Origin of the sequence: Halorientalis regularis (genome assembly GCF_023698535.1) — an archaeon.
In the GTDB taxonomy this organism is placed as follows: domain Archaea; phylum Halobacteriota; class Halobacteria; order Halobacteriales; family Haloarculaceae; genus Halorientalis; species Halorientalis regularis.
This window is the reverse complement of the sequence record NZ_JALJCL010000010.1, coordinates 55,517-109,287: the sequence shown is the minus strand read 5'-3', so window position 1 is coordinate 109,287 and position 53,771 is coordinate 55,517. Positions and strand designations below refer to the sequence as shown.

Here is a 53,771-nt window from a genome sequence, read left to right as displayed (position 1 = left end):
CTCGACACGATCATCGACCGGGCCCCGCAGTGTCCGGACTGCTTCGACCCCGAAAACGACGCCTGCAAACTGCTTGAAGTCGAACCCGATCCGGCGGACTGAACTACTTTTACTTTCACTCCGGCTGGCTTGCATATTTGCAACCGTCGGCCGAACGGCTTTCCATGGAGTGTCCGACCTGTGGTAAGTCACTCACAACTGAACGTGGCGTCAAACAACACCACACGAAGGTCCACGACGATCCACTCCCAAACCGGGAGTGTGCCGGTTGTGGGGCGGAGTTTTACGATCCAAAGGCCCGCCTGACGTACTGCGACGACTGCAATCCCAACGCCGGCGAACACAACGGTAACTGGAAAGATGCGAAAGAGGAAACCGAGTGTGAACGGTGTGGTGACGAGTTCGAGTACTACCCGTCAGATAAGAAAGGCGTCTACTGCCCGACGTGTGTCGAGGAAGCGGACGAATTCCTCGGAACGCATTACGCAGAAGTCCACGACATCGAACCTGTCTCACGCGAATGTAAGCAGTGCGGGGAACAGTTCGAGGTTCTTCCTTGTTTTACGAGGGATGGTGACCGGAAGTTCTGTGACCACGATTGCCTCAGTTCGTGGCTCTCCGACGAGTGGGGGGACGGGACTGCGGTGTATAATGGTGACTGGCGCTCAATTCGAAGACGAGCGCTTGAGCGGGACGATTACCAATGTCGCTTCTGTGGTAAAGACCGTGACGAGATGGGCCGTAATCCTGACGTTCATCACATCAGGCCAGTTCGGGATTTCGACGATCCACAGGATGCCCACGTTATGGACAACGTTATCTCGCTCTGCCGGAGTTGTCACGGACTGGCTGAACACGAGAACATCCCGGCATCGGTGCTTCGTGTCATGGTGAAATCCCGGAATCCATAAGACGCCAGAACCAAAACGAAGTATTGCAGTCCCGTGGTGTAGTGGCCAATCATCTAGGCCTTTGGAGGAGTACACCCTGTATATACTGTGACACCCCGGCGGTGTATTCCGAGGATAGCCTAGGACGGCGGTTCGAATCCGCCCGGGACTACTACCAAATAAATAATATATTCTTTCTGTAACACGTTCCACCGGAACCGAAGCAGTTGAATCTCCGGGTGCCGTATCGCTCGTCGAGGACGATGATCGACCCGGTGTTCGCGCACGCAGGTTCCTCGGCACTCCCCGTTCCCCATGCCGTCGTCGACGGCGTCGTCGGGGTCGGTGCCGGACTGGTGGTCGTGGCGCTGTTTTACGTGTTCCTGCGGTACTACGCGGGGTCCTCGGAGTCGGAGTTCTGAACGTCGTCCATTCGGTCGGCGTAGTCCCAGGTGGCGACACGGGTCGGGTCGATGCGGATCTTGACTTCTTCGCGGTCCTTGTCGAGCAGGCGCTGGGCCAGCTCGGAGTCGGTGCCGCCGAGATAGCGGTCGATGAGCGACCGCAGGACGGTCTTCTCGGGGTCGGGGTCGACGGTGGCCTGGCCCTGGCCGCGGACGCCCCGGTAGGGTGGGTCGTTGACCGAGACTTCGAAGGCGACGCCGGGGTCGTGGTCGAGGAACTCGATCACGTCGGCGCTGGCGGCGGTCGCACAGTAGAGGGCGTCGTCGCGGAACTCGTACCACAGCGAGAGCATCCAGAGCCCGCCGCCGGGGGTGCGACAACTCAGCCGGATCGGGACGCGACTGTCGGTGAGGAAGGCGGCCGCCTCCGCGCGGGTCCAGGGGCCGGAGGGGTCCCACGACCGGTCGGTCTCGGGCCCGGTGGATCGGTCGCTGTCGGTCACGGCTCGTAGGACGGGCCCCAGACGGAAATGAGCGTGGGGCGGGTTCTTTTCTCGGCTCGGCGGTACCGTCCGGTATGCGAGTTCGACAGGTACTCCGGAACAGTTTCATCGCGGGACTGGCGCTGCTGGCACCGCTGGTCGTGACCGTCGTCGCGATGCAGTTCCTGGTCGGCTGGGTGACGACGCTGATCGACCCGGTCGTGCAGGGGACGCGGCTGACCCAGTACACGGCCAACATCGAGGCGGTCGCGCAGGTGCTGGCGCTGCTGCTGATCGCGGGAATCGTCGTTCTGCTGGGCTATCTCGCGCAGGGCCGGATCGGACAGCGCGTGTTCGCCTGGATCGACCGTGGAATCGGCGTCGTCCCGCTGGTCAGCATCGTCTACTCCAGTGTCAGGCAGGTCGCGAACGCGCTGACCGAGGGGTCGAACCGCTACAAGCGCGTCGTCATGGTCGAGTATCCGCGCGACGGGGTCTACAGTATCGGGTTCGTCACGGGTGACGGCCCCGAAGAAGCCGCGAGCGCGGCCGGCGAACAGTTGTACAACGTCTTCCTGCCGAACAGCCCCAACCCCACGGGTGGGCACTTCCTCATGGTGCCCGAGGACGAGGCTCACGAACTCGACATCAGCGTTCGTCGTGGGGTTCGCTTGCTCGTGACGACCGGGATCGCCGAGAGCGACGAGGAGATGGCCGAGTTACGGGCCGAGGCCGATCTGCCGAAGTCCGATTACATGTAGGCCGCGTCCCAGCGCGTGGGTTTGCGGCTGTTGCCACACTCACCGCACTCGATGCGGCCCATGGCGTCCATCGCGTTGGCCAGCGAGTCGCACTTCCCGCAGTGGTAGCCGTACTTCTCCTCGCGGGTCTCGTCGGTGTAGACGACGTGGAAGGGCCCGGCCGAGCCCTTGTCCACGTCGTCGTGGTCGATGTACACCGTCTGGCCGTCGTCGGTCGTGCGCGGTTCGAGTCCCTCCGGTTCGGCTTCGAGGTAGAGCGCCTCGGTGTAGGGACTCCCGTCGATCTCGACTTCCCCTTCGCCGACCTTCTCGAAGCCGCGTTGTTTGTAGAAGGTGTTGCCGACTTCGTTCATCGAGAGGACGCGCCCGCGGAGCTGGGTGATGCCCTGCTCGCGGAGGCGGTCGCGGACGGCGTCGAACAGATCCGAGCCGATCCCCTCGCCACGGTAGTCCGGATGGACGTGGAGCCACAGCAGGTCCGCGCCGGTCTCGTCGTCGTGGATCACGGTCTCGGTGAACGCGACCGGCTCACCCTCGTGTTCGGCCAGCACGAAGAGCATGTCTTCCCGATCCACTTTCTCCGCGTACTCGTCGTCGTCGTACCACTGGTGGACCGTCCCCTCGATGGTCCCGGGACTGAGGGTGTAGGACGCTTGCAGCGACCGTTCGGCGATCTCCATGATCGCTTGCTGATCGTCAGGAGTTGCCGCTCTGACTTCCATATGTTACAGTACGGCGGTGGCTCTCATAAATCCATGTCACACCGTATCGATGTGGCGTTGGCGCACGACCCGGAGCGGACCGTTCGGGGTCCGTGCCGTCGCGCTGGAACCGGGATCCCGGGGCCGAATTCGGGGGTGTGGTAGATTTCAAAGTGTCGTAACGCTAAAGACCCGCACTCGCTTTTATATCCGTAAGATGAACAGCGAACGTCACGTCCGGAGGTGGTCCCGTGGGTGTTGAAATACGGGAGTCGCCCGTCTCGGACGCGGAATTCGAGGCGATGCAGGTCTTCGTCCACGACTACCTCGAAGCGAGCGTGGTCAACGAGGACGAAGGCGGGCGGATGCGGTGGTATCCCTGGCACTCGGCGGCCTATCGGTTCAACCACATCATGAACGTGGTCGAGCTGGCGACCGACATCGCGCGCGAGGAGGGCGCGAACGTCGACGTGACCCGCGTCGCGGCCCTCTTCCACGACATCGCCAAGCTCGAAGCCGAGCAGGACGTCCACGCCGAGGAGGGTGCTCGCATCGCACGCGAGTACCTGACCACCCACTGCGACTACCCCCAGTCGTTCGTCGACGAGGTGTGTACCGCGGTCGAGGACCACTCCTACCAGGGGCCGCTCTCGGACCTGTCGCTGGAGACCCAGTGTCTGATCGAGGCCGACCTGCTCGACAAGGTCGGCGCGAACGGCACGGCGCTGATGCTGTTGCGGATGGGCTACGAGTCCCGCACGCACATGGACGCCGCGGAGATGGTCGGGCGCGTCCTCGAACGCGGTCGGGACGCCGCCGACCGCGTCGAGAGCGACACGGCCGAGAGCGTCGTCCACCAGCGGCTCAAACGCGTCAAGTGGTTCAAGGAGTGGCTCGAATCCGAGGTGGCCATGATGGGCGACTCCGACGCCGAGTTGAGCCTCGGCATGGAGAAGGAACTCGACGACGAGATCGACGACTAGAGGAGCGCGCCGAGGCCGTCGGCCACGAAGAGGAGGCCGAACCCGGCCAGCACCACCGCGCTCCCGCCGGCGACCAGCGGCGTGAGTCGGTCGACCCGTCGCCCAGCCGCGCGTAGCGCTGCCGGGAAGCCGACGATCCAGCAGACGATGCCGCCGAACAGTCCCGCGAGCAGGAGCGGGCTTCCGGTCCGGACGACGACCAGCCCCGCCAGTTCCGCGCCGATGTAGGGCGTCTTTTCGAGGATGTCCACGGTGCCGGGTTCGAGCAGGCCCACGCCGACGGTCAGCCAGAACGCGATCTGGTAGGGGTTGGTCAGCGCCAGCACGAACGCCTTCCGGAACCCGCGACCCATTCCGCCGTCGGTCGTCTCGGTCCTCGAGTCGACGCTCAGGGCCGCCTGTGCGCTCGTCGCGGCCCCGACCGCGAAGTACAGCATCAGGCCGCCACCGGCGAGGATCATCGCCGCTCGCAGGGTGGGGGCGTTCTGGACGACCGTGACGACGCCGGCCAGCGCGAGCGCGAAGAAGCAGGCGTCGGCGGTCATCGCACCGAGGCCGGCGGTGAAACCCGCCAGCCAGCCACGGAGGACGCTCTCCTCGGCGATGACGGCGTTCATCGGCCCGGGCGGTGCCGCCAGCGCCAGGCCGAACAGGACGCCGGCACCGAGCGACGCGACGGGACTGGCTGCCATGCCTCAGATGCCCTTGCTCACCAGGTGGTTCCGGAGGATGTCCGCCTCGGCGTTGCCCGGGAGCGTGTTGACCAGCACGACGGTGTCGTCGGAGCCGAATTCTCCCTCGTCGGCCAGTGCCGCCGCGCCGCTGGCCGCGACGCCCGCCGAGGCACCGATCTCCACGCCCTCGGACTGGGCGATGCTGACCGCGCCTTCGAGGGCGTCGCGGTCCTCGGTGGCGACCGCGCCGCCGTCGCTCTCTCGGATGGCCGTGAGCACGTCGGCCCCACCGGCCGGATCGGGAATTTCGATGCCGCCACAGATCGTGTCCGGCGTCTCCCAGACTTCGGTGTCGTCCGCGCCGTTCTCGAACGCCTCGACGACGGGCGCACAGCCGTCGGCCTGTGCGGCGTACATCGCGGGGGTGCTGTCGACGAGACCGAGGTCCGCAAGCTCCTGCGCGCCGGCGTGTGCGCCGACGAGACCGACGCCCTCGCCGGTCGGGTAGACCACCGCGTCCGGAGCCGTCCAGTCGAGTTGCTCGGCGAGTTCGTAGGCCAGCGTCTTCTGGCCCTCCCGGCGGTAGGGTGTCCCGAAGGGGGAAAGCGAGTGCCAGCCCTCCTCGGCGACGGTCTCGCGGAACGAATCGACGGCGTCGCCGTAGCGGCCGCCGACGACCTCCATGTCGCCGCCGTGGACGTTGATCATCGCCTTGGCGTCGAAGGTCGCCCGCGAGGGGACGAACGAATGCGAGTCCAGTCCGGCGCGGGCGGCGTAGGCGGCCGCGGCTTGCCCTTCGATGCCCGTCGTGGGCAGGGCCACGTCCTCGGCGCCGACCTCGGCGGCCGCGGTCACCGCGACGGCCATCCCGCGGTCCGCGACGCTGCCCGTCGGGTTGCGCCCCTCGTCCTTGATGTAGACCGCGCCGACGCCCCACTCCTCGGCCAGGTCGGGGCAGGCGACGAGCGGTGTCGCGCCCTCGTCCAGCGTCACGAGCGTCTCGGCGGTGAAGGGGAGCAACTCGGCGTAACGGGCGATCCCCTCGTACCGGCGGTCGGTGGCGGTCTCGGGGGTGAAATCGACCGCGTCGAGGTCGTAGGTGACGGTCAAGTGGCCGTCACACGACGGACACGGGCCGGTCGTCTCCGCGGGGTCGAACGAATCGCCACACGCTCGGCAGGTGAGGTCCCGAACGGCCGAATTGCGGGTCATACCCGCCGGTCAGGGCGCGACGGACTAAGCCCTGTCCGTTCACTCCCGGGCGGTTAGCGCGTCTCGTCGTCGCCGAACGTGGGGCCCGTCCCGTCGTCGGCCATCCGGTCCATCGAGTCGGCCATGGACTCCATCGCCGCGGTCCGGCGCTCGTAGGCGTACGTGAACCACCTGACGAACCGCCAGACGACGTAGAGACCGATCACCCACGAGGCGACGAGCGCACCGAGGAGCGGTTGCTGCACGATGAGGAGGCTGTACAGCACCGCCAGCATGGCGAGTGCCAGGATCGCACCGAACGCGGCGTTCGATGCGAGCGGTGACCTGGTCGCACCACCGCCCGAACTGGAGGATGTCTCGGGGCACATCGGTCCGGACTTGTCACGTAGTCTGGATAACCGTTGCCCTCGCGACCGACCGCGCGGGCTTTTAGTGGTCGCCACTCCTTCGCCCGGGTATGACAGACGCCGTGGTCGTCGGCGGCGGGCTGGCCGGGCTGGTCGCGGCCCGCCACCTCGCCGACGCGGGCAGGGACGTGACGGTGCTGGAACGGCGCGACGAAGTGGGCGGCCGCGTCCGCTCGACCCGCGAGGACGGATTCGTCTTCGACCGCGGTTTTCAGGTCCTCTTTACCGCCTACCCCGCGGCCAGGCGGGAACTGGACTACGACGCCCTCGATCTGCGCTACTTCTCGGCCGGTGCGACCATCGCCAACCCCGGTCGCCGGTCCGTGCTGGCCGACCCCCTGAGTAGTCCGAGCGACCTCTCGGACACGCTGTTCAACACCGACGTGACGCTGGGCGACAAGCTCCGGCTGTTCAAACTCCAGCGGGACATGAAGGCGGCCGACATCGGGACGCTGTTCGATCCCGACGAACGTCAGGACGTGCGGGACTACCTGCACGCCCGGGGATTCTCGGAGAAATTCGTCGAGAACTTCGCCGCACCCTTCTACGGCGGAATCACGCTCGACCGCTCGCTGTCGACCGACGCCGGTGTGTTCCGCTACACGTTCAAGATGCTGTCCGAGGGGAAGACCGCGATCCCCGCCGAGGGGATGGGGGCGATCAGCGAGTACCTGGCCGACCGCGCCCGCGCGGCCGGTGCGGAGATCGAACTCGGGACCGCAGTCAAGAGCCTCGACGCCAGCGACGGCGGCGTCACCGTCGGGACCGACGGGGAGACCATCAGCGCCGACGGCGCGGTCGTCGCGACGGACCCGCCGACTGTGGCCGAGTTGACGGACGTGGCTGTCCCGACCGAAACCAGCGGCTGTGTCACCCAGTACTACGGCCTTCCCGGGCACGTCGAACTGGAGACCGGCAAGAAGATCGTCCTGAACGCCCGCGACGCGGAACCCAACCAGATCGCACCCCTCTCGGCGGTCGCCTCGGAGTACGCGCCCGACGACCGGACGCTGGTGAGCGCGACGTGGCTGGGCGAGCGTGACGAGAGCGACGCGGAACTTCAGTCCCGCGGCCGTGCGGTTCTGGGCCAGTGGTATCCCGAACGTCAGTTCGACGCCCTCGAACTCCTCCGGACCGACCGGATCGACGTGGCCCAATTCGTCCAGCCGCCGGGCTTTCGCGCCGACCTCCCCGCGGTCGACGCGCCCGACGGACCAGTCGTCCTCGCGGGCGACTACACCCGCTGGTCCGCGATTCAGGGTGCACTGGAGAGCGGGCGGGTCGCCGCCCGGAAACTAGAGTAGGTCGCGAAACTCGCCGAGGGGCGGGAACTCCCGGATTTCCTCGCTCTCGTCGTCCCAGACGATGGGTCGGCACTGGTCCAGATCGCCGATCAACGGCGAGTTCGTCGTGGCGGTGCCGCCGTACCGCCGGTTGATCGAGACCCCCTCGATCAGGTGGGAGAAAGCGGGGAGGACGAGCAGGTCCGCTCCCTCGTAGACTCCGTGGCCGTAGAGATAGCAGTGCCACTTCCGCCCCTCGATGGTGATGGTGGGGTGGTCGTGGCCGACGACGTACAGGTCCGCCTCGGTCTCGGGTTCGAGGTGCCCGTGACAGACGACGGCCCGCCCCTCGTCGGTCTCGACCTCGAACTCGTGGGCGGTCGGGCCGGACCAGACAACGTCGAGCATCGCGTCGTGGTTGCCCGGCGTGACCAGCGGCGTCGCGCCCGCGTCCCGCACCGTCGTCTCCAGCGCGGTGACGGTCTCCTCGGCGGCGCTCGCCACGCGGTCGAACGAGTGGAGCAGGTCGCCGGCGAACACGACAGTTTCGGGGTCGTATCGGTCACAGAGGGCGGCCACGCGGTCGACGAGGTGGTCGCGCTCGCCGAGGGGGAGCGAGACGTTCGCCGCGGCGGCCTTCCCGACGTGGAGGTCGGCACAGACCAAGACGTCGCCGAGCAGGGCGGCCCGGTCTCGGTAGGTCACGTCCACACTCTTCGTCGGGTTCTGTGGTGTAAATGCCTGCCGTTAGTTGGCGTGTCGCTTGGCCGTCGTGTAGGCCTCACGGACGCGTTTGAACTCGTCCTCGTCGCCGCCGTGGTCCGGGTGGACCTCCTTGACCTTCTCGCGGTAGGCGCGCTTGATGTCGTCGAGGCCGGCCCCGACCGGCAGTCCGAGGACGGCGTGGGCGGCCTCGCGCGGGTCGAGTTCGCTGCCCGAATCCTCGTCGAAGCTGATCTCGGGCGTCTCGAACGGGAGCCGCGCACCGAGGGCGATGCCCGGTAACTCGTGTTCGACGAGGACCGGAAACGTGTCAGAGCGGTCGATGCGGTAGTACGCCCGGGCGTCGAAGGTGATCGCCACGTCGCGTTTGGGCAGGTAGAAGGCGACGTGTTGCCCCTCGACGAAGTGGCGTTCGGCGTACTGTTCGTCGATGGCGTCGAGATAGTTGCGGATCTCGTCACGGCGGTGTGATTCGCCGCTCGGTTCGCGGCCGTCGACCGCACCGCGGCCGGGGTAGCGAGTGACCCCGACGTAGAACACGGCCGTGATCACGGCGCTGAGCGCGAGCCCCAACAACGCACCGTCGATGAGCCACTGTGGCAAGCAGTCAGAGCACCTCCGGGTTCACGAACACGTTAGGGGATGATCAGTAAAGAACCCCTCGGAGCCGTTAGCCGATGTAGCGCAGGTCCTCGTCGGCGGGGCCCGCCGCCGCGTTGCTCTCCATCTCCTGAATCTTGCGAACGACTTCCTCCATCTCCTCGGCCCGGTCTTCGAGCGAGCCGAAGTCGACCTCGAAGCCGACCAGTTCTTCCAGGACCGTGAGGACCGCCTGCGCGCTCTTGGGGTCGACCAGATAGCCGCTGGTCTCGCCCATCAGACAGGCCGCCTGAAAGTCACGGCGCTCGCCCAACCCGAGCAGGAGACCCGAGACGCCGACGATGCCGCCGGCCGGTTCGTCCTCGCGGAACTCCACGTCCGCTGCTTCGAGGTCCTCGACGAATTCTGCATCCGTCGCGGCCCCGAGTACGTCGTACTCCTCGATGAGTTCGCCCGTCGGAACGCCCCCCAGTGCGAACACGCGCTCGACGCCGAACTCCTCGGCCACGTCGAGGATCCGGTCGGTCAGGCGGTAGTGACCCTGGTTGTCCTGTGCCTGGTGGTCACCGGTCAACACGAGCAGGTCCTGCCCCTGTTCGGTGTGGACCGCGTGGAAAGCAGCCGAAGCCAGCTCCGACTCGCCGTCGTCGATGCTGACCTGCGGCGGGAAGTGCTGTGAGTAGATTCGGCGCACTTCCTCGCCGTCCAGCTCTTCGAGCAGGTGCTCGGCGGCGAGTTTCCCCACGTGACCCACGCCCGGCAGTCCCTCCACCAGCACTGGATCCGTGAGTTCCAGGTCCGCGAGCGTCTCGATCTCGAACTCGTCCATATCTGCTACTCGCGGTTCCGGCGCTTAATAGCGCGTCGATATTCACCGTACCTGTCAGTTGGATCGAACGGTGCCGGGGCGCTGTTCTCGGCGTCGGCCCCACACTCCGGGCAGGTCTCGGATAGCGTGTACACCGGTCGCTCGTGAGTCGACTCCCAGGCCGAACAGACGCGGATATCGGATTTCATGACAAAAGCGGGGCGACCGGACGAGTCGTCACTCCTGGTCGGTGTTGCGCTCGCGGTGGTACTCGCCCGTGCCGCCGTGGTTGGCGACGACCGCGCTGGCGCGATCGGCGCTCTCTTCGAGGTGGGATTCGGCGGTCTTGTAGTCGGGTGCGCGGACGCGGATGCGGTACTCCGGCGAACCGACGTAGGTGACCTCGAGTTCGACCTCCTCCGGAATTCCGGCAGACGAGTCTCCCGACGTCCCACTCGCGCCGTCGGCGCTCGCGGGACTCGCCCCGTTGCCCTCGGCGGCTTCCAGGGCTTCCTTGATCACGTCGACGCCCTCGGCCGTCGGGACCGAGAGGTCGACGTAGCCGGTGACGGTGACGTAGGGCACCGAGACGTTCTCGCGTGCGGTCTCGACGATGCGCTCGACTTCCTCCTCGGAGAGGTCGGTGTCTTCGAGGGCCTCCTGGCCGTGGATGGCGGCCTGCTCGAAGCCGTCGTACATCGAGCCGAACTCCGCGAGGAACTCGTTGGCGATTGCCGTGTAGGTCTCGTCCTCGATGTCCTCGCCGAAGGCCAGTTCCATCCAGTTGTCGGCCTTCTGCTCGTTTTTCCACTCCTGAATCTTCTCTTTGCGCTGGTGGTCGTTGACGTCCTTGATCGAGAGGTCGATCTGCTGGGAGTCCTCGTCGACCTCCAGCACCTTGGCGACGACGGTCTGACCTTCGCTGACGTGGTCGCGGACGTTTTTGATCCAGCCGGAGGCGACCTCGGAGATGTGACAGAGCCCGCGCTTGTCCTCGTACTCCTGGAGGTCGGCGAACACGCCGAAGTCCTCGATCTCGTCGATCCGGCCGACGACGAGTTCGCCGGGGTCGGGCCAGCCACTGTATTTCATCTATCGCGCCTCGACGGTGTCGGTGATCTCGCCCTCGATGGCCGCTTCGCCACCGGTCGGGGTCGCGAGCTGGTGGCCACACACCGCGCAGGCGACCTCCGTGGCGGCCTTGCCGAAGACGATCTGTTCGTTCTCACAGTCCGGACACGCGACGCTGTAGAAGTTTCCTGCCATGCTTACTCCTGGAATTCGAGTCGGCCGGCACGCCATCCCTCACGGAGGTGGGCCTTGCCACACTCCGAGCAGCGGTACTTGAGGTCGGTCTTCTTGGTGGGCTTGTCCCCACCGGGCACCTTCGAGAACTTACCCTTGTTCCCGATCCCGGTGCCGCGCCGATTGCGCTGGCGGTCGTTGACCTTCTTCATGCCCGAGGAACGCCCCGAGCGGACCTTTTCGACCTCCACTTCGTGGTGTTCGTTGCAGTGTGGGCAGTACGTGTTAAATCGGCGTGGCATCTCCATAGATATCTACCTTGTCCCGTGGTTAGACAGTGCCCGTTAAAACCCGTTTGGTTTCGGTATCCGCGTGGCCGGGGTCCCACCCGTCCACCGCCCGATTTCTCGGCATCGAAGCGCTTAACAGCGATTCGGGCCAACCGGCGGGCATGAAACAGCTCATCATCAACGGGGACCCCGGCATCCGGAAAGACGCCGTCATCGAGTACGACGGCGAGGAGTACGTCTGTTTCGCCGTCGCACGGCAGGGCGACTGGCACGGCCCCGACCGGGTCCAGTTGTGGTGTACCGTCGGCTCCGAGGACGAACGTGAAGACTACCAGTACCGTCGGTACATCCCCAACCACCTGGAGACGTTGTCGGCCGACGCCGACGCCGTCACCGTCGTCGAGTCCGCGACCTAGAGTCTGGACTGGTCGACTTCGTAGATCGTCACTGCGTCCCACTGTTTTTCGGCCGTCACGCCCGGCACTTCCTCGACAGTGATCCCCTCCAGCGAGGACCCGTAGGTCGCTCGCTCGGCCGGCCCGACGTAGACGTACCGCACGTCGTAGTCGTCCAGTAGCGCCGCGCTCTCGTTCGGGTCGCCCGTGTATATCGTCCGGAGGTCTTCGGCACGGCGGTCGTAGGCCGCCTGCCCGCGATAGCCGATCTCGTGGTGCCAGCCCAGGACCGTCGGCACCCCGGTCAGACTCGACGGCGCGCTGGACCCGCCGTTGCGCTCCCCGTCCCAGACGTAGCTCCCGGGGGCGGTGGTAATCGTCGGTCGGCCGTCGAGTCCGTCGACCCAGCGGATCGCGGCGGCCTCGTTCGGGTGGACGCGGTCGACGAACTCGGTCGCGTCGAGGGTCGGGTCGTCGGTCTGGGCGTACACCGAGTCGCTGGCGAAGTGGCTGGTCAGTGCGAGGCCGCCGTACACCGACGTGCTCGCGATCAGGAGTGCAGCGAACACCTGCAGGGCGAGCCGCCAGCGGCCACCGCTGAGTGCGAGTCCCGGTCGGCGTTGCCAGATCAGGTGTGCCAGCGCCGCGCCGGCCGCGACCGCCCACAGCGCCCACACCTGCGCGTAGGTCTTGAACACCGTGTTCATGCGGCCGGGACCGGCCTGCTCTTTGACGTAGACGAACTCGACGAGCAAGACGAGTCCCGCACCGGCGACGAGCAACACCGTCTCGAACCCGGGGAGCGGGAGCGAGTGTCCGTCCGCGTCGGCCGGTTCGTTGCTCCCTGTGCCGGTGTCCCCGTCGCCACCGTCCGCGCTCACGGCGGTCTCGGCGTCCGCCCGGTCGGATCGAAGCCGGTCTCCGATCCGCGTGCCGACGCCGCCGGGGAGGTCCCGCCAGCGGAGCAACGCCCAGCCGACACCGATCAGCGGGAGGAAGAGGACGGCCGCGGACGCACGGCTCAGGACGGCGATCACGGCGACGACGGCGAGCATGGCGGTCGCACGCCAGCCGTCACGGAGCCGCGGGAGCGCGTGTCGGAGCACGTAGGGGACGAACACCAGCAGGAACGTGCCGTGAACCAGCACGAGCGCGCCGAGACCGCTCCGGGGCGGGAACAGGGCGATTTCACGCCCACTGGCCGCTATCAGCCAGAACGGAGCCGAGAGTAGCAGGCCGCCCACCACGACGACGGCTCCGGATCCCGCAGCGATCAGTAGCGTCAGGAGTTCGTCCAGCCGCCAGTCGTCGGTGTCGAGCCACTCGGCGACCGGTTCGGGCAACAACGTCCGAGCGGACGCGGGCGCGAACAACACCGTGAGTACCGTCAGTCCGGCGACGCTGGGGAACGACCAGGTGTTGACGACCGCCAGCAGGCCGGCCAGCACCGGGAGCGCACCGAACAGGAGCCCGCGTCGCCGCCACACGGCTTCGGCCGGCGTCAGGTAGTACGCGAGACACACCGTCGCGGCCAGCAGGAGGAAGGGTGGCCCCATCATGTGGGCGTGCAGGTCGCCGTTGAGCCAGGCGAACAGCGGGAACTCGTTGATCGTCCCGTCGATCACGCGGCTGGCGTCCCAGTAGTCGAACTTCCCGAGTCCGTTCGCGAGGCCGTCCGTCTCGACCCCGAGGATCCCGATCAGCGCGCCGATCAGCCCGTCGAGCGCGGCGAAGAACAGCCCGACCGGCGTCAGGATTGCTCCGACGACGCCGCCCAGCCCGTTCAGTGCCGTCGCCCACCCGTCGACGAGGGCGACGATCAGTCGGAGCGGGGTCGTGAGGTTGCTCGCGATGCCGACGAAGAAGGCACCGAAGACGCCGCCGAGCCACCGGGGGCTGTCCCGGCTGGCGGCGACGGACCCTGCGAGCCCGTAGGCCGCGGTGACGAACGCCGCGAAGTAGCCCGCCAGGGCGAGGTTGTAGGCGAAGCGAGCCTCGGTCGCGGTGAGCCGCGCCAGCAGCGAGGCCAGCAGGTGGCCACCGTAGTAGTAGCTCACCGGTTCGCCGGCGAACCACATGTCCTCCGGCGGGAGCGTCTCGGCTCGCAGGAGGGACTGGAGCAGGCCGAAATCGAGGAACTTCTCGCCGCCCGGCGGGTGGACGGCGGGGTCGACCGCCCGAATCGCGACGAGAAAGAGAAAGGCGAGAGTGAACACGCCGACGGTCTCGGCGAGGACGCGGCGGTCCAGATCGACGCCGCGCCAGGCGACGAGGCCACCCGCGAGCACGAGCAGGGTGGCGACGGCGACGAACGGTGCGGCGTCGAGCGAGACGCGGCCGACCCAGTAGGCCACGAGCCAGACGACGGTGAACGAGCAGACGAGCGCCACGCCGACACCCCGGTCGGCGAGGCGACCGAACAGCGCGTCGGCCAGCGGGAGCCCGGCCAGAAGCAGGGCCAGGAAGGCTCCCACCCACAGGGCGACGAGCAGGAACTCCATCACCTGTGGGAGACGCCCCCGTCCCTATACCTTTTCTTGTTCGCCACCGTATCGAGACGAACCGTTTTTACTCACCCCGCGGAATTCTGGAGACGATGAGCCGGTCCCTGGGTGTCGTGGTCCCCGCCTATCGCCCGGACGTGGAGCGACTGTCGGCCTACGTCGAGGCCATCGACGGGCGACTCGACCCGGCGGCCATCCGCATCGAACTCGACGCCCCCGACGAGCAGGTGATCGACCGTCTCCGGGACCTCCCGGTCTCGCTCGGCGTCGTCCCCTACCGCCGCGGGAAAGGTGCGGCCGTCACCGCCGGGTTCGAGGCGCTGTCGACGGACGTGCTGGCTTTCCTCGACGCCGACGGAAGCACGACGCCGGACTCGGCGGCCGCCGTCGTCGAGCCCGTCCGCTCGGGCGCGGCCGACCTCTCTGTCGGATCTCGACGCCACCCCGACGCGACCGTATCGGACCACCAGACGACGGCCCGCCGGTGGCTCGGCGAGGGCTTCGTCTGGCTCGCCCGCCGGTTGCTCGACGCGGAACTGCACGACTACCAGTGCGGCGCGAAAGCGATCACCCGTGTGGGCTGGGAACGGATCCGCGAACACCTCTACGAGGCCGGGTTCGCCTGGGACATCGAACTCGTCGCCATGGCGGCGGCGTTCGACCTCCGCATCGAGGAGGTCCCGATCACCTGGGAGGACCAGCCCGGCTCGACCGTCGAGCCGATCCGGACCTCGATCAGGATGGCCACGGCGCTGTTCACCGCCCGGCACCGCGTCGAGCAGGTCCGGGACAGCCGACTCCACACCGCCATCGCAGACCGCCGGGACGACGAGGAGGCCCTGATCGACAAACCATGAGCGACCGGGAACTCCCCAAAACGTTGGACTCGCTGTTGTCCGGTGTCCGGTTCGGCCAGTTCGTCTCCGTCGGTGTCGTGGGCCTGATCGCCGACACGATCACCCTCGTTGCGCTGACGGAACTGATCGGCGTCGAGCCGTGGCTCGCGGGCCTGCTGAGCATCGAAGCGGCGATTCTCGTGATGTTCGCGGTCAACGAGCGCTGGACCTTTGCCGAGATCGGCGAGCCGGGGCAACTGCTCCGTCGGCTGGTGAAGTCCCACGCCGTGCGGTCGGTCGGGTCGTCGATCCAGTACGGTATCTTCTACGGCCTCGTGACCTTCACTGGGATCTCGGTGCTGTTGTTCGGGAGCGACATCTGGTATCTGTTCTCGAAGTGGATCGCGGTCGGGGTCGCGATGTTCGTCAACTACGCCTTCGAGAGCCTGTTCACGTGGCGTGTTCACGCGGAGTGATCACGGGAGAAATTGACGGACGGCTTCGGAATCACAACCCTTAATTGGCGGTCGGGTTTACGAAGATGTAGCGGGATGGGATAGCCAGGAGATTCCGGCGGGCTCATAACCCGCAGATCGGTAGTTCAAATCTACCTCCCGCTATGCTTTTACTGCGAACAATACGCGAGTAGTAAATCGCGCTGCGTCGATTTGAACCAGGGAGTGGAGCGAAGCGAAACGACCGTGGTTCAAATCGACCTCCCGCTATGTTCTGCCGCTCACAATCCGTGAGCGACGAATATAGGCCGTAGTAGTTTGAACTCAGAGGACGAACGAAGTGAGTCCTCGCGGTTCAAATCTACCTCCCGCTACTTTCTGACGCGACCAGCGACGAAGAGCGAAGCGACGAGTCCCGGGAGCTTCAAAAATGGCTGAGTCGATTTGAGCCCTGCCAGTCGCGCGCAACGGCGTGAGCACGTCCGGCTCCGGTTCAAATCGATCTCCCGCGATGATTTATTTACGTGTCGCGAAGAATTGAGACGCGTATGGAGAGCGAACAGGGAACGACGGTGATTCGGACGGAGTTGTTCGTCGCGCTCTGTAGCCTGATCTCCACGTTTCTGATGTTCCCCACGCGTCGACCGGGCGGCTGGCCGATTGCAGTCGTCGTCGCGGTGACGAGTGGCGCGATCTTCCTTCTGGCGGACCGGAGCCGTCGCGGATTGTGGCTGCTGATCGGCACTGGGATGCTCTTTCTGTGGGCATTTCCCATCGCTGTTGCGACGGACGCTCTCGCTTTCGGTATCGTCCCGTGGATCGTTCTCGGTGTCGTGAGCGCGTTCGCCCTCAACCGAGTGGTCTTCGGGCTCGTTCGGCCCGTGCCGGCGTTTCGGCGGCAGCGTCGGGGGTTGCGGTAACCCTCTCTCGAACCCTCTCCCGAGGTAGAGGGGGGCTACTGGGTACGATCTCGCTCCCGTCGCCACGCCTGGAACAGCGCGCCGACGAGGCCGAGCGCCCCGACGACGGCCGCTGCGCCGCCAGTGACGACTGCCACTAGGTGCGCGAGCGTCGTGCCTTCGGCGGGGTCACCGACGACCACCCGGAGGCGGTAGACCGACCCCTCGTAGCGGATGTGGCTCGCGTTGGGGCGCTGGCCGGGGTCGATCCGAGCGGATCCGTTCCCGCGGACGGCGCTACTGACGAGCCGTCGGTCGTCGTCGGAGAGGTTCTCGAATGCGGTGACCCTCGCGTCCTCGGGCGCGTCGACGGCGGAGAGTTCGAGCGTCTGTGAGCCGGCGGCCTGTTCGGGGGCGGTGGCGATGACGTACCCGGCACCGGCGAGACCGAGGACGAACAGGGCGGCGAACGCGAGGACGAGTCGCATCGCGTCAGTCGTCGCCGAACTCGTCGACGACGACTACTTCGCCGTCGACCACGTCGACGTTGATCAGCGTCTTCACGTCGTAATCGGAGCCTTGGATCTTGTTCTCGCCGCCGACTTTCTTGATGACGGCGACCACGTCGACCACGTCCGCGCCGATATCTTCGAGCGCGCCGGTGAGGGCCTTGAGGGTGCCGCCGGTCGAGAGTACGTCGTCGAGCAGGAGGACGCGGTCGCCCTCGTACACGTCGTTGACGTACATCTCGCTCTCGGAGTAGCCGGTGACCTGCGAGAGCGAGACCTCCCCCTCCAGCCCGTACTGGCGCTTGCGGACGACGACCAGCGGGATGTCGGTCATCAGGGAGACGGCGGTGGAGATGTGGATGCCCATGGCCGCGGGGGTGACGATCTTGTCGACGTCTTCGAGTTCGGCTTTGCGGATGATCTTGATGACGATCTCCCGGAGCAGTTCGGGTTTGAGCATCGGCACGCCGTCGCTGATCGGGTGGACGAAGTAGTGATAGCCGTTCTTCTCGATGATCGGGGCCTCGCGAAGTGACTCCTGCAGTCGATCCATGTCGCGCGAGTTTGCCCCCGACGACTAAAAGGTGCCCGTCACGCGAGCGGCAGCGCCGCCGAGAACCACCTGACGACCGGGAGCGCGAACTCCCCGGCGTACGAGAAGTACTCGATTCCCGACAGCAGGACGAAGATCGTACCGACACCGGCAGCCGCGCCGAGGACGACCGCGCCCGCGCGCCCGGAGACGGTCTCCGAGAGCGTTCGGGCGACGGCCCAGACCGCGAGGACGGTCGCCGTCGCGAGCGCGAGCAAGGCGTGGAACTGGACCGCCTCACCGAGTCCCGGCTGGATGGCCGCCAGCGCGATGACGACGAGCTGGCCGCCGATCAGGACGGTCCCGCCGTATGCCAGGCCGGTCGTCCGCCAGTTGGCCGTTACGGCGGATCGGACGGCCGGCAGTCTGGCGAGGCCGTACACGCCGAGCAGGAAGAGCGGGTGGAGGTACCGGACGGTCACCTGCGCGTGGAGCGGGAGTCGGGGGAGGAAGAGGCACACGAACAGCACACCCGTCGCGAGCGCGACGGTGTCGACGACCCCGGCCGCCGACTGGAGGTGGGACCCGACGGCCGCGCGGCCCCGCTCACGGAGCCACAGACCCGCCGCGACGGGGGCTGCGGTGAGGCCGGCCAGGAGCGGTGCGGATTCGAGGACTGTCAGTCGGATCGCCTGGAACCCGTCCTCAGAGGCGACTGCGGGGATGTACCCGCCCCGGAGGAACGTGCGGAACCACCGGCCCGGTTCGGTGAGCGCGACGACGGCACCCTCGGCGAGCAGGGCGACGAACCGCGTCACGATCCGTAGCAGGCCGCCCACGAGCGGGACAGTTGTCAGGAGTCCGCCACCGCCGCCACCGCCACTCAGGTCGAGTCCCTCCATCGCGCCGTAGGACGGGAGCATCCGCGGCGGTTCGACGGGGCTGCCCGCGACCAGCAGATTCGTGAGGAAAAACGGGGCGAGCGAGAGCGTGAAGGTGCCAGCGATCACCGCGAGCGTCCGGCGGTCGTTGGCGTCGGCCGTCGCGAAATCGACGACCACGAGCGGCACGAACAGGAGGAGTGCCTCCGCGGCGTGAATCCAGGCCAGCAGTGCCACCGGGACGTACGCCAGCGCGCGGAACCGGCGTGTCTCGGCCGATTCGCTCGCGGTGCGACTGCGGGCCAGCGCGTACAGCGCCGCCGCGATGCACAGCACGGTGAACGAGTGGCGCTTCAACAGCGCCGCCCAGAAGGCGATCGGCGTGGCCACCAGCACGGCCGCCCCGGCGGCGACGCCGATCCGCCGACCGTGCAGACGCGCCACCAGTCGATAGCAGAACACACCCGAGAGCGCGGCGGCGACCATCCCCACGATCTGGAGCGCGAGGATCGGATACAGCGTCGGCGCGACCGGTGTCGCGAACGCGACGTTCGCGAGGAAGGCGAACACCGCCGCGACGCTCCCGCCGACGACCACCCACTCCCGGTCGACCAGCCGACCGACGGTCGTCACGGCCCCGAGAAGTGCCAGCGACCAGCCGCCGATCAGGACGACACCGAGGTCCAGCACCGCACCGAGTCCCTGCAGGACGTAGAGGACCGGCACCGCCAGAGCGACGATCCCGTAGTTGCGACCGACCGGTCCGTCGCTCCCGATGTAGGTCCCCGGGGCCTCCAGCCCGCTTCCGTACGGGACTTCGGTCAGGACGACTCGGCCATCGGCGACGTTGACGAGCGTGTTCGCGATGGCGCTCCCGTCGGTGATGTAGATGCCCAGCCGCCAGTAGAGGCCGAAAAAGCAGAGCCCACAGAGAAAGAGTGCGAGGCCGACTCGATCACCGAACAGCAATCGCCACACTCCCGTCCGGACGGCTTCGGTCCGCGCCGCGAGTCGTCCTGCCACGCCCGAGTCGAGCGTACTCATCGCCGCACCTGCACCGTCACGTTGCGCTCCGCGACGACCCGCGATTCCTCGCCGGTCCGGTCGATGACGCGCAACACGCCCGCGTACGAATCGTTCTGCACCGTCTCCGGGGAGAGTTCGTCACGTTCGAGCGAGAGTTGCATCCGGTCGCCGGTGTCCGGCCCCAGGAAAAACGCAGACTCCCGGCTGTACTCCAGACCGTCGATTGCCAGCTTGTAGGTCAGAATCGGTCGGCCCTCGAGGCGCTCGAAGACCACAGTCGCGTCCGGGACCTCCAGATAGTAGCTCTCCTCTCCGAACTGGCCCTGCTGGAGCGTCGCCGTCTCGGGCAGTCGGACTTCGCTGACGGCAACCGAGCCCGTTCCGATGGTGCCAGTCTGCTCGGCGGGGCGGTCGGCCAGTGCGAGCGGGCCGGACGCCAGCGTCCCGACGAGGATCAGTGCGGCCGCGACGGCGGGCACGTTCGAGCCGAGATTCATCTACCCTGTGACTGGTGTAACTGGGGCATAAACCTGACGCGGGTGTGACTGGTCGATGGCTGTCGCTGGTCGGCGTGAAGAAAACGAAAACTGCGCGATCAGTTATGCGTCGGGGCCAGTCTGCTCGGAGAGGGTGGCGGAGGTGTCGCCTTCGCTTGGCTCCCAGACGAGCGAGAGCTCGAAGTCGCTGGAGACCACAGCAGCAGCGGTGTTACCACCAACGACCGCACTTTGATCGCCCATCGCACCAGTCGCATTCTCTTCTGGCCACCGCGGGGTGTCTGACCCAATCTGGTTAGCGTCTGTGTTTATCTCGTCGTCGTTCGTGGCTCCAGAACTGGTGTCGGCTAACCCACTGCCTCGAACGTAGAGTTCCTGGGCCGGAATCGAGTCACCACCATCATGCGATATCACTGCGAGCCCATCCACACTGTCGCCGTCTCCTGAGTTTGTCGGCCCCGCATCAGCCGTGTACTCCCAGCTGAAGGATGCCTGTGGCGTCTGTTGCGTGCTGCCACCGAGTCCCAGCACGAACGATGCGATGACTGCGGCCAGAATGACCGTAATCGCGACCATCAGGATGACCCCGATGACCGGACTCACTGCGTCGTCGTCTTCTAACAGTTGGCGTACCTGCATGGGAGTCTTGTTACTTGCTCCCTAACTTATACGTTCGGATCGGCTCAACGGCCGAATGACCGGTTCCAACGACGAATTTGCGAAAATAAGTCGTGTCGGTAAACTAGGCCTTAATCCGCCGTTGCATCGAAAGAAGGAATTAATGCGCCGTTACGCGTCGGGACCGGTCTGCTCGGAGAGGGTGGCGGAGGTATCGCCTTCCTCGGGCTCCCAGACCAGCGAGAACTCGAAGTCGCTGGTGGCACCGATGTTCAAACTGTCACCACCCACAACCGCTGAAGTATCGCCCGTTGAGCCACTTGAACCGTTCGCAGGCCAATTTATATTCCCGGATTTTGCACTGATATTGCCATCACCGCTGTCAATGATGTCGCCGTCGAATCCGCTGCCGCGGAAGATCAGTTCGTCGTGGCGGATCGAATCCCCACCGTCGTGACTCACTTCCGCGTAGCCATTCACCACATTATCGCCTGTACTTGAGTCTTCGACCTCGGTGAAGTCCCAGCTAAAGGACGCCTGCGGTGTCGTTTGCTGGCTCCCGCCGAGCCCCAGTACGAACGAGGCGATCACGGCGGCCAGGATGACTGTAATCGCGACCATCAGGATGACCCCGATGACCGGGCTGACTGCGTCGTCGTCTCGTAGCAGTTCACGCACCTGCATACCACACCTGTTATTTGGTGCTTGTATTATACATTCGGGTCAACTCAGCGACGAAACCGAACTCGGGCGCACGAAGAAATGACTGCTTGAAGCAATGGTTAACGCGGTGTTAAAGCGGGAAAACAGGGGGAATTAGGCGTCGGGGCCGGTCTGCTCGGAGAGGGTGGCGGAGGTGTCGCCTTCCTGGGGCTCCCAGACGAGTGAGTACTCGAAGTCGCTGCTGGAACCGATCACGAGTTCATTCCCCCCCACAACGGCACTACTATCCCCTATGCTTCCGGTGGCGTCACCGTTGGTCCAATCTTTCGTAGACGTGCTTGAATCAATGTCAAGCGTACAGTCACATCCAGACGCGGATGTATCGATATTACCACTGTCCTCGAAACCATCACCACGGACGATCAGCTCTGCTGCCTTGATTGAATCTCCACCGTCGTGGCTAACGGTGGCTACACCATCTGTTCCGTCTGAGTCACCGCCTGCACCACTGGCAATGTCGTGCTCAGTGAAGTCCCAGCTGAAGGATGCCTGCGGTGTCTGTTGCGTGCTGCCACCGAGTCCCAGCACGAACGATGCGATGACCGCAGCCAGGATAACCGTAATCGCGACCATCAGGATGACCCCGATGACCGGGCTGACTGCGTCGTCGTCTTGCAGCAGTTGACGTACCTGCATAGGGGACCTGTTATTTTGACCATTACTTATCTATTTTGACTCGACATAACGAACTATTAACCGCTGATGTCGGTGAAAAAAGCCCGAGGAAACCGCAGCACTGCGCGTTGTAATCGCCGATTGAAAGCGGAAAATAACTGGCCGGTTACGCGTCGGGGCCTTCCCAGGTCGCGATGGTCGCAGAGGAGTCGCCCGAGGTCTGCTCGTAGATGAGTCGGAGCTGGCCGTCGGTCCCGATACCGATTTCGAGATAGTCACCGCCAGTCACTGCGCTGCTACTGCCGACCTCACCGCTGGCGGTGCCGGATACACTAGCTTTCGCGTATCCCGATGGTGGCGTGCCATCTATCATGTCTTTCCAGGTCACGTCGTACTGGAAATCATCGACGGCTTTCGACCCGTTCTGACCACGGAGGTACAGTTGCGTGGCCTTGATCGAATCACCGCCGTCATGGGTCATGGTCAGTAGGCCCGCTTTGTCCGTGTTGGTCTCCTCGAACTCGAACGCGAAGCTCGCTTGCGGGGCGGTGGAACTCACCTGTTCACCGAGCCCGAGTACGAAGGTTGCGATTACTGCTGCCAGGATGACCGTAATCGCGACCATCAGGATGACCCCGATGACCGGGCTCACGGCATCGTCGTCCGAAAGTAACTGTTTCAGTTGCATGGGTGGGGTGGGTAATGGGGGCACGCGCGCCGGCGGGGTCGTCCCGGCCGGACTCGAATCGCCCGGACGGACGTCGGTCCCGTGGGGAGCGAGCGTGCTTACAGTCTGACAAGGCGGTGGCTTTACATAAAGGCTCGCACTGTTTTAATGGCTGTTTACACCCCCCTCACGCCATTCTACCTGCTGAAACGCAGTCCTCTCGTCCCCCGGTTTTCTCGGTGTCCTCGCCAGCCGCCCCGTTCCGAGCTATGAGCCGTCATAACATGTCACTCTTCCGTAATCGCGGTCGACTGGACGGTGACGGCCCGGCCGACGCGGTCGGTGCCGGCGCGGTTCGGCGTGGGTCGGTCGGCTGAAAACACAATGGCTTTGATTCGGACCTGCCATGGGCATCACGACAACAGTGACTGCTGTCAACTATCCAGCGGCCGAGTTAGGCCGGTCGGCGGTCCGGCGGCCCGCGACTTCGGGGGGCCGACCGTGACGGGCGAGAAACTGCTCGTACCCGTCAGCGAGTCCCCGACGCTCCGGAATACGGTCGCCTACGCCGTCCGCAATGCCGTCGAAGGCGAGAACCGCTACGACGCGGTCCACTTCGTCTACCCCGCCTCGCGCCGCATCGCGGGCGAGGAGTACATCGAGAGCGCCCGCGAGCTACTCGAACGGGTCGAAGTCTGGGCCGGCGAGGACCTCGGCGAGGACGATCCCGAGATCGCCGTCGAGACCGCGCTGATCGGCGTCGACGCCTACCTGTTCAGCCCCGGCGACTACGTCGAGTTGCTGGTGGACTACGCCGACGCCAACGGGATCGAGTCGGTCCTCCTCGACCCCGAGTTCAACCCTGGCGAGAACACGCCGCTGTTGCCACCGCTGGAATCCGAACTCGAACGGGCCGGCCTCAGCGTCGAGACGGCCCCCGTCGAGCGCGGAACACGCCGCGCCCGCCTCGTCCGGCGCGCCGGCCTGGGCCAGTTCGTCTTGCTCGCCGGACTCTCTTTCGCCTTCTATCTGCTCATCGGCGGCTCGCTGGCCGTCTTCGATCTGGTGACCGGTGCGATCAGCGCCGCCATCGTTGCCACGGTCCTGTGGCGCATCTCGCTGACCGGGCCGGTGCGGCCCGGCCGCCTTGTCGCCCGACTCGGCCGGATGCTCGTGTTCACGCCCTATCTCCTCTGGGAGATCGTTGTGGCGAACCTCCACGTCGCGTACGTGGTCCTCCACCCGAGCCTGCCCATCGACCCGGAGCTGGTCGAGTTCGACGCCGCCGTCTGGTCCGAGATTCCCGTCACGACGCTTGCCAACAGCATCACGCTCACGCCGGGGACGCTGACGGTCGACGTAACCCGCCAGCACTTCACGGTCCACACGCTCACCGAGAGCTCCCGCGAGGACCTGCTCGACGGCGGCCTCGAACGCGCAGTTCGCTTCGTCTTCTACGGTCGCGCGGCCGCCCGCGGTCCCGGCCCACGCGAGCGCGGGGACGACGGAGGTGAGGAGTCGTGAGGCCGGTCACGGACGCCATCGGGGGTGTGCCGTCGTGACGCTGGTCACCGACGCCTTGCTCGCGGCTGCGGCCGCGTTCGTAGTGCTGTCGGTCGTGATCGTCTACCGGATCGTCCGCGGCCCGACGATGCAGGATCGGGTCATCGCGGTCAACGTCGTCGGGACGAACACGGTCGTCATCATCGCGCTGTTCGCCGCGGCGCTGGACTCGCCGGGCGTCCTCGACATCGCGCTGGTGTACGCCCTGCTCAACTTCCTGATGAGCATCGCCATCTCGAAGTTCACCGTCGAGCGCGGAGGTGTGATGTAGATGGTCACGCTGTACGAGGGCGCGATCCTCGCCTTGCTCGCCGGCGGTGTCTTCTTCGGCATCGTCGCCGCCGTCGGCCTGCTCCGCCTGCCCGACCTCTACACCCGCGCACACGGGGCCTCGAAGACGGACACGCTCGGGGCTGGCCTGTCGCTGGCGGCCGCCGCCGCGGCGCTGGGCTCGGGCCTGCCGACGGTCAAGGTCGTCCTCCTGCTCGTCTTCCTGTTCATCACCAATCCGACGGCGGCCCACGCGATCACTCGCGCGGCCGCCGACCAGGGGATCGAACCCTGGACTTCCGAGGACGGGGGTGACGGCGAGTGATCGGGGTCGTCCCCGCTGTCCTGCTCGGCCTGGTGATCGCCTGTGCGCTGGCCACCGCTGTCCTGCGGGACGTGCTGGCCGCGATTATCGCCTTCGCCGCGTACAGCCTCGGCATCGCGATGATCTGGGTGCTCCTGCAGGCCCCCGACGTGGGCCTGACCGAAGCGGCCGTCGGCGCGGGCGTGACGACTGTCCTCTTTTTGCTCACCATCGCCAAGACCGTCCGGCCGCCGGGCGACGACATCTTCGAGTCCCTCGATCCGACGGGACTGCTCGTCGCCGTCTTGATCGTCGGCGTCCTCGCGTCGACGCTCGGGGCGCTCCCGCCGGTCGGCTCGGCGGAGACGCCCGTCGCCCAGTCCCAGGTGACCGACTACTACCTGAACAACGCCTACGAGCAGACCCACGTGAAAAACGCGGTGACGGCGGTGCTGGCGGCCTACCGTGGATTCGACACCATGGGTGAGGCCGTCGTGGTCTTCGCAGCCGGCGTCGGTCTACTGGTCGTGCTCGGCCGGGAGGTGTTCGCATGAGTGTCGACGAATCCGGGAACGGCGACGGGGACGCCGTCGACGTTGGCGAGCCCGACCGCTCGCTGTACGTCGAGAGTCCGATCATCATGGCCACCGTCAGAGTCGTCGCGCCGTTCGTGTTCACCTTTGGCCTGTTCATCATGTTCCACGGCGCGAACTCGGCGGGCGGCGGCTTCCAGGGCGGCGTCACCGTCAGCACGGTCATCCTGATGCTGGCCGTCGCCTTCGGCGTCGAGTCCACGCGTGACTGGGTCTCGCCCGAACGACTCGTGGCCCTCGTCGGCGTGGGCGTCTCCGTCGTCCTGCTGATGGGCATCGGGACTGTCGCGCTCGGCGGCGCGTTCCTCGAGTACGACGTGGTCCCGATCTACCACTTCACGAAGTACGGGATCGAACTGTTCGAACTCGGTATCGGGATCATCGTCTCCGGTATCGTCACCGGCCTGTTCTTCGGGCTGGCCGCCGGGGCCAGCGGCGAGGGCAGCGCCGACCGTGACCCGGACGACCGGGAGGGGTTGCTATGATCGACGTCCTCGCCGCCGGCCCGGTCGACCTGCTCGCCACCCGGTCGTACTACGCCGGGACCTTCCTCCTGCTGGGAATCGGCGCGTACGTCGTAATCGCCAGCCCGAACCTCGTCAAGAAAGTGATCGGCATGAACATCTTCCAGACCGGTATCTTCCTGTTCTTCATCGCCTCGGCGTACGTCGAGGGGGCACAGAGCCCCATCGTCGGCCCGAAAGCTGTGGGCCCGTTCGTCAGCCCATTGCCCCACGTCCTGATCCTGACTGCCATCGTCGTCGGGGTGAGCCTCACGGCCGTCGCGCTCGGGCTCATCGTCCGCATCTACAACGAGTACGGCACGCTCGAAGCCGACGTGCTCCAGGAGGTGCGTACCGATGACTGACCTGCCACCGTTCCTCGTCGCCCTGCCGCTGGTGGCCTCGGTCGTCGTCCTGTTCGCCGGCCTCGCGCGTTCCGAAACCGGATGGCCCATCGCGACACTCGCTGGCCTCGCCCAACTGGGGCTCGCCGCGACCCTCGCCTACCGCGTGTTCACGGCCGGCCCGATCAGCTACGTCGTCGGTGGGTACGAGGCGTTCTACGGCATCGAACTCGTGATCGACGGGCTGTCGGCATCGGTCGTCGTCCTCATCGCTGCCGTCTCCCTCGGTGTCCTCGCGTACGCTCGTACGGCGGGCCCGCGCGGGAATCCATTCTACGCGACGTACCTGTTGCTCGTCGGCGGCCTGACCGGTGTCGCGGTCACCGGCGACGTCTTCAACATGTACGTCTTCATCGAGATCTCCGGACTCACCGCCTACGCGCTGGTCGCCAGCGGTGACACGGGCCGCTCGGCGGTCGCGGCGCTGAAGTACCTCATCGTCGGGACAGTCGGCGCGTCGCTGTATCTGCTGGGTGTCGGCTACGCATACATCGGGACGGGGACGCTGAACATGGCCGACCTCTCGGCCATGCTGGCCGAGGTGGGCTATCAGTCTACGCTCGTCCAGACGGCGTTCGCCTTCATCGCCATCGGGCTGTTCATCAAGACTGCCGTGTTCCCGCTGCACACCTGGCAGCCCGAGGCCTACGCGGGGTCGCCAGACAGCGTCAGCGGGTTCATCTCCGCGCTGGTCTCGACGACGTTCGCGTACGCGCTGATCCGCATCTCGCTTTCGGTCTTCACCCCGGACTTCTTCGCCGCGGTCGATCTGGCCCAGACGCTGTTGATCGTCGGGGCCGTCGTCAGCATCGTCGCGGGCAGTCTGCTCGCGGTCTCACAGACCGAGATCAAGCGCATGCTCGCGTACTCGTCGGTCTCGCAGTTCGGCCTCGTGCTGGCCGGACTCGCAGTCCTCAATCAGACCGCTATGATCGGCGCGACGGTCCATCTGTTGGGGCACGCCGTGATGAAAGGCGGCCTGTTCCTGGCGGCGGGGGTGATTGCGACCGCCACGGGGGCCCGCGAGGTCCACGAGTACGAGGGACTGAGCGAGCGGATGCCCTACGCCGCCGGTGTCTTCGCGGTGCTGGCGTTCTCGATGGTCGGCGTCCCGCCGACGGTCGGGTTCGTCGGGAAGTGGTACATCGCCGTCGGTGCTGTCGAGGCCCAGCTGTGGCCACTGGCCGCGATCATCCTCGCCTCGACGCTGCTGACGCTGGCGTACTTCGCCCGGCTGGTCGAGCGGATGTACTTCCGCGAGCCGGCCGCGGCCGACGACCACGTCGAGGGTGAGTCCGCGGAGCCCCAACCCGACGCGGTGGTCGCCGACGGCGGGCGTCCCTCGCTGGGGATGTACGCCGCCGTCCTCGTGGCGGCCGCCCTGGCGGTGACACTCGGTGCGGCAGTCGTTCCGTTCGCCGAACTCCTCGAACCGACGCTCGACCTGCTCCTGTCATGACCGAGATCTACTCACTCCGACCGCTCGCGGCGGTACTGGTGTCGGCAATCGCCGTCGTCCCGATCCTGCTGTCGGGGCGGCGGCCCAACCTCAGAGAATCCTGGACGGTGCTGGCCGCGCTGGCCAAGTTCGGCATCATCGCCAGCATGGTCCCGGGCGTCCTCTCGGGGACCGTCTACGCGACCCGGCTGGGGACCTTCCTGCCCGGCGTGGAGTTCACCCTCCGGGCCGACCCGCTCGGCCTGCTCTTTGCCCTGCTGGCGAGCCTGCTGTGGATCATCACGAGCTTCTACTCGATGGGGTACATGCGCGGGCTGGACGAACACGCACAGACCCGGTACTTCGCCGCGTTCGCGGCCAGCGTCGCCTCGGCGGTGGGGGTCGCGTTCGCCTCGAACCTGTTCGTCCTGTTCGTGTTCTACGAACTGCTCACCGTGGCGACGTACCCGCTGGTCACCCACGACGAGACCGACCCGGCCCGCGCGGCCGGCCGGAAGTACCTCGCCTACACCTTCGGCGGCGGCGTCGCCGTCTTCGCCGGCGCAGTCCTGGTCTACTGGCTGACCGGTGGGGTCGCCTTTACTCCGGGCGGCATCGCGGACCTCGCGAACGCCGATCCGATGATCGCGCGGCTGGCCTTCGCGTTGCTCGCGGGCGGGTTCGGCGTCAAGGCGGCGCTGATGCCGCTGCACTCGTGGCTCCCCGACGCCATGGTCGCGCCGACGCCGGTTTCGGGCCTGCTCCACGCGGTCGCGGTCGTCAAGTCCGGCGTGTTCGGCATCGCCCGCGTCGTGCTGGACATCTACGGCCCCGGCCTCGTCGGCGAGTTGGGAATGGGCACGATCCTCGCCGCCGTCGCCGCCTTTACCCTCGTGGTGGCCAGCGTCATCGCGCTCCGACAGGACAACCTCAAACGCCGGCTCGCCTTCTCGACGGTGAGCCAGCTCTCCTACATCGTCCTCGGACTCGCGGTCGGCGCGGTCGCCGTGGGGTCGCCAGGAAACGCCTCGGCGTACGCCCTCGTGGGCGGCCTCCTGCACATCCCCGCTCACGCGTTCATGAAGCTCACCCTCTTCTTCTGTGCGGGTGCGCTCCACGTCGAGACCCACACCGACGACATCTCCAATATGGCCGGGATCGGCCGACGCATGCCGGTCACGATGGGTGCCTTCGCCGTCGCCGCGGCGGGGATGGCCGGTATCCCCCTCGTGGCGGGGTTCGTCAGCAAGTACTTCCTGCTGATCGGGTCGGTCTCGGCCGGCGGGACGACCTACGCCGTCGCCCTGCTGGTCTCGGGCGTCCTGAACATCGCCTACTTCTGGCCGGTCGTCTACACCGCCTTCTTCGAGTCGCCGACCGAACGCGACCCCAAACCGCTGGTCGAGGGACCGCTTGGCGGGCGGTTCGGGGCGGCGGCGTCGAAGCTCCGGTCCGACGGTGGTCCCGCGACCGAGAGGAGCGGGTCCTCGTGGGACCTCCAGTCCGACGGTGGTCCCGCGACCGAGGGGAGCGGGTCCTCGTCGGACCTCCGGTCCGACGGTGGTGAGCCGGAGGACGGTGATTCCGAGGCCGAACAGGACGACCACGGTTTCGCCGCCGACCACGAGGGTCAGGGCATTCAGGACACCGTGGAGGCGGTCGAGCAACTCGACGAGGACCACGGTGAGGACGACCGCCTCGACTGGGAACATCGCCGCTGGACCGGTGAGGAGTCCACGTGGCTCATGCTCGGGCCGATCTGCTTCGCGGCGGCCGGCTCGGTCGTCCTCGGGATCGTCCCCGACCTGGCCGTCTTCCTCCGGATCGTCCGCCTGATCGTCGCCGGCGCGACGGGGGTGACCATCTGATGGTCGATCCGATCGTCCCGCCGTTCGTCCCCGTCGTGGTGGCGACGCTGTTGCTCCCGCTGGTCGGGAAGTACCTCGGCCGGCGCGGGGCCCACGCGCTGGGCATTCTGGCGACCGCGGTCGTCGTGCCATACGTCTGGCTGGTGCCAGACGGCGTCTACTTCGCGGGCATCGACCTGTTCGGGTTCGAGACGGTCGTCTTCCACGTGGACGTGTTCTCGCGGCTGATGGGGCTGATCTTCGGGTTCATCGGCGCGGTCGCGGTGGCCTATTCGTGGGCCAGCGACGCCGACACCGTCCAGACCGCGTTCGCCCTCTCCTACGTCGGGACGAGCCTCGGCGCGGTGTTCGCCGGCGACTGGCTCACTCTCATCTTCTTCTGGGAGCTGATGGCCGTCACCTCGACCCTGCTCGTGTGGCACTACGGCGGCAAGGCTGTCCGCGCGGCCTTCCGCTACGCCCTCCTGCACGGGGTCGGTGGGACGCTCCTGCTAGGCGCGATCATCTGGCAGTACGCGGCTGTCGGGACCTTCCTGTTCGGGAGTCTCCCCGGCGTCGCCCACGACCCCGGAATGGCCGGAGCCATCGCGTCCGTCCTTGCAGCGCTGGGCATCGGTGTCAACGTGGGTTTCGTCGGCCTGCACGCGTGGCTGCCCGACACCTACCCGCGGCCCCACGTCGCCGCGTCCGTCTTCCTCTGCGTGTTCACCACGAAGACCGGTGTCTACGGCATGTACCGGGCCTTCTCCGAGGGCGAACTCGCCATCGCGTACATGGGCGGCGCGATGGCCGTCTTCGGGGCCTGCATGGCCCTGCTCCAGAACGACATGCGCCGCCTGCTGTCCTACCACATCCAGTCACAGGTCGGCTACATGGTCGCCGGCGTCGGCATCGCGGGCCACCTCGCGACCGCCGGCGCGTTCGGGCACGTGTTCAACCACATCCTCTACAAGAGTCTGCTGTTCATGACCGTCGGCGTCGTCATCTACCGTACGGGCGAGGAGAGCCTGAAGAAACTCGGCGGCCTGGGCCGGAAGATGCCGATCACCGCGATCACCTTCTTCGTCGCCGCGCTCTCCATCGCCGGCTTCCCCGGGTTCAACGGCTTCGTCTCGAAGGGGATGGTGATCGTCGCGGCCCACAAGAACCACTACGACCTGCTGTGGTATCTCCTGCTGGCCGGCGGCGTCGGGACCTTCCTCTCGTTCATCAAACTCGGCTACTACGCCTTCATCCACGGCGAGTACGACGGGTACGTCGAAGACGCCAGCATCGGCCAGGCCGTCCCCATGGTCGCCGTCGCGGCGCTGTGTGTCCTGTTCGGCGTCTACCCGCCCGCGCTGTACGAGATCCTGCCCGGTGGTGCCACGCTCGACTACACCGTCTTCACGTTCAAACACGTCCTCGAAGGCGTCGCGCTGGCGGCCGCCGGCGTGATCGGCTTCGTCCTGCTGAAGACGCCGCTCTCACGGGTGGCGAAGATTCCCGATATCGACCGGCTCTACAACCCCGGCACGATGTACGGCACCCGCGCCCTCGTCGTCGGAACGACCGAACTGTACGCGGCGGTCGACCGCACCGTGGTCCGGGCGACCAAGGTGACGGTTCGGCTGGTCCGCGATCCGCGGTCGGTCATCGACGACGCGACGGTCGACCGGATCACCCGCCAGGACACCATCGGCTTCGGCGTCTTGCTCGTGGTGATCACACTGGCCGTGGCGGTCGTGGTGCTGTGAGGTCGTGCCCGCGCGACCGCACCGATCTGTCTCGACCGATTTAAATCCGGGAACACCTTTCGTAACTCTGTGCGACGAGCCCTCCAGACCGTTGCAGTCGTGACCCTCCTGCTGGTGGCTGGCTGTAGCGGACCGAGCGGACAGACGACAACCACTGCGCCCGACGCAGACCCCGCCTCGCCGACGATGACCGACGGGTCCACACCTGACCCGGCGAGCGATCGACCGACAGCAGCACAGACGACCGGCGGCCCGGCGACCGTCGATGGACCGGCGAACGATTCGGCACCCGACGCGACAGCGTATCCACCCGGCGTGTCGGCCGACGGTGTGGTGAACGCGACGGCCCTGGTCGACGCGCACCGGAGCAGCGTCGTCTCGACCGGAGCCACGATGCGAACGACGACCCGGGTTAACGGCAGTGTCAACGGGACCGTGATCCGCATCCGCGGCAACGAGACCGCTCGTCTCGCGCCGGGGGCTGCACGGCTCCGGTGGACGGCCGGTGCGACCACCACTCGTGGGAACCAGAGCAACGTCCTCGACGAGCGCTACTGGGCCAACGAGTCGGTGCTCGTTTCGCGGGTCGCCACCGCGGACGGGAACAGTACGGTGAACGTGCGAAACCGGAGCGCCACCATCGAACGGGTCGTCGTCTCCGCCGCGGCCAAAGCGCGGATCCTGACCCCGACGCTGTCGAACGTGGACTACGACATCGCGAACGTGACCGAACGCGACGGCCGACGAGTGACCACGCTCGTCGCGAGGAACGGGACCTACAGCGGACGCCGTCCGGTCACGACCTACGACGCGACCGTCACTGTCGCTGCCTCCGGGCGCGTACTCTCACTCGACCGGACCTGGACGACGACCAACACCCGATACCACGACGAGTACGTGTGGACGGCGGCGACGCCGGTCGAGAAACCCGACTGGGTACCGACGAACGTGACCGCGACCCCCTGACGCCGCTCTCCTGGGAGCATACCGCTCAGAAACAGGTCCCGCCGGCGTCGATGGCGATCTCCTGGCCCGTGATCTTCCGGGCGTGCGGCCCAGCGAGGTAGGCGACCTGCTCGGCCACGTCCTCGGGATCGATGAAGTACTCGGGCAGCGTGAAGTCGTCACCGCCGACGCTGGCAGGTTCGGCGTTCTCCACGTCGGCCAACTTCGCTTGTTCCTGAATCGCGTCGTCGATGCGGTCGCCCTGCACCGGGCCAGGCTGGATCACGTTGACGGTCACGTCGTCTCGGCCCAGCTCGGCGGCGAGCGTCCGGCTCAGTCCGACGAGTCCCATCTTCGAGGCGCTGTACGGCGTCCGGTTGGCGTAGGGACGTTTCCCGCCGATGGAGCCGATGTTGACGACGCTGCCCTGGTCGCTCTCCCGGAGGTGTGCGCCGGCCTGTTTCACACAGCGCCACGCGCCGATCAGGTTCACGTCCAGCACCTGCTCGAAGTCGGCCTCCTCGACGCGGTCGTAGGGCTGGACCGGACCGGCGATACCGGCGTTGTTGACCAGACAGTCGAGGCCGCCGAACGTGTCGACCGTCTCCTGGATGGCGGCTTCGACCGATTCCTCGTCGGTCACGTCGGTCTCGACGGCGAGCGTGCGGTCGGGCGCGTCGATGGCGTCGGCGGTGTCGTGGATCCCGTCGCCCCGTGCGGCCAGCGCGACGGTCGCGCCGTGGTCGGCGAGGGTGATCGCGATCTCGCGGCCGATGCCCTGGCTCGCGCCGGTGACGAAGGCTGTGACATCGTCGAGCATGGGAGTGCCTCGGGGGTGTCCCGCAAAGGCGTTCCGACTCTCTCACGGCTCGACAGCGGGATCGCTCGCCGGTGCCAGCGATTCCAGTTCGGTCGGATCGGTGTCTGCGTCGAGTGCCACCGGTTCGATCCGGACGACGCCCTTCGCGCTCCGTCCGCTGTCGATCCCCGGTCCGACCGCGCGAATCCCGTCGGGGCCGAGCGGGTCGCCGTCCCGGCGGTAGGCCAGCACCGCCGAGAGCGCGTCGGTCACGTCGAGACAGACCCGATACCCGTCCCGGCAGGTCACGAGGACGTGCGTGGCGTCGGGCGGGCTCTCGGCGGCCATCAGGAGGTCGCCCAGGTCCAGTCCGGTCCAGGGGCCGTCGATGGGGCCACTGTCGCCACAGCTCATGTCAGTCCGTATCTCGACCGGCTCGAACCCGTCGCAGGCGTCCAGCGCCGTCGGGAGCAGGAGCTGTCGCTCCCCTTCGATCTCCACGTAGGCCGCCCCGGGCCGGTCGTACTCGCCAGTCACGTCGGCACAGTGTCGCGTCGGCGAACACAAAAGCCCGGCTACACGTTCTCGAAGTTCGGGAACTACAGCTCCCTCGCGAGTTCGTCCGCGACGCGCGCGCCGAGACCGGCCTTGCTCCCGGCGTACTCGTCGGACCCGTCCCGGCGGATCACCAGCGCCCGGGTTTCGGCCTCGCCCATCACGTCCGCGCGGTTCCCGACGACGAACGAGAGGTCCGCCCGATTCATCGTCTCGCGGGCGCGCTCGACGAGGGCCTCCTCGTCGCCCTCCGTCTCGACCTTGAACCCGACGATTGACAGGTCGGGGTGGGCCTCCCGCACGGTGTCGATCAGTTTCGGCGTGGGCGTCAGTTCGAGCGTCAACTGTGCTTTCCCGGACTTGATCTTCTCTGTGGCCGCCTCGACGGTGTAATCGGAGATGGCCGCCGCCGAGACCAGCGCGTCGGCGTCGTCGGCGTGGGTCTGGACAGCATCGAGCATCTCCGCGGCGCTCTCGACCTGTTCCACGTCGGCGTAGTGAACGTCACCGCCATCGCGCACCAGCGTCACGTCCGCACCGCGGACGGAGCAGGCCCGCGCCACTGCGCGCCCGGTCTTGCCCGACGCGCGGTTCGAGAGCGTCCGGACGGGATCGACGGACTCGGTGGTGGCCCCGCTCGTGACGATCACGTGTTTGCCCTGCAGTGGGTCGGGCGTCGTGGCGCGGGCGACGCCGGTGACGATGGCCGCCTCGGTGGCGACCTTGGCCTTGCTCTCCTCGATTCGTGGGTCGACGAACTCGACGCCCCAGGACTCGACGCGGGCGATGGTTTCGAGCACGCCCGGGTGGTCGTACATCGGTTCGTGCATCGCGGGAGCGACGACTACGGGTACGTCCGCGCCCAGCGCCGTCGTGGCACAGGTCGTCACCGGCGTGTCGTCGATGGCCGCCGCGAGTTTCCCGACGGTGTTGGCCGTCGCCGGCGCGATCAGCAACACGTCGGCCCAGCCCTCGCGACCGCACAACTCGACGTGTTCGACCTGGCCGGTGATCTCGGTGACGACGGGCTCGTCGGTCGCGAAGTCGACGGCCCACGGGTGGACGATCCCCGTGGCGCTGTCGGTCATCACAGCCCGGACCGACGCCCCCTGGCGGCGTAACTCGTGGGCCAACTCCACCGTCTTGACCGCCGCGATGGACCCGGTGACCCCGAGTGCAACGTTCACTCCGGAAAGCATTATCACCCCGTTGGCCCTCGCGGGGTAAATCCGTACGGGTTCCCTTAGCGAGCCCCCGATTTGGGGGTGCTTAAAAAGAGGCCGTAGATTTCCCCGTGAAGTTTTACTAGGGTTGGGGTCTCACGTGGTGATGCTATGGCAGATGGACTCATATTCCCGAGTTCGGAATGGTTCGAAGACTATCAGGAGAAAGTAAACAGTAACGAGGAGTACGCGGAGAAGTCCGCCGGGTGGGGGGTCGACTTCAACGGCGACTTCATTTTCAAGATGACTGACATGCCTCTCGACGATATCGACGTCGATGCGATGCCCGAACACATCCAGGACGAACTCGATCAGTACGTCTCGGAGGGTGCTTCGGGGCACACCGGCCAGACGTTCGTCGGCCTCGAAGACGGGAAGTGTACCGACGCGTACCTCATCGAATCCGAGGACGAGGTCGACAACGGCTTCAAGCTCACCGGCACCTACGAGAACTGGGTGGAGCTGACCAGGGGCAACATCGGTGCCGTCGACGGCATGATGTCCGGGAAGTTCGAACTGGACGGCGACATGCAGAAGATCCTCCAGTACTCCGACGCCGCGACGCTGCTGACCGAGTGTGCGACACAGGTCGACTCCGTGTTCGCACACGAAGAGTACTGAGATCGTTTCACGCCGGTAGCGAAGCGGCCGAACCGCGCCTGGCACCCCTGGGGGTGGGGCGCGCGAACTTCCTCTTTCTTACGGTGCGTACGTTCCCTCCAGCCGCGCGTTCGCCAGCACCTGCCCCATCATCTCGTCTTCCAGGTCACCCTTGTCCGTCGACGGTGGCAGATCCAGTGTCGCGTCGAGGGCGTACAGCCGGAACCGGTAGGTGTGTTCCCGATCCGGCGGGTTCGGCCCGCCGTAGCCGTGTTCGCCGTAGTCGTTTTGCCCCTCCGTGGCGTCGTCGGCCGCCCAGTCCTCGGGAATCTCCCCGATGTCCGGGTCGATGTCCCAGACGAGCCAGTGGTCCCAGATCTTCCCCGCCGGCTCCATCGCGTCCGGGTCGTCGACGATCAACACCAGCGACACCGCCCCGTCGGGTACGTTCTCGACGTGCAGGGGCGGGTTCACGTCGTCCTCGGTGTAGCCGTACTTCTCGGGAATGCGCTCTCCGTCCTCGAAGGCCGGACTCTCCAGTCGTAGGTCACTCACAGTATCCCTCCACCGGCAATAGAACCGCCCGGGGGAAGAAACTACGGCGTGGCCTCGCCGCTCGCGGGCCGGCCGCCCGCTCGCGCGTTCGGCGGACTCTCGCCGGTCGTCCGCCTACTCCCCGTCCTCGGCGGCAATTGGGTGCTGGGTCGGCTCGTCGGGGTGGCGCTCGGCGAACGCCTCCGTCATCACGTCCATCGACTCGCGCTCGCGGACCTCGCGCTCTGCGTCGTCGATCTCCTCACAGCCCGGGGGCACGTCCCGGCCACGCCCCGAGAAGTAGCCCTCCGGGGCCACCCAGTCGTGGTAGAACGGCCGGTCGTCTTCCTCAAGGAGCGTGACGGCGACCTCGGCTCCGTGGCCGGCACAGACTGCCGTCTGGTGGGGTTTCTCGGCCAGTCGCCCCGCGGCGTAGAGGCCGTCGACGCCGGTCCGCCCGCGCTCGTCCGTGTCGACGTACATCTTCCCGCGGTCGACGAAGCCGACGCCCTCGATCCCACGGAGGTAGTCGACCGTGTTCTTCGTCGCGGCGACCACGTAGTCCGCCCAGAACTGGTCGCCGGCGGCCGTCTCGACGGCGAACCCCTCGTCGTCGACGGTGACCTGCGTCACTTCGCCCTCGTGGAAGGCACAGCCGGCGTCCTCGGCCTGTCGTTCGAGGAGGTCGAGGAACTGCCGCGCGTTCACGCCGGCGGGGAAGCCGGGCACGTTCTCCAGGTGGCCGTTCCGTCGGAGGAGCGACTCGCCGTCGTTCACGACGGTCGTCTCCAGTCCGTGCCGGGCGGTGAACACGCCCGCACTGAGACCGGCGACGCCGCCGCCGACGATCAACACGTCCGTGGTTTCGGTCATGACAGCGGGGAGTTGGCCGGCCCCCGAATAGAAGGGTTCGGTTTACTCCCCGAGATCGAACTGCTCGGCCGCGGTCTCCATGTCCTTGTCGCCCCGGCCCGAGAGGTTGACGACGATGGTCTCGTGGTCTGTCTCCCCGGCTACCTTCTTGGCCATCGCCAGCCCGTGAGCCGTCTCCAGCGCCGGGATGATCCCCTCGGTCATCGAGAGCGTCCGGAACGCCTCCAGAGCCTCGTCGTCGGTGATGGCGCGGTACTCGGCGCGGCCCAGTTCGCGGAAGCGAGCGTGTTCCGGGCCGACACCGGGGTAGTCCAGCCCCGCCGAGACGGAGTGGACCTCCACGTCGTCGTCGATGACTCTCGTACGCATCCCGTGGAGCACGTCCTCTTTCCCGTCGTCCAGTGGCGCGGCGTGGCGACCCGAGCCCGCGCCTTCGCCGCCGCCCTCGCCGCCGTAGAAGGCCACGTCGTCGTCCCGGAACGGGTGGAAGAGGCCGATGGCGTTCGAGCCGCCGCCGACGCAGGCCACGCACGCGTCGGGGAGTCCGCCGATCTGGTCGATGGCCTGCTCGCGGGCCTCTTTTCCGATGACCGACTGGAACGCACGGACCATCCGCGGGAACGGGTCGGGACCGACGACCGACCCCACCATGTAGTGGGTGTCGTCGATGTTCTCCGTGAAGTCCTCCAGGGCCACGTCGACCGCGTCGGCCAGCCCCGCACCGCCCTGCGTGACGGGGTTGACCTGCGCGCCCATCAGCCGCATCCGGAAGACGTTCATCCGCTGGCGCTCCACGTCCTTTTTGCCCATGTAGATCTCGGTGTCAAGGTCGAATAGCGCGCCGACCATCGCGGTCGCGGTGCCGTGCTGGCCCGCGCCCGTCTCGGCGATCAGTCGCTCCTTGCCGGCCTTCTCGGCGAGCAACGCCTGCCCGATGGCGTTGTTGATCTTGTGGGCACCGCCGTGGAGCAGGTCTTCGCGTTTGAGGTAGATCTCCGCGCCGTACGCCTCGGAGAGGCGCTCGGCGTGGTACAGCGGGGTCGGCCGACCGGCGTAGGATTCGAGAATCGACCGGAACTCCGCCTCGAACTCCTCGGTCTGTGCGATGTCCTCGAACGCGGCCGCGAGCCGCGCGAGCGGTTCCTGCATGGGTTCGGGGACGTGTCGGCCGCCGAAACCACCGAACGCCTCGTCGGTGTCGTCGTGTTCACTCATGTCGGTCCCAGTGTCTCGGGAGTGCACATATGTCTACTGTTTGCCGACTGGTTGCCCCGCTGGACCTGCGGAATACTTACGGCGCGGTCGGACCCAAAGAGGGTGTGGACAGAGTCGAGGTCAGCACCGTAGTCTACCTGCCGCCCGAGGAGATCTACGAGTTTCTCGAGGACTTCCCCGGGTACGCCGAGTACTCGAAGTACCTCGAGGAGGTCCGCAGCGACGGCGACGGCAGTCCGGGGACGCGCTACTTCCTCACCTTCGCCTGGTGGAAACTCACCTACACCGCCCACTCGAAGGTGACCGACACCGACCCGCCGAACCGAATCGACTGGGAGATCACGAAAGACATCGACGCCGAGGGCCACTGGACCGTCGACCCCATCCCGGAGGAACGCCCCGACAGCCAGGAACACGCCTGCCGCGTGCGCCTGACCGTCACCTTCCGCCCCGACTCGGCGGATTCGGGCGTGCTGGACCTCCCGGGATTCGTCTCGATGGACTGGGTGATCGAGAAGGTGAAACCGAAGATCCAGGCCGAAGCCGAACGGGTCGTCGAGCGCATCGTCGCCGACCTCGAAGGCCGTCAACGCGAGGTCGAACTCGAAATCGAAACCGTCGATACGTCGGTGTGACCGGTCGTCTGCCCCGGGGCGCTACTCGTCGACGTCGTAGTCGCCGCCGTACTTCATGAAGATGTAGGACAGGCCCAGGGACGCGCTCATGACCACCGCTGTCGCGACGCCGATGGCTTTCGCGCTGCCGGGGAGGGCGGGGCCGCCACCGCCGCCACCGCTCGCTGGCTCGACCGTCTTGTAATCGGTCCCGACGACGACCGCACCGAGCATGCCCAGGCTCTGGTGGGGTTTGCAGTAGTAGTTGTAGATGCCGTCTTTCTCGAAGGTGTGCTCGTACTGGACACCGGTGCCGCCAACCGGCGAGCCGGAGTCGATCGGCCCCTCGTCGGAGACGACGTTGTGCGACCCCCCGTTACCGGTCCACTCCCACTGGACGGTCGCACCGTTGTCGACTTTGACTGCCGGCGGATCGAAGGCGTAGCCTTTCTCACCGGCACCGACTTTGACCGTGACGGTGCTCTGCCCGGTCTTGTCCGCGACGCTTCCGTTGTAGAGGTTTGCGCCGTCGAGATAGCCGCCGAAGTCAGGGGTGCCGCCACCGCCGCCACCGCCGCCTTCGGTCCCTTCGGGGGCGCTCGTCCCGTTAGTGGCTGTTCCGTTAGTTGCCGTCCCGTTCGCCGTCGCGGTGCCGCCAGTCTGTGTGGTCTCCTGGGCAGCCGCCGTGCCCGCGACGCCAGCGGCCGCAGCGCCGCCCGCCGTCGCCATGAGGAAACCCCGTCGTGACACGTCCTCCGAACGGTCGCTCATGGTCGGGCGTTAGACGGGGGTGGTAGTGAATATGTTGGTTCCGAGTCGACGGCTCTGGGTTTCGATGCGCATTTTACGCGTGAGCCCCATTCTTTGGGTATGGAAGAAGAACCCGGCCTGAGCGACCAGTACCGGAAAGCCAGCCCGTGGCCCATGTTCGTCGCGCTCGGGTTCGTGCTCTCGGAGGTCGGTATCATCGTCGGCATCTTCTCGATCGCCGTCGGCGGCCTGTTGCTGTTCGGCGGGAGCGTCGCCGGTATCCTCAAAGAGTCGGCGTACGTCGAGACGCTCTGGGGCTCCCTGCTCACCTTCGGCGGCGTCCTCGCTGTGATCGGCGTCGGCGTCGTCGCCTGGCGGGTCGGTGTCGACCCTGGCATACTAGTCGACGTGATCGTCGCCCCCGGTGACTTTGGCCTTCTCGTCCCGCGTGCGCTCGCCGTGGCGGTCGCCGGAATAATCCTGCTGGCCGCCGGTGGCACTGTCCAGGCACTCGAACGGAACGTCGACCCCCGCTAGCTGGGACGGTCCCGGCAGCGACGCGGCCGAACTGTCGACGTACTACCGCGACGATTCCGACAACCTATTTATCGTCGTCCCCAAACCAGATGGTATGCTTCCGAGTACATTCGACCGCGAAACCATCCTCGACCTCACGGTCAACATGATCCCCCTTGGTATCCTGTTGTTCTTCATCGTGGCCTTCGGCCTAGTCAACCCCTTCGGCTGGAACAACGTCATCTCAACGATCCAGTTCGGCATCCTGATCGCTGCGTTCGTCCTGCTGGCCGTCCTGACCTACTACTCCGGGAAGGCCATCTCGAAGGCCGAAGCCGAGATGGAAGACGAGGACCACACGGCCTGAGTCGCGGTCGTCTCTCTCTGTTCTCACCTGCAGTCAACCCCAGTAGTTGGGGGCTCGCGTCTGGCCTGTATCGCCGCGTCGTCTCCGGACGAACACGCTCGCGCCGGGAATCAAAGGGAATCTTTCTTTAGCCCCCAGTCCTGAGAGTCGAGTATCAATGGCTGCAGGACAGCTCGCACTAACGGTGCTGATGGGCGTGTTCCTCATCGCGGTGGCAGCGTTGCTGACACGGATCGAGGACTGGCGCTCGTACACGCCACTCGCCGGCGGCGGTGCCATCGGCGAGGAGGCGGGGTACGGGCACGACGAAAAGCCCGGCGGAATCGTGCGGTGGCTCACCACTGTCGACCACAAGGACATCGGGATGCTGTACGGCACCTACGGGGTGCTCGCATTCGCGATCGGTGGTCTCATGGCCTTCCTCATTCGGATGCAACTCGTCGTCCCGAGTGGGGCAGTCGTCTCGAACAGCTTCTACAACGCCATCCTGACGAGTCACGGGATCACGATGCTGTTCCTGTTCGGGACGCCGATCATCGCGGCGTTCTCGAACTACTTCATCCCGCTGCTGATCGGCGCGGACGACATGGCGTTCCCGCGGATCAACGCCATCGCGTTCTGGCTGCTCCCGCCCGGCGCACTGCTGGTCTGGGGCGGCTTCCTCATCCCCGGCATCGGCACCGCCCAGACCTCCTGGGTGATGTACCCGCCGCTGTCGGTCGAACAGACCCAGATGGGGGCCGACCTGATGATGCTCGGCCTGCACCTGACCGGCGTCTCGGCGACGATGGGGGCGATCAACTTCATCGCGACCATCTTCACCGAGCGCAGTGAGGACGTGACCTGGGCCAACTTGGACATCTTTTCGTGGACGATCCTCACCCAGTCGGCGCTGATCCTCTTCGCCTTCCCGCTGCTGGGCTCGGCGCTGATCATGCTCCTGCTGGACCGGAACTTCGCCACGACGTTCTTCGCCGTCGAGGGCGGTGGGACGATGCTGTGGCAACACCTGTTCTGGTTCTTCGGACACCCCGAAGTGTACATCCTCGTGCTCCCCCCGATGGGGCTCGTGAGCTACATCCTGCCCCGGTTCGCGGGCCGGAAGCTGTTCGGGTTCAAGTTCGTCGTCTACTCCACGCTGGCCATCGGGGTCCTGAGCTTCGGCGTGTGGGCTCACCACATGTTCACGACCGGGATGGACCCGCGACTGCGCGCCAGCTTCATGGCGGTCTCGTTGGCAATCGCGATACCGAGCGCGGTGAAGACGTTCAACTGGATCACGACGATGTGGAACGGGAAGATCCGGCTGGCAGCCCCGATGCTGTTCTGCATCGGCTTCGTCTCGAACTTCATCCTCGGCGGTGTCACCGGCGTGTTCCTCGCGTCGATCCCCGTCGACATGATCCTCCACGATACCTACTACGTGGTGGGTCACTTCCACTACATCGTCATGGGCGCTATCGGCTTCGCCGTCTTCGCGGGCATCTACTACTGGTTCCCGATCTTCACCGGTCGGATGTACCAGCGCACGCTGGCGAAGTGGCACTTCTGGCTGTCGATGATCGGCACCAACATCACGTTCTTCGCCATGCTGGCGCTGGGTTATCTGGGTATGCCGCGCCGGTACGCGACCTACGAGTTCTCCGAGACGCTCGCGCCGCTGGCGTCGGTCACGACCTTCCACCAACTGGCGTCGGTGGGCGCGCTGATCCTGCTGGTCGGCCAGCTCATCTTCGTCTGGAACCTCGTCCAGTCGTGGCTCGAAGGCCCGCGTGTCGGTCCGGACCCCTGGAACCTCAAGGAGGAGGCCCCGGAACTGTTCGGTCGCGAGTTCATCTGGCACGAGAACCGCCAGGAAACCCAGATCGCGACGGACGGCGGCGAAGGTGAAGACGTGGCCGCCGACGGCGGTCTCGTGGACGACGAGAACGATACCTCGTCGGAACCCCGTTCCGACGGCGGTGAGCCCGTCGACGACGCCGAGACCGAAGCCGACGCCGACGAGTAACTGCGACGGACGACGAATCGCCGTTCGCGCTCTTTTTCGCCGTTCGCACGCGCGACATGGAAAGCGATTTAGCCGGCCTGTGGCTACCCGTGCGCAATGAGTCTGTCCGATCAGGACCACGATCTCGTCACCGCGGAACTCGGCCGCGAGCCGACGCCGGCCGAAGCCGCGCTCTTCGAGAACCTCTGGAGCGAACACTGCGCGTACCGCTCCTCGCGACCACTGCTGTCGGCGTTCGAGAGCGAGGGCGAGAACGTCGTCGTCGGCCCCGGTGACGACGCCGCCGTCGTCGCCCTGCCCGACAGTGATACCTACATCACGCTGGGGATCGAGAGCCACAATCACCCCTCCTATGTCGATCCGTTCGACGGCGCGGCGACCGGCGTCGGCGGCATCGTCCGGGACACGCTCTCGATGGGTGCCTACCCCATCGCACTCGCGGACTCGCTGTACTTCGGCGACTTCGACCGCGAACACTCCCGCTATCTCTTCGAGGGTGTCGTCGAAGGCATCAGCCACTACGGCAACTGTATCGGCGTCCCAACCGTCACCGGGAGCGTCGCCTTCCACGACGACTACGAGGGCAACCCGCTGGTGAACGTCTCCTGTATCGGCCTGATCGACGACCCCGACCGGCTTGTGACCGCCGAGGCCCAGGACCCGGGCAACAAGCTCGTCCTCGTGGGCAACGCCACGGGTCGGGACGGGCTGGGCGGAGCCTCCTTCGCCAGCGAGGACCTCGCGGAGGACGCCGAGACCGAGGACCGACCCGCGGTGCAGGTGGGCGACCCCTACACGGAGAAGCTCCTGATCGAGGCCAGCGAGACACTGATCGACGAGGGGCTGATCGAGTCGGCCCGCGACCTCGGCGCGGCGGGGCTGGGCGGCGCGACGAGCGAACTCGTCGCCAAGGGTGGCCTCGGTGCCCACATCGAACTGGAGCGGGTCCACCAGCGCGAGCCCAACATGAACGCCCTGGAGATCCTGCTCGCCGAGTCCCAGGAGCGGATGGCCTACGAGGTGACACCCGAGAACGTCGACCGGGTGGCCGAGATCGCAGAGCGTTACGATCTGGGCTGCTCGGTCATCGGCGACGTGACCGACGGCAACTACGTCTGTGAGTTCGAAGGCGAGACCGTCGTCGACGCGCCCGCGGAGTTTCTCGGCGACGGCGCACCGTTCAACGACCTGGACTCGGTGGAACCGTCCCAGCCCGAGCGGAACCTCCCCGACACCGACCTCGAATCGGCCTTCGAGGCCGTCGTCGGCAGTCCCAACACGGCCTCCAAGCGGTGGGTCTATCGGCAGTACGACCACGAGGTGCAGGTCCGGACCGCGACGCCGCCGGGCGACGACGCGGCGATCCTCGCCGTCCGTGAGGCAGAGACGGGACTGGCCTACTCCGCCGGGGCCGACCCCAACTGGACGGACGCGGCACCCTACGACGGTGCGCGCGCGGTCGCGCTGGAGAACGCGACCAACGTCGCCGCGAAGGGCGCGACGCCGCTCGCGGCCGTCGACTGTCTCAACGGCGGCAACCCCGAGAAACCCGACGTGTACGGCGGGTTCGAGGGGATCGTCGACGGACTGGCCGACATGTGCGCCGAACTCGACGTGCCGGTCGTGGGCGGGAACGTCTCGCTGTACAACGACTCGAACGCGGGGCCGATCCCGCCGACGCCGACGCTCGCGCTCGTGGGCACGAAAGAGGGGTACGACGCGCCGCCCGCCGCACTCTCCGGCGAGGGCGACCTCCTCGTGGTCAACGACCGCGCGCTCTCGGGCGAGGCCGATCCCAAACTCGGCGGCTCGGAGTACCTCGCACAGCACGGGGGGAGCGACGCGTTCCCGACGCTGCCCGACGACCGCGCGGCGTTCGTCGAGACGCTCGCGGACGTGGCCGACCACGACGCCACGCTCGCGGTCCACGACGCCAGCCACGGCGGTCTCGCGGTGACGCTGGCCGAGATGGTCACCGAGACGGCCGGCGCGGACGTGACCCTCGACGGTGACGCGAGCGAGGCCGCACACCTCTTCCACGAACAGCCCGGTCGCGTCGTGATCGAGACCGACGACGCCGACGCCGTCGCCGCGGCCTTCGAGGGCGTCGCACCCGTCGAGCGCGTCGGTGCCGCCGACGACTCGGGCGCGCTGTCACTGTCGGTCGGTGATGCGGCGCTCGAGTACGACGCCAGCGAGATCGCGGACCTGCGGTCGGTCATCGAACACGAGCTGGAGTAATCAGTCCTCGTCCTCCGGCCAGTACTCCACCTCGTCGTCCATCGGATAGTATCCCTCGAAGGTGCGCTCGTCGCGGCCGCCGGGCGGGGACCCGACGTAGACGCCGAACTTCTCCATCTCCGGATAGATGGTCACGTCCGGTTCGTTCATCGTCGAGACCATCAGGTAGCGGAGCGTGTCGTCCCCGTCGTTGACCACGCGGTGGCCGCCGGACTCGTCGGCGGGAAGGGTGACGAAATCCCCCGCCCGGAGGTCGTGTTCGCCGTCCTCGGCCCGGAGCAAGCCCTCGCCGGCTAGCACGTAGATCGCCTCCTCGTTGGCGGTGTGGTAGTGGTAGGGCCAGGCCCGCGTCCCCGGCGGCATCTCGTAGAGGCTACAGCCCAGGTCGTCGGCCTCGACGGCCGCGCCGAGTTCTTTCCGGTGGAACGTCGCCTCGTCCCGGTTGTAGGTCTTCCAGTCCAGTTCGGACTCGTTGATCTTTCGCATACTCCGGACCCACTCCCACCGGTGAAAAATAGCTACGGTACGGTGTGGAACACCGCCTCAAAGGAGGAACGGGATACCGAACGTGATCGCGAGGCCGAGCACGAGGACGACGAAGCCGAAACCGACCTGGCTCATCGTGAAGTCGCTCTGCGGTGCGGTGCTGCGCAGCGGCGGTTCCCCGTCGGGAATCTCGGGACTCTCCGGATCGTACTCGGGTCGGTCCTCGTCGTGGTCGTCGCTCATACCTCGGCGTTCGCGGTCGGTGTACTTCGGTGTGTCGGAACCGCGGCCCGCGCGACTCAGCGGCCGATACGCGGCGAGCGCTGAAGTACGACTCCGACAATCCCCGTGTATGTTCGGAGCCGAGTTCGTCGCCGGAATCGCCATCGCCGCACTGCCCTGCATGCTCGCGCTGTTCTACGTGTTCTTTCGATTCGAACCGACCGACGAGCCCGTGGTCGAGGCCGACGGCGTGTCGCGGTAACCGCCGCCGCGGGCCCCGACTGCGGGAATCAGACGCCTTTTGTCGGGCGGTGCCGTAGCCGAAGGCAACTGATGACCCTCACCAAACGGATCATTCCCTGTATCGACGTGGACCTGGACGACGAGGGCAACGCGGCGGTGTACACGGGCGTCAACTTCGAGGATTTGGAGTACACCGGTGACCCGGTCGAGATGGCCAAGAAGTACAACGAGGCCGGGGCCGACGAGTTCGTCTTTCTCGACATCACGGCCTCCGCGGAGGGCCGCGAGACCATGCTCCACGTCGTCGAGTCCATCGCCGACGAGGTGTTCATTCCCCTCACCGTCGGCGGCGGCATCCGCACCCGCGAGGACGTGAAAGAGACCCTGCGAGCGGGCGCGGACAAGGTCTCGATCAACACCGGCGCGCTGCAACGCCCGGAACTCATCGAGGAGGGCGCGGCGGCATTCGGCAGCCAGTGTATCGTCATCAGCGTCGACGCTCGCCGCCGGTTCGACGAACAGGGCGACCACTACGTCTCCGTCGACGGCGAGTCCTGCTGGTTCGAGTGCACGGTCAAGGGCGGCCGTGAGGGCACGGACATCGACGTGCTCTCCTGGGCCGAGGAGGCCGAGGAGCGCGGCGCGGGCGAACTGTTCGTCAACTCCATCGACGCCGACGGGACCAAGGACGGCTACGACATCCCGCTGACGGAAGCCGTCTGTGACACCGTCTCGACGCCCGTCATCGCCTCCTCGGGCTGTGGCGGCCCCGAGGACATGTACGAGGTGTTCACCGAGGCCGGCGCCGACGCCGGGCTCGCGGCCTCGATCTTCCACTTCGGCGAGTACTCGATCCAGGAGACCAAGGAGTATCTCGACGAGCGCGGTGTGCCGGTGCGCCTTTGAGAGAGGGGTGTGGGTGCCTGCGAGGAACTCCGGTTGTAATAAGTTCCGGTACCCGAATCGGGACGTATGAAAGCGACGGCGAAGGCACATCCGATCCAGGGGTTGGTGAAGTATCACGGGATGCGCGACGAACAGTTGCGCCAGCCGTACCACGACTCGATCAGCGTCAGCACGGCACCGAGCCGCACGGTGACGACCGTCGAGTTCGAGCCCGACAGCAACGAGGACGTGCTCCTGATCGACGGCGAGGCAGTCGAGGGCCGGGGCCGCGAACGCATCGAGAACGTCGTGAATCACGTCCGCGACCTCGCGGACCTCGACCACGCCGTGCGGTTCGAATCCGAGAACGACTTCCCGACGAACATCGGATTCGGGTCGTCGTCGTCGGGCTTCGCCGCCGCCGCGCGGGCCCTGGTCGGGGCCACGGATCTGGACATGACGCTCCCGGACATCTCGACGGTCGCGCGCCGCGGCTCGGCCTCGGCCGCGCGGGCAGTGACGGGCGCGTTCTCCCACCTGCGGACCGGGAAGAACGACGCCGACTGTCGCTCCGAACGCATCGAGACCGAACTGGAAGACGACCTCCGGATCGTCGGTGCGGAGGTGCCGTCCTACAAGGAGACCGAGGAGGCACACCGCGAGGCCGCCGACAGCCACATGTTCGAGGCGCGGATGGCCCACATCCACGGCCAGATCGCGGAGATGCGCGACGCCCTGCGCGAGGGTGACTTCCACCGCACCTTCGAGCTGGCCGAACACGACTCGCTGTCGCTGGCCGCGACGACGATGACTGGCCCCGCCGGGTGGGTCTACTGGCAGCCCCGTACTATCGAGATCTTCAACACGGTCCGGGAACTCCGCGAGGAGGACGTGCCGGTCTACTTCTCCGTGGACACGGGCGCGAGCGTCTACGTCAACACGACCGCCGACCACGTCGACCGCGTCGAGGGTGCCATCGCCGACTGCGGCGTGGACACCCGCGTCTGGGAGGTCGGGGGGCCGTCACAGCTTCTGGACGAAAGCGACGCGCTGTTCTGAGGGTCGGCTCACCGGACTCGCCGTACGCCCGGGCCCGGCGGAGCGCTTTACCCTGCGGCGACCGAACGGGAGCAGCATGAACGTCGCAGTGTTCGGGGCCGGCTACGCCGGCCTGACGCTCGCTCGTCGGTTAGAACGACAGCTACCGCCCGAGGCGAACCTGGTCGTCGTCGACGAGAGCGAGGACCACCTCGTCCAGCACGAACTCCACCGCGCGATCCGCCGACCGTCCATCGCGGAGGACATCACGGTCCCCATCGCGGACTGTTTCGACCGCGCCGAGATCCGCCGGGCCCGCGTCACCGACGTGGACGCCGAGGCGGGTGTCGCCACGCTCGACGGCGAGGACGAACTCGCTTACGACGTTGGGGCGGTCTGTCTCGGCGCGGCGACGGCCTTCTACGACCTGCCAGGGGTCGAAGACCACGCGACACCGCTGAAGCGCCTCGACGACGCCGAGCGAATCAGGGCCGACGTGCTCGATGCCTTCGACGCCGGCGACGCCCGGATCGTCGTCGGCGGGGCCGGACTGTCGGGGATCCAGGTCGCTGGTGAAATCGCCGCGCTGGCCCGCGAGGAAGGTGTGGACGAGGCGGCCGAGATCACACTGCTCGAACAGCAGGGTGCCGTCGCGCCGAACTTCCCCGAAGCGTTCCAGCGTGCCGTCGACCAACAACTCCGCGACCGCGGGATCACGGTCCGGACGGACGCGGCCGTCGCCGGAGCCGACGGGTCGACGATCACGCTCGAGGATGGTACGGAACTGGACTACGACGAGTTCGTCTGGACCGGCGGGATCCGCGGGGCGGACGCGCTGGCCGGTGACCGCCCGCTGGTGCGGAGCCGCCTCCAGCTGGCCGGCGACACGTTCGTCGTCGGCGACGCCGCACGTGTCGTCGATTCGGACGGACAGGCTGTCCCGGCGAGTGCGCAGGCGGCCATTCGTGAGGCCCGAGTCGCGGCGGCGAACATCGAGAGACTCGCCGACCACCGCCTCGGGGACGGAAGCGGGGGCTTCGAGCCACGACTCGACGACTTCCAGTTCGACTCGCCGGGCTGGCTGGTCAGCGTCGGCGACGGTGCCGTGGCTCAGTTCGGGGGGACGGTGCTGACCGGTCCGGCCGCGGTGGCGCTCAAGACGACCGTCGGTGTTGGCTACCTGACTTCGGTCGGAGCCGTCCGGAAAGCCGTCGGACTCGTGGGTGAAGAACTGGATCTGGACGGCGTCCCGGACGAGGCCGCCGACGCTATCGACGGCGAGGCGGGAGACGGCGAGTCGGGGACTGCCGACGTGGCTGTCGGCAGTGGCGACGACGGCGGCAGTTAGGACGAGGAGTTCAGCGCGAGGTCGGGCGTCGTCCAGACGATGAAGTCGTCCTCGTCCTCGCGGTTGATGATGCCGTTGATGTGTTCGTCGTCCTCGTCGGGCGACTCGTTGACCTCCTCGTCGGTGACGGGCGTGACCTGCCGGACCTCGTCGACGACCCAGCCGAGGTGGCCCTGTTCGTCCATCTCCTCGGAGTCGAAGACGACGATGAGGTCGCCCCGATCGTCGTCTTCGACTGCGAGGGCGTCTTTGGGATTGATGATGGCGGTCACCTGCCCGCGCAGGTCGACCACGCCCTCGACGTAGGACGGCGAGTTGGGCACGCGGGTCATGTTCTCCAGTTCGACGATCTCCTCGATGTACTCGATGTCGAGACAGAACTGCTCCTCGCCGAGTTCGAACTCCAACACACGGGTGCGGTCGCTGGCGTGGGCCGTGCGTCGGCCCGCCGCGGCCGCTCGCGCCGCGGCGACGGTTCCCTCCCCGTCCAGCATCGACTGTTCGTCGTCCTCCGAGACCGTCGTCGCCTGATCCGGAATGGCGAAGGTTTCGCTCCCGGAGAGTGCGTCGACGGCTTCGGCCCCGTCAGCGGAAGACACGGACGCCGCGACGCCGGACTGCGGTGTCGTCCGTTCGGCCGCCTCGGCCGCCGCGTCCGTGGCCGCCGTCTCCCCGTCGTCCTCGCGCTCACCAGCTGGTTCGTCACCGTCTCCGGTCGGGGGTTCGTCCCCGGCCGACCCGGCGAACTCGAACCCACTGGTCTCGACGGCGTCGGATTCGTCGGCGGCGGGTTCGTCGTCGGGACTCTCGATCTCGCTTCCGCCCGTCTCGTCGGCCCCCGTGGCATCGCCGTCCTCGGTCGCGGAACCGACCGCTTCCGATTCTTCGTCGGCCGATGGCTCCTCGGTCGACTCGCTCGCGTCCGTCGAGGCGTCGGCTGCCGTCGACTCGTCGGCCGGGTCGACCGTCTCGTCGATGGTCGGTGTCGAGCCAGCGGAGTCGTCCGCGTCCGGGCTCTCGTCGGTCTCCGTGTCGTCGGTGGCCGTCGGCCCGGCTCCCTCCGAACCGGTGTCGTCCGCGGTGTCTTCGGTCGCGTCGGACGCGTCGGCCGCAGGTGCGCTCTCGGCCTCGCCGCCGTCGGCAGTCGCGTCGGACGCGTCCTCGTCCGCGTCCTTGGGGTCGTCGTCCCCGGGTGTGCGGCGTCGTCCTTCGCGCATCTCTCGAATGCGGTTCGCCCGTTCCATCCGGTCGTTGGTGTCCTCGTCGGTCATTGTGGTATCTCCTCGGCGAATCCGAACTGTCTGTCGAGCTCGGCGGCGATCTCCAGGAATCGGTCGGCCATGTCGACGCTCGGGTCGTACGCGAACAGCGACTGGCCGCTGGAGAAGGCCCGCTGGAGCGCGACGCGCTTGCGGACCGACCAGACCGGCACGTCCTCGAACACCGCCTCCAGCCAGTCGAGCATCTCGGCGTCCTCGTTGGTCGATTCCACCCGGTTGGCGACGACGCCGACCTCACGCACCGTCTCACCGGTCCGATCCTCCAGTGCCGCGATCTGGTCGAACAGGAGTTCGATGGCCCGTTCGGAGGTGGCCTCGGTCAGCGCCGGAATCAAGACGTTACCGGTCGCGTAGATCGCGGTATCGGTCAACTGGCCGTAGAACGGCGGCGAGTCGACGACCACGTAGTCGTACCCGGTGAGTTCGTCGAGTACTTTCTCCAGACCGTCAAGCGCCGTGTCGCCGCTGACCGTATCCGGGCCGACGTTGATCGTCAGCGGCTCCAGCACCGCGGGATCGACGTCGAGCGACGGGTCGGCGTCGAGTTTGGCCATCACGGAGGCCATCGTCAGTTCGTGTTCGGCCTGGAGCATGTCGATGCTACTGGGCAACACGTCCATCTCGTCGTGGGGGCGGATCAGGTCGTGGACCGCCGACCGCTGGTCGGGGTCGGTCAGCACGTCGAACAGCGTGGGCGGTGCCGCGTCGTAGGCCTCGACCAGGCCCAACCCCTCCGTGGCGTTGCCCTGCGGGTCGAGGTCGACGAACAGCACGTCCCGGCCACGCTCGTTCAACGCGCCCGCGACGTTGATCGCCACCGTCGTCTTCCCCGTCCCGCCCTTGGCGTTGGTCACACAGAGTGCCGCGGGACGGTCGTTTCGATGCATCGCTACTACCGGTGCTGGGTCACCGCTCCTTATAAAAATCCGCTCCCGATTCTCAATTGTTGTACCGTCAGTCGAAGCGAGCGACCGGTCCGTCGTCGGTATCCTCGACGGTCGCACCCAGCGCTTCGAGTTCGTCGCGCAACTCGTCGGCCCGCTCGTAGTTGCCCGCCTCGCGTTCCTGCTCGCGCACCGAGAGGACGAGGTCGGCCAGTTCCTGGGCGACGCGCACGTCGCCCTCGCTCTCGCCGCCGAAACTGAGTCCCAGCACGCCCTCGCCCAGGTCATCGAAGGCCTCGATGGCCCGGCGCAGGCCCACGTAGTCGTACTCGTCGTGGTCGTCGACGTGACGGTTGACCGCGCCCGCCAGGTCCAGCAGCGCCGTCGTCGCCTCCCGCGTATTGAAGTCGTCGTTCATCGCCGTCGTGAACGCCTCGCGGACCTCGGCGACCGTCTCCCGGAGGGCGTCGTCCTCGACCGTCGTGTGGGCGTCGACGCTGTCGGCGGCCTCGATGGCCCGTCGGTGACCCGTCTGGAGCCGCTCCCAGCGTTCCTCGGCCTCCGCGACGGTCTCGGCGCTGTAGGTGGCCCTGCTGTGGTAGGCCGTCGAGAGCAGGAAGGTCCGGGCCACGTTCGGGCCGTGCTCGCCGACGAACTCCGCGACCGTCGAGAAGTTCCCCAGCGAGGAGGACATCTTCTCGTCTTTCGTCTCCAGCAGGCCAACGTGGAGCCAGTAGCGGGCGAACTGCTGGCCCGTCGCGGCCTCGCTCTGGGCGATCTCGTTCTCGTGGTGGGGGAAGACGAGGTCCTGTCCGCCGACGTGGATGTCGATGGTGTCGTCGAGGTGGGTCGTGCTCATGGCCGAACACTCGATGTGCCAGCCGGGCCGGCCCTCACCCCACGGCGAGTCCCACGTCTGGGCGGTTTCGCAGGCCGCCTCGGGCGGGGCCGCGTCATCGTGCTGGTGTTCGGCGATGTCGTCGGGATCGACGCCGCCGGCCTTCCAGAGGGCAAAATCCGCGGGATTGTGCTTCTCGCCGGTGTGTTCGCCCTGGGAATCGAGTTCTTCGACCTGCTGATTCGAGAGTTTGCCGTACTCCTCGAAGGCGGTCACGTCGAAGTAGACCGAACCGTTCTCCTCGTAGGCGTATCCTCGGTCGAGCAGCGTCTCCACGAGGTCGATTATCTGGGGGATATGTTCGGAGACGCGTGGGTACACCTCCGCGCGCAGGAGGTTCAGCGAGCGCATGTCCCGGATCACCTGCTGGACGTAGGTACGAGCCACGTCGGCCTCGCTCTCGCCGTCCTCGCCGACGCGCGCCACGATCTTCTCGTTCACGTCGGTGAAGTTCTCCACGTGGCGCACGTCGTAGCCCTGGTGGTCGAGCCAGCGGTGCATCACGTCGACGTGGACCCAGCCTCGGGCGTGGCCCAGGTGTGCCGGGTCCGAGGTCGTCAGGCCGCAGTAGTAGAGCAGCACCGAGTCGGGGTCCCGTGGCTCGAACTCCTCGCGCTCGCCGGTGAGCGTGTTCGTCACGCGAAGCGTCATTACCGGAGTGGAGCGCGGGGGACGGTTTCAATGCGTCGGAAAGCCACCGCTCGCCCTCAGTCGCCGGTCGCCGGCACCGTCTCCAGTGCCGCCTCGACGGCCCTGACGGCGTCGGCCCCGGCGCGACGCTCGACGACGACCAGCAGTGCGTCGCCGCCGACACCGGCGGCCGTCACCGCTACCCCCTCGGCTCGCAGGTGGTTCAGGACTTGCGCCAGCGCCGTCGCGTCCACGTCACCGGTCGCCAGGATCCCCGTCAGGTCCCCCTCGCCCGGGACCAGCGCCATGTCACCGACCGTCAGGAGCGCGCCTACGGGGTCGCCCTCGCCCAGGCCGCTCTCCATCGACACACGCGCGCCGGTCCCGTCGGGGTCGTACTCGGGCACGTCCTCGGCGTAGCGTCGGAGCGCGGCGACGACTGCCTCTTCATCGTCTGCTCCGAGATCCAGATATCGTGCGGCGGCGGTGTAGTTGAGGACGCCCGCCCGCAGTCCGTCGTAGAGGAACGGGTGGGTGCGGACGGCCTCGCGTGTGCGGGCTGCCAGCGACATACCGCCTCTGGCGCTCGCGGCGACCAAAAACGCCCCGCCTCGACGGGGTATTAAAATGCCCGTAACTTTGTGGCAGTTCAGCTATTTCCATGGGGACGAACCACATGGACGTGTCGGGGGAGAACCCGACCGGGACTCAGCATGACCGACTTCACGATACCGAACTGCACGGAGAACTGTCCGTACAAGCAACCAGTCAGCGGTGCCTGCGACCACGACCTCGAACAGTCGCTGGTCCAGGAGTTCCTCGACAACCCTGGGCAGGGGTGCCCGTTCGGGGCCGAGTGACCCACGCGCTCCCAGTGGACCGACGCCGAGACGGTTCCCTCGGGAACATCCGAACCCCTAAGACTCGCCTGGCCCTAGTCGTGGGTATGCAAGCGCTGGTCATCGCGGCCCACGGCTCACACCTCAACGCGGAGTCGAGCACGCCGACGTTCGATCACGCCGACACCATTCGGCGGTCGGGCGCGTTCGACGAGGTCCGCGAGAGTTTCTGGAAGGAGGAGCCACACTTCCGGGAGGCGCTCCGGACGCTCGAATCCGACGAAGTGTACCTCGTGCCGCTGTTCGTCAGCGAGGGCTACTTCACCGAACAGGTCATCCCCCGCGAGTTCCGCCTCGACGAGTGGGACGTCGACCAGTGGGACTCCGACGGCACCGGCGCGACCCACACCACGCTGACCGCGACCGACACGGGCCAGACCGTCCACTACTGCGGCCCGGTCGGCACCCACGACGCGATG

The 53,771-nt window shown here is 66.8% G+C and carries 66 protein-coding genes and 2 tRNA genes (2 of these 68 running past the window's edge); 34 read left to right on the top strand and 34 right to left on the bottom strand.

The window, feature by feature from the left end; genetic code table 11:
• The 4 genes from MU521_RS14045 to MU521_RS14030 form a co-directional block, all read left to right on the top strand.
• Positions 1-102 carry the 3' end of a metal-dependent transcriptional regulator gene (locus MU521_RS14045; protein ID WP_092693291.1) on the top strand. It extends 330 nt beyond the left edge of the window, so the window shows 102 of its 432 coding nt (coding positions 331-432); the start codon falls outside the window, past its left edge; its stop codon occupies positions 100-102.
• A 62-nt stretch (positions 103-164) separates the two neighbouring features.
• Positions 165-911: an HNH endonuclease gene (locus MU521_RS14040; protein ID WP_092693293.1), complete on the top strand. Its 747-nt coding sequence runs from the start codon at positions 165-167 to the stop codon at positions 909-911.
• A gap of 27 nt (positions 912-938) precedes the next feature.
• Positions 939-1,062: transfer RNA gene (locus MU521_RS14035), tRNA-Gln, on the top strand.
• Positions 1,063-1,153: 91 nt separating this feature from the next.
• Positions 1,154-1,312, top strand: a complete 159-nt coding sequence (locus tag MU521_RS14030; RefSeq protein ID WP_175452887.1) for a hypothetical protein — start codon at positions 1,154-1,156, stop codon at positions 1,310-1,312.
• Here the strand turns inward: MU521_RS14030 and MU521_RS14025 are convergent.
• On the bottom strand, positions 1,282-1,797 hold the full coding sequence (locus MU521_RS14025; protein ID WP_092693295.1) for a pyridoxamine 5'-phosphate oxidase family protein: 516 nt from the start codon (positions 1,795-1,797) through the stop codon (positions 1,282-1,284). The genes MU521_RS14030 and MU521_RS14025 overlap by 31 nt on opposite strands.
• A gap of 74 nt (positions 1,798-1,871) precedes the next feature.
• On the opposite strand from MU521_RS14025, the gene MU521_RS14020 reads away from it, so the two are divergent.
• Positions 1,872-2,537, top strand: a complete 666-nt coding sequence (locus tag MU521_RS14020; RefSeq protein ID WP_092693297.1) for a DUF502 domain-containing protein — start codon at positions 1,872-1,874, stop codon at positions 2,535-2,537.
• Here MU521_RS14020 and MU521_RS14015 read toward each other — a convergent pair.
• Positions 2,528-3,259, bottom strand: a complete 732-nt coding sequence (locus MU521_RS14015; protein WP_092693299.1) for a GNAT family N-acetyltransferase — start codon at positions 3,257-3,259, stop codon at positions 2,528-2,530. The two genes, MU521_RS14020 and MU521_RS14015, sit on opposite strands and share 10 nt — an antisense overlap.
• A gap of 230 nt (positions 3,260-3,489) precedes the next feature.
• Between MU521_RS14015 and MU521_RS14010 the strand changes: the two genes are divergently transcribed.
• Positions 3,490-4,221 carry an HD domain-containing protein gene (locus tag MU521_RS14010; protein ID WP_092693300.1) on the top strand — a complete coding sequence of 244 codons (732 nt, stop codon included), beginning with the start codon at positions 3,490-3,492 and terminating at the stop codon, positions 4,219-4,221.
• Here the strand turns inward: MU521_RS14010 and MU521_RS14005 are convergent.
• From MU521_RS14005 to MU521_RS13995, 3 genes are read right to left on the bottom strand one after another with little or no spacing between them, the layout of a single operon-like run.
• Complete coding sequence (locus MU521_RS14005; RefSeq protein WP_092693302.1) at positions 4,218-4,913, bottom strand: LysE family translocator; 696 nt, start codon at positions 4,911-4,913, stop codon at positions 4,218-4,220. The genes MU521_RS14010 and MU521_RS14005 overlap by 4 nt on opposite strands.
• A gap of 3 nt (positions 4,914-4,916) precedes the next feature.
• Positions 4,917-6,107: a threonine synthase gene (locus MU521_RS14000; protein WP_092693304.1), complete on the bottom strand. Its 1,191-nt coding sequence runs from the start codon at positions 6,105-6,107 to the stop codon at positions 4,917-4,919.
• Positions 6,108-6,160: 53 nt separating this feature from the next.
• Positions 6,161-6,475 (bottom strand): DUF8066 domain-containing protein, encoded by a 315-nt coding sequence (locus MU521_RS13995; protein WP_092693305.1) that lies wholly within the window; start codon positions 6,473-6,475, stop codon positions 6,161-6,163.
• Between the two features lie 89 nt (positions 6,476-6,564).
• On the opposite strand from MU521_RS13995, the gene MU521_RS13990 reads away from it, so the two are divergent.
• Positions 6,565-7,818 carry an NAD(P)/FAD-dependent oxidoreductase gene (locus MU521_RS13990; RefSeq protein WP_092693307.1) on the top strand — a complete coding sequence of 418 codons (1,254 nt, stop codon included), beginning with the start codon at positions 6,565-6,567 and terminating at the stop codon, positions 7,816-7,818.
• On the opposite strand, the gene MU521_RS13985 is transcribed toward MU521_RS13990, so the two are convergent.
• From MU521_RS13985 to MU521_RS13955, 7 genes are all read right to left on the bottom strand, one after another.
• Positions 7,810-8,508 carry a metallophosphoesterase gene (locus MU521_RS13985; RefSeq protein ID WP_092693309.1) on the bottom strand — a complete coding sequence of 233 codons (699 nt, stop codon included), beginning with the start codon at positions 8,506-8,508 and terminating at the stop codon, positions 7,810-7,812. The genes MU521_RS13990 and MU521_RS13985 overlap by 9 nt on opposite strands.
• Before the next feature lie 36 nt (positions 8,509-8,544).
• The gene (locus MU521_RS13980) at positions 8,545-9,123 is read right to left on the bottom strand and encodes a J domain-containing protein (protein WP_092693311.1); all 579 of its coding nucleotides are present in this window, start codon (positions 9,121-9,123) and stop codon (positions 8,545-8,547) included.
• Between the two features lie 67 nt (positions 9,124-9,190).
• Entirely contained in the window at positions 9,191-9,949 is a 759-nt protein-coding gene (locus MU521_RS13975; RefSeq protein ID WP_092693312.1) for a proteasome assembly chaperone family protein, read from the bottom strand.
• Positions 9,950-9,954: 5 nt separating this feature from the next.
• A complete protein-coding gene (locus MU521_RS13970; RefSeq protein WP_092693314.1) occupies positions 9,955-10,137 on the bottom strand; it encodes an RNA-protein complex protein Nop10 in 183 nt (60 codons plus the stop codon).
• Between the two features lie 28 nt (positions 10,138-10,165).
• On the bottom strand, positions 10,166-11,020 hold the full coding sequence (locus MU521_RS13965) for a translation initiation factor IF-2 subunit alpha (RefSeq protein WP_092693315.1): 855 nt from the start codon (positions 11,018-11,020) through the stop codon (positions 10,166-10,168).
• Complete coding sequence (locus tag MU521_RS13960; protein ID WP_092693317.1) at positions 11,021-11,194, bottom strand: 30S ribosomal protein S27e; 174 nt, start codon at positions 11,192-11,194, stop codon at positions 11,021-11,023.
• Between the two features lie 2 nt (positions 11,195-11,196).
• The gene (locus MU521_RS13955; protein WP_092693318.1) at positions 11,197-11,481 is read right to left on the bottom strand and encodes a 50S ribosomal protein L44e; all 285 of its coding nucleotides are present in this window, start codon (positions 11,479-11,481) and stop codon (positions 11,197-11,199) included.
• A 143-nt stretch (positions 11,482-11,624) separates the two neighbouring features.
• On the opposite strand from MU521_RS13955, the gene MU521_RS13950 reads away from it, so the two are divergent.
• Positions 11,625-11,879, top strand: coding sequence for an HAH_0734 family protein (locus MU521_RS13950; protein ID WP_092693320.1), 255 nt, complete (start codon positions 11,625-11,627; stop codon positions 11,877-11,879).
• On the opposite strand, the gene MU521_RS13945 is transcribed toward MU521_RS13950, so the two are convergent.
• The gene (locus MU521_RS13945; RefSeq protein ID WP_092693321.1) at positions 11,876-14,359 is read right to left on the bottom strand and encodes a DUF2298 domain-containing protein; all 2,484 of its coding nucleotides are present in this window, start codon (positions 14,357-14,359) and stop codon (positions 11,876-11,878) included. The two genes, MU521_RS13950 and MU521_RS13945, sit on opposite strands and share 4 nt — an antisense overlap.
• A gap of 95 nt (positions 14,360-14,454) precedes the next feature.
• Between MU521_RS13945 and MU521_RS13940 the strand changes: the two genes are divergently transcribed.
• From MU521_RS13940 to MU521_RS13925, 4 genes are all read left to right on the top strand, one after another.
• The gene (locus tag MU521_RS13940) at positions 14,455-15,219 is read left to right on the top strand and encodes a glycosyltransferase (RefSeq protein WP_092693324.1); all 765 of its coding nucleotides are present in this window, start codon (positions 14,455-14,457) and stop codon (positions 15,217-15,219) included.
• Positions 15,216-15,674, top strand: a complete 459-nt coding sequence (locus tag MU521_RS13935) for a GtrA family protein (protein ID WP_092693325.1) — start codon at positions 15,216-15,218, stop codon at positions 15,672-15,674. The genes MU521_RS13940 and MU521_RS13935 overlap by 4 nt, the downstream gene beginning before the upstream one ends.
• A 69-nt stretch (positions 15,675-15,743) precedes the next feature.
• Positions 15,744-15,818: transfer RNA gene (locus tag MU521_RS13930), tRNA-Met, on the top strand.
• A gap of 383 nt (positions 15,819-16,201) precedes the next feature.
• The gene (locus MU521_RS13925; RefSeq protein WP_092693326.1) at positions 16,202-16,573 is read left to right on the top strand and encodes a hypothetical protein; all 372 of its coding nucleotides are present in this window, start codon (positions 16,202-16,204) and stop codon (positions 16,571-16,573) included.
• 35 nt (positions 16,574-16,608) lie between these two features.
• On the opposite strand, the gene MU521_RS13920 is transcribed toward MU521_RS13925, so the two are convergent.
• The 8 genes from MU521_RS13920 to MU521_RS13885 form a co-directional block, all read right to left on the bottom strand.
• Positions 16,609-17,040, bottom strand: coding sequence for a DUF7979 domain-containing protein (locus MU521_RS13920; RefSeq protein WP_092693328.1), 432 nt, complete (start codon positions 17,038-17,040; stop codon positions 16,609-16,611).
• 4 nt (positions 17,041-17,044) lie between these two features.
• Positions 17,045-17,614 carry a hypoxanthine/guanine phosphoribosyltransferase gene (gene hpt, locus MU521_RS13915; protein WP_092693329.1) on the bottom strand — a complete coding sequence of 190 codons (570 nt, stop codon included), beginning with the start codon at positions 17,612-17,614 and terminating at the stop codon, positions 17,045-17,047.
• A 38-nt stretch (positions 17,615-17,652) separates the two neighbouring features.
• Positions 17,653-19,518, bottom strand: a complete 1,866-nt coding sequence (locus tag MU521_RS13910; RefSeq protein ID WP_092693330.1) for a hypothetical protein — start codon at positions 19,516-19,518, stop codon at positions 17,653-17,655.
• Positions 19,515-19,997 carry a hypothetical protein gene (locus MU521_RS13905; protein ID WP_092693332.1) on the bottom strand — a complete coding sequence of 161 codons (483 nt, stop codon included), beginning with the start codon at positions 19,995-19,997 and terminating at the stop codon, positions 19,515-19,517. Before MU521_RS13905 ends, MU521_RS13910 begins: the two co-directional genes overlap by 4 nt.
• Positions 19,998-20,099: 102 nt before the next feature.
• The gene (locus MU521_RS13900) at positions 20,100-20,636 is read right to left on the bottom strand and encodes a type IV pilin domain-containing protein (protein ID WP_092693334.1); all 537 of its coding nucleotides are present in this window, start codon (positions 20,634-20,636) and stop codon (positions 20,100-20,102) included.
• 150 nt (positions 20,637-20,786) lie between these two features.
• A complete protein-coding gene (locus tag MU521_RS13895) occupies positions 20,787-21,299 on the bottom strand; it encodes a type IV pilin domain-containing protein (RefSeq protein ID WP_092693335.1) in 513 nt (170 codons plus the stop codon).
• Positions 21,300-21,431: 132 nt separating this feature from the next.
• Positions 21,432-21,974 carry a type IV pilin domain-containing protein gene (locus tag MU521_RS13890; RefSeq protein WP_092693337.1) on the bottom strand — a complete coding sequence of 181 codons (543 nt, stop codon included), beginning with the start codon at positions 21,972-21,974 and terminating at the stop codon, positions 21,432-21,434.
• Between the two features lie 145 nt (positions 21,975-22,119).
• Positions 22,120-22,605 carry a type IV pilin domain-containing protein gene (locus tag MU521_RS13885; RefSeq protein ID WP_342670342.1) on the bottom strand — a complete coding sequence of 162 codons (486 nt, stop codon included), beginning with the start codon at positions 22,603-22,605 and terminating at the stop codon, positions 22,120-22,122.
• A gap of 516 nt (positions 22,606-23,121) precedes the next feature.
• Here MU521_RS13885 and MU521_RS13880 point away from each other — a divergent pair.
• From MU521_RS13880 to MU521_RS13835, 10 genes are all read left to right on the top strand, one after another.
• Positions 23,122-24,144 carry a monovalent cation/H+ antiporter subunit E gene (locus tag MU521_RS13880; protein WP_245681191.1) on the top strand — a complete coding sequence of 341 codons (1,023 nt, stop codon included), beginning with the start codon at positions 23,122-23,124 and terminating at the stop codon, positions 24,142-24,144.
• A gap of 34 nt (positions 24,145-24,178) precedes the next feature.
• The gene (locus MU521_RS13875) at positions 24,179-24,454 is read left to right on the top strand and encodes a monovalent cation/H+ antiporter complex subunit F (RefSeq protein ID WP_092693341.1); all 276 of its coding nucleotides are present in this window, start codon (positions 24,179-24,181) and stop codon (positions 24,452-24,454) included.
• A complete protein-coding gene (gene mnhG / locus MU521_RS13870) occupies positions 24,455-24,778 on the top strand; it encodes a monovalent cation/H(+) antiporter subunit G (RefSeq protein ID WP_092693343.1) in 324 nt (107 codons plus the stop codon).
• Complete coding sequence (locus MU521_RS13865) at positions 24,775-25,311, top strand: DUF4040 domain-containing protein (protein ID WP_217630169.1); 537 nt, start codon at positions 24,775-24,777, stop codon at positions 25,309-25,311. Before mnhG ends, MU521_RS13865 begins: the two co-directional genes overlap by 4 nt.
• Positions 25,308-25,835, top strand: a complete 528-nt coding sequence (locus tag MU521_RS13860) for an MnhB domain-containing protein (RefSeq protein ID WP_092693346.1) — start codon at positions 25,308-25,310, stop codon at positions 25,833-25,835. The genes MU521_RS13865 and MU521_RS13860 overlap by 4 nt, the downstream gene beginning before the upstream one ends.
• On the top strand, positions 25,832-26,218 hold the full coding sequence (locus tag MU521_RS13855) for a cation:proton antiporter subunit C (protein ID WP_092693347.1): 387 nt from the start codon (positions 25,832-25,834) through the stop codon (positions 26,216-26,218). Before MU521_RS13860 ends, MU521_RS13855 begins: the two co-directional genes overlap by 4 nt.
• Positions 26,211-27,716 (top strand): monovalent cation/H+ antiporter subunit D family protein, encoded by a 1,506-nt coding sequence (locus MU521_RS13850; protein WP_092693349.1) that lies wholly within the window; start codon positions 26,211-26,213, stop codon positions 27,714-27,716. The genes MU521_RS13855 and MU521_RS13850 overlap by 8 nt, the downstream gene beginning before the upstream one ends.
• Complete coding sequence (locus tag MU521_RS13845; RefSeq protein ID WP_092693350.1) at positions 27,713-29,563, top strand: cation:proton antiporter; 1,851 nt, start codon at positions 27,713-27,715, stop codon at positions 29,561-29,563. The genes MU521_RS13850 and MU521_RS13845 overlap by 4 nt, the downstream gene beginning before the upstream one ends.
• Entirely contained in the window at positions 29,563-31,299 is a 1,737-nt protein-coding gene (locus MU521_RS13840) for a Na(+)/H(+) antiporter subunit D (RefSeq protein WP_092693352.1), read from the top strand. The genes MU521_RS13845 and MU521_RS13840 overlap by 1 nt, the downstream gene beginning before the upstream one ends.
• Positions 31,300-31,368: 69 nt before the next feature.
• Positions 31,369-32,265, top strand: coding sequence for a hypothetical protein (locus tag MU521_RS13835; RefSeq protein ID WP_092693354.1), 897 nt, complete (start codon positions 31,369-31,371; stop codon positions 32,263-32,265).
• Positions 32,266-32,290: 25 nt separating this feature from the next.
• Here the strand turns inward: MU521_RS13835 and MU521_RS13830 are convergent, their stop codons facing one another.
• From MU521_RS13830 to coaBC, 3 genes are all read right to left on the bottom strand, one after another.
• The gene (locus MU521_RS13830) at positions 32,291-33,064 is read right to left on the bottom strand and encodes an SDR family NAD(P)-dependent oxidoreductase (RefSeq protein WP_092693356.1); all 774 of its coding nucleotides are present in this window, start codon (positions 33,062-33,064) and stop codon (positions 32,291-32,293) included.
• A gap of 42 nt (positions 33,065-33,106) precedes the next feature.
• On the bottom strand, positions 33,107-33,580 hold the full coding sequence (locus MU521_RS13825; RefSeq protein ID WP_092693358.1) for a molybdopterin-dependent oxidoreductase: 474 nt from the start codon (positions 33,578-33,580) through the stop codon (positions 33,107-33,109).
• A 62-nt stretch (positions 33,581-33,642) separates the two neighbouring features.
• Positions 33,643-34,797, bottom strand: a complete 1,155-nt coding sequence (gene coaBC, locus MU521_RS13820; RefSeq protein WP_092693359.1) for a bifunctional phosphopantothenoylcysteine decarboxylase/phosphopantothenate--cysteine ligase CoaBC — start codon at positions 34,795-34,797, stop codon at positions 33,643-33,645.
• Positions 34,798-34,932: 135 nt separating this feature from the next.
• Here coaBC and MU521_RS13815 point away from each other — a divergent pair, with 135 nt between their 5' ends.
• Positions 34,933-35,442: an SCP2 sterol-binding domain-containing protein gene (locus MU521_RS13815; RefSeq protein ID WP_092693361.1), complete on the top strand. Its 510-nt coding sequence runs from the start codon at positions 34,933-34,935 to the stop codon at positions 35,440-35,442.
• 78 nt (positions 35,443-35,520) lie between these two features.
• Here the strand turns inward: MU521_RS13815 and MU521_RS13810 are convergent, their stop codons facing one another.
• From MU521_RS13810 to trpB, 3 genes are all read right to left on the bottom strand, one after another.
• Complete coding sequence (locus MU521_RS13810) at positions 35,521-35,976, bottom strand: YbhB/YbcL family Raf kinase inhibitor-like protein (protein WP_092693362.1); 456 nt, start codon at positions 35,974-35,976, stop codon at positions 35,521-35,523.
• A 114-nt stretch (positions 35,977-36,090) separates the two neighbouring features.
• A complete protein-coding gene (locus tag MU521_RS13805; RefSeq protein ID WP_092693364.1) occupies positions 36,091-36,828 on the bottom strand; it encodes an FAD-dependent oxidoreductase in 738 nt (245 codons plus the stop codon).
• Positions 36,829-36,870: 42 nt separating this feature from the next.
• A complete protein-coding gene (trpB, locus tag MU521_RS13800) occupies positions 36,871-38,043 on the bottom strand; it encodes a tryptophan synthase subunit beta (RefSeq protein ID WP_092693366.1) in 1,173 nt (390 codons plus the stop codon).
• Positions 38,044-38,147: 104 nt separating this feature from the next.
• Between trpB and MU521_RS13795 the strand changes: the two genes are divergently transcribed.
• On the top strand, positions 38,148-38,678 hold the full coding sequence (locus MU521_RS13795) for a type II toxin-antitoxin system RatA family toxin (RefSeq protein ID WP_092693367.1): 531 nt from the start codon (positions 38,148-38,150) through the stop codon (positions 38,676-38,678).
• Positions 38,679-38,699: 21 nt separating this feature from the next.
• Here the strand turns inward: MU521_RS13795 and MU521_RS13790 are convergent, their stop codons facing one another.
• Positions 38,700-39,428, bottom strand: coding sequence for a halocyanin domain-containing protein (locus MU521_RS13790; RefSeq protein WP_092693369.1), 729 nt, complete (start codon positions 39,426-39,428; stop codon positions 38,700-38,702).
• A 99-nt stretch (positions 39,429-39,527) separates the two neighbouring features.
• On the opposite strand from MU521_RS13790, the gene MU521_RS13785 reads away from it, so the two are divergent.
• The 4 genes from MU521_RS13785 to purL all read left to right on the top strand — a co-directional run bounded on the left by MU521_RS13785 (position 39,528) and on the right by purL (position 44,539).
• Entirely contained in the window at positions 39,528-39,944 is a 417-nt protein-coding gene (locus tag MU521_RS13785) for a DUF7541 family protein (protein ID WP_092693371.1), read from the top strand.
• A gap of 94 nt (positions 39,945-40,038) precedes the next feature.
• A complete protein-coding gene (locus MU521_RS13780; protein WP_092693372.1) occupies positions 40,039-40,290 on the top strand; it encodes a DUF6684 family protein in 252 nt (83 codons plus the stop codon).
• Between the two features lie 157 nt (positions 40,291-40,447).
• Positions 40,448-42,298 (top strand): cytochrome c oxidase subunit I, encoded by a 1,851-nt coding sequence (locus tag MU521_RS13775; protein ID WP_092693373.1) that lies wholly within the window; start codon positions 40,448-40,450, stop codon positions 42,296-42,298.
• Between the two features lie 96 nt (positions 42,299-42,394).
• Positions 42,395-44,539, top strand: coding sequence for a phosphoribosylformylglycinamidine synthase subunit PurL (gene purL / locus MU521_RS13770; protein WP_092693375.1), 2,145 nt, complete (start codon positions 42,395-42,397; stop codon positions 44,537-44,539).
• Here the strand turns inward: purL and MU521_RS13765 are convergent, their stop codons facing one another.
• Complete coding sequence (locus tag MU521_RS13765) at positions 44,540-45,025, bottom strand: cupin domain-containing protein (RefSeq protein WP_092693376.1); 486 nt, start codon at positions 45,023-45,025, stop codon at positions 44,540-44,542.
• Between the two features lie 57 nt (positions 45,026-45,082).
• Positions 45,083-45,268, bottom strand: coding sequence for a DUF7550 family protein (locus tag MU521_RS13760; protein ID WP_092693377.1), 186 nt, complete (start codon positions 45,266-45,268; stop codon positions 45,083-45,085).
• A gap of 109 nt (positions 45,269-45,377) precedes the next feature.
• On the opposite strand from MU521_RS13760, the gene MU521_RS21490 reads away from it, so the two are divergent.
• The 4 genes from MU521_RS21490 to MU521_RS13745 all read left to right on the top strand — a co-directional run bounded on the left by MU521_RS21490 (position 45,378) and on the right by MU521_RS13745 (position 48,761).
• Positions 45,378-45,509 carry a hypothetical protein gene (locus MU521_RS21490; RefSeq protein WP_281187051.1) on the top strand — a complete coding sequence of 44 codons (132 nt, stop codon included), beginning with the start codon at positions 45,378-45,380 and terminating at the stop codon, positions 45,507-45,509.
• A 71-nt stretch (positions 45,510-45,580) separates the two neighbouring features.
• Positions 45,581-46,396, top strand: a complete 816-nt coding sequence (gene hisF, locus MU521_RS13755) for an imidazole glycerol phosphate synthase subunit HisF (protein WP_092693379.1) — start codon at positions 45,581-45,583, stop codon at positions 46,394-46,396.
• Positions 46,397-46,462: 66 nt separating this feature from the next.
• Positions 46,463-47,434 carry a phosphomevalonate decarboxylase MvaD gene (mvaD, locus tag MU521_RS13750; RefSeq protein ID WP_092693380.1) on the top strand — a complete coding sequence of 324 codons (972 nt, stop codon included), beginning with the start codon at positions 46,463-46,465 and terminating at the stop codon, positions 47,432-47,434.
• 76 nt (positions 47,435-47,510) lie between these two features.
• Positions 47,511-48,761, top strand: a complete 1,251-nt coding sequence (locus MU521_RS13745; protein ID WP_092693382.1) for an NAD(P)/FAD-dependent oxidoreductase — start codon at positions 47,511-47,513, stop codon at positions 48,759-48,761.
• Here MU521_RS13745 and MU521_RS13740 read toward each other — a convergent pair.
• From MU521_RS13740 to MU521_RS13725, 4 genes are all read right to left on the bottom strand, one after another.
• Entirely contained in the window at positions 48,758-50,032 is a 1,275-nt protein-coding gene (locus MU521_RS13740; RefSeq protein WP_092693384.1) for a chemotaxis protein CheW, read from the bottom strand. The two genes, MU521_RS13745 and MU521_RS13740, sit on opposite strands and share 4 nt — an antisense overlap.
• Positions 50,029-50,928, bottom strand: a complete 900-nt coding sequence (locus MU521_RS13735; protein ID WP_092693385.1) for a ParA family protein — start codon at positions 50,926-50,928, stop codon at positions 50,029-50,031. The genes MU521_RS13740 and MU521_RS13735 overlap by 4 nt, the downstream gene beginning before the upstream one ends.
• A gap of 67 nt (positions 50,929-50,995) precedes the next feature.
• The gene (cysS, locus tag MU521_RS13730; protein ID WP_092693387.1) at positions 50,996-52,474 is read right to left on the bottom strand and encodes a cysteine--tRNA ligase; all 1,479 of its coding nucleotides are present in this window, start codon (positions 52,472-52,474) and stop codon (positions 50,996-50,998) included.
• Positions 52,475-52,530: 56 nt separating this feature from the next.
• Positions 52,531-53,025 (bottom strand): DUF7523 family protein, encoded by a 495-nt coding sequence (locus MU521_RS13725; protein ID WP_092693389.1) that lies wholly within the window; start codon positions 53,023-53,025, stop codon positions 52,531-52,533.
• A gap of 141 nt (positions 53,026-53,166) precedes the next feature.
• On the opposite strand from MU521_RS13725, the gene MU521_RS13720 reads away from it, so the two are divergent.
• Both MU521_RS13720 and MU521_RS13715 read left to right on the top strand, forming a co-directional pair.
• Positions 53,167-53,313, top strand: coding sequence for a hypothetical protein (locus MU521_RS13720; RefSeq protein ID WP_175452888.1), 147 nt, complete (start codon positions 53,167-53,169; stop codon positions 53,311-53,313).
• Between the two features lie 86 nt (positions 53,314-53,399).
• A protein-coding gene (locus MU521_RS13715) for a CbiX/SirB N-terminal domain-containing protein (RefSeq protein WP_092693391.1) crosses the window boundary here: on the top strand, positions 53,400-53,771 show its beginning. Its footprint extends 507 nt past the window's final position; the window shows 372 of its 879 coding nt (coding positions 1-372); its start codon is at positions 53,400-53,402; the stop codon falls past the right edge of the window.

Coding starts and splice junctions, on each gene's coding strand:
- MU521_RS13850 (WP_092693349.1), top strand. CDS start 26,211: ATGACTGACCTGCCACCGTTCCTCGTCGCCCTGCCGCTGGTGGCCTCG.
- MU521_RS14000 (WP_092693304.1), bottom strand. CDS start 6,107: ATGACCCGCAATTCGGCCGTTCGGGACCTCACCTGCCGAGCGTGTGGC.
- MU521_RS13780 (WP_092693372.1), top strand. CDS start 40,039: ATGCTTCCGAGTACATTCGACCGCGAAACCATCCTCGACCTCACGGTC.
- MU521_RS14040 (WP_092693293.1), top strand. CDS start 165: ATGGAGTGTCCGACCTGTGGTAAGTCACTCACAACTGAACGTGGCGTC.
- hisF (WP_092693379.1), top strand. CDS start 45,581: ATGACCCTCACCAAACGGATCATTCCCTGTATCGACGTGGACCTGGAC.
- MU521_RS13925 (WP_092693326.1), top strand. CDS start 16,202: ATGGAGAGCGAACAGGGAACGACGGTGATTCGGACGGAGTTGTTCGTC.
- MU521_RS13790 (WP_092693369.1), bottom strand. CDS start 39,428: ATGAGCGACCGTTCGGAGGACGTGTCACGACGGGGTTTCCTCATGGCG.
- MU521_RS21490 (WP_281187051.1), top strand. CDS start 45,378: ATGTTCGGAGCCGAGTTCGTCGCCGGAATCGCCATCGCCGCACTGCCC.
- MU521_RS13740 (WP_092693384.1), bottom strand. CDS start 50,032: ATGACCGACGAGGACACCAACGACCGGATGGAACGGGCGAACCGCATT.
- MU521_RS13950 (WP_092693320.1), top strand. CDS start 11,625: ATGAAACAGCTCATCATCAACGGGGACCCCGGCATCCGGAAAGACGCC.
- MU521_RS13965 (WP_092693315.1), bottom strand. CDS start 11,020: ATGAAATACAGTGGCTGGCCCGACCCCGGCGAACTCGTCGTCGGCCGG.
- MU521_RS14005 (WP_092693302.1), bottom strand. CDS start 4,913: ATGGCAGCCAGTCCCGTCGCGTCGCTCGGTGCCGGCGTCCTGTTCGGC.
- MU521_RS13890 (WP_092693337.1), bottom strand. CDS start 21,974: ATGCAGGTACGTCAACTGCTGCAAGACGACGACGCAGTCAGCCCGGTC.
- MU521_RS13995 (WP_092693305.1), bottom strand. CDS start 6,475: ATGTGCCCCGAGACATCCTCCAGTTCGGGCGGTGGTGCGACCAGGTCA.
- MU521_RS13860 (WP_092693346.1), top strand. CDS start 25,308: ATGAGTGTCGACGAATCCGGGAACGGCGACGGGGACGCCGTCGACGTT.
- MU521_RS13735 (WP_092693385.1), bottom strand. CDS start 50,928: ATGCATCGAAACGACCGTCCCGCGGCACTCTGTGTGACCAACGCCAAG.
- MU521_RS13815 (WP_092693361.1), top strand. CDS start 34,933: ATGGCAGATGGACTCATATTCCCGAGTTCGGAATGGTTCGAAGACTAT.
- MU521_RS13785 (WP_092693371.1), top strand. CDS start 39,528: ATGGAAGAAGAACCCGGCCTGAGCGACCAGTACCGGAAAGCCAGCCCG.
- MU521_RS13830 (WP_092693356.1), bottom strand. CDS start 33,064: ATGCTCGACGATGTCACAGCCTTCGTCACCGGCGCGAGCCAGGGCATC.
- purL (WP_092693375.1), top strand. CDS start 42,395: ATGAGTCTGTCCGATCAGGACCACGATCTCGTCACCGCGGAACTCGGC.
- MU521_RS13945 (WP_092693321.1), bottom strand. CDS start 14,359: ATGGAGTTCCTGCTCGTCGCCCTGTGGGTGGGAGCCTTCCTGGCCCTG.
- MU521_RS13845 (WP_092693350.1), top strand. CDS start 27,713: ATGACCGAGATCTACTCACTCCGACCGCTCGCGGCGGTACTGGTGTCG.
- MU521_RS13970 (WP_092693314.1), bottom strand. CDS start 10,137: ATGAAATCCGATATCCGCGTCTGTTCGGCCTGGGAGTCGACTCACGAG.
- MU521_RS14020 (WP_092693297.1), top strand. CDS start 1,872: ATGCGAGTTCGACAGGTACTCCGGAACAGTTTCATCGCGGGACTGGCG.
- MU521_RS13905 (WP_092693332.1), bottom strand. CDS start 19,997: ATGAATCTCGGCTCGAACGTGCCCGCCGTCGCGGCCGCACTGATCCTC.
- MU521_RS13990 (WP_092693307.1), top strand. CDS start 6,565: ATGACAGACGCCGTGGTCGTCGGCGGCGGGCTGGCCGGGCTGGTCGCG.
- MU521_RS13745 (WP_092693382.1), top strand. CDS start 47,511: ATGAACGTCGCAGTGTTCGGGGCCGGCTACGCCGGCCTGACGCTCGCT.
- MU521_RS13955 (WP_092693318.1), bottom strand. CDS start 11,481: ATGGAGATGCCACGCCGATTTAACACGTACTGCCCACACTGCAACGAA.
- MU521_RS14015 (WP_092693299.1), bottom strand. CDS start 3,259: ATGGAAGTCAGAGCGGCAACTCCTGACGATCAGCAAGCGATCATGGAG.
- cysS (WP_092693387.1), bottom strand. CDS start 52,474: ATGACGCTTCGCGTGACGAACACGCTCACCGGCGAGCGCGAGGAGTTC.
- MU521_RS13895 (WP_092693335.1), bottom strand. CDS start 21,299: ATGCAGGTGCGTGAACTGCTACGAGACGACGACGCAGTCAGCCCGGTC.
- MU521_RS13940 (WP_092693324.1), top strand. CDS start 14,455: ATGAGCCGGTCCCTGGGTGTCGTGGTCCCCGCCTATCGCCCGGACGTG.
- MU521_RS13935 (WP_092693325.1), top strand. CDS start 15,216: ATGAGCGACCGGGAACTCCCCAAAACGTTGGACTCGCTGTTGTCCGGT.
- MU521_RS13960 (WP_092693317.1), bottom strand. CDS start 11,194: ATGGCAGGAAACTTCTACAGCGTCGCGTGTCCGGACTGTGAGAACGAA.
- MU521_RS13725 (WP_092693389.1), bottom strand. CDS start 53,025: ATGTCGCTGGCAGCCCGCACACGCGAGGCCGTCCGCACCCACCCGTTC.
- MU521_RS13975 (WP_092693312.1), bottom strand. CDS start 9,949: ATGGACGAGTTCGAGATCGAGACGCTCGCGGACCTGGAACTCACGGAT.
- mnhG (WP_092693343.1), top strand. CDS start 24,455: ATGGTCACGCTGTACGAGGGCGCGATCCTCGCCTTGCTCGCCGGCGGT.
- MU521_RS13910 (WP_092693330.1), bottom strand. CDS start 19,518: ATGAGTACGCTCGACTCGGGCGTGGCAGGACGACTCGCGGCGCGGACC.
- MU521_RS13805 (WP_092693364.1), bottom strand. CDS start 36,828: ATGACCGAAACCACGGACGTGTTGATCGTCGGCGGCGGCGTCGCCGGT.
- MU521_RS13855 (WP_092693347.1), top strand. CDS start 25,832: ATGATCGACGTCCTCGCCGCCGGCCCGGTCGACCTGCTCGCCACCCGG.
- coaBC (WP_092693359.1), bottom strand. CDS start 34,797: ATGCTTTCCGGAGTGAACGTTGCACTCGGGGTCACCGGGTCCATCGCG.
- mvaD (WP_092693380.1), top strand. CDS start 46,463: ATGAAAGCGACGGCGAAGGCACATCCGATCCAGGGGTTGGTGAAGTAT.
- MU521_RS13900 (WP_092693334.1), bottom strand. CDS start 20,636: ATGCAGGTACGCCAACTGTTAGAAGACGACGACGCAGTGAGTCCGGTC.
- MU521_RS13840 (WP_092693352.1), top strand. CDS start 29,563: ATGGTCGATCCGATCGTCCCGCCGTTCGTCCCCGTCGTGGTGGCGACG.
- MU521_RS13920 (WP_092693328.1), bottom strand. CDS start 17,040: ATGCGACTCGTCCTCGCGTTCGCCGCCCTGTTCGTCCTCGGTCTCGCC.
- trpB (WP_092693366.1), bottom strand. CDS start 38,043: ATGAGTGAACACGACGACACCGACGAGGCGTTCGGTGGTTTCGGCGGC.
- hpt (WP_092693329.1), bottom strand. CDS start 17,614: ATGGATCGACTGCAGGAGTCACTTCGCGAGGCCCCGATCATCGAGAAG.
- MU521_RS13720 (WP_175452888.1), top strand. CDS start 53,167: ATGACCGACTTCACGATACCGAACTGCACGGAGAACTGTCCGTACAAG.
- MU521_RS14030 (WP_175452887.1), top strand. CDS start 1,154: ATGATCGACCCGGTGTTCGCGCACGCAGGTTCCTCGGCACTCCCCGTT.
- MU521_RS13760 (WP_092693377.1), bottom strand. CDS start 45,268: ATGAGCGACGACCACGACGAGGACCGACCCGAGTACGATCCGGAGAGT.
- MU521_RS13765 (WP_092693376.1), bottom strand. CDS start 45,025: ATGCGAAAGATCAACGAGTCCGAACTGGACTGGAAGACCTACAACCGG.
- MU521_RS13775 (WP_092693373.1), top strand. CDS start 40,448: ATGGCTGCAGGACAGCTCGCACTAACGGTGCTGATGGGCGTGTTCCTC.